The following is a 51,165-nucleotide window of genomic DNA, read 5'->3' as shown; positions in this document are numbered from 1 at the left end:
TATTTTTGGCTTTCTTTTCATTCTGTTTGATGTAGTTCTGCAGCATTGCGATCACCGCTCTGCGTTCCTTCTTGTTGAGTAGGTTCCAGTGGCTTTTGGAATAGTGTTGGATGGTAAATGCCCGTAGCTGGGACTCGGTCCATCCCGCAGTCTTCATGAGATAGAACATATACTTGCCCTGACGGTCGAAAGTAAAGATCTGGGGTCTGCCATGCTTACGGTACTTGAGCAGAAGTGCTTTTAATTCAGTTAAGCGATCCTCCGGCAAAGCCCTAAGTGATTCGCCATAGCCCAAGCCCTTGATGATGAACTTGAAGTCATTTAGGGTCCAGTGAAACTTCTTGACCCGCAGGCCATGTATCTCTTGGCGTAGTTTTCGTTCTCGTTGTTCCTGAGTCATAGAATGCCCTCGCTCTTTACTTGTGGTTAGTAGTTTTAGTAGTTTTCTTACGGCGTCTCTGAGGCTGGATGCCGCACTCGGCCCGCTTCTCGCTAATGATGCCTTTCTTGATCACCGAGCCAACTTTGAAGATCATGCTTATGTCCTTGGTATAATAACCTGACTTACATATACCCACCGCATCGACTGAGATCAGTGCCTCCAGGTACTTAAAGGCCCACTGACGGCTGCGCTGCATCTTGGAGGCCAATTGTCGGATGCTCTTTATTTGGCTCTTTTCAAGCAGGAAGCAGATATCCTGGCAGGCTTTAAGGTCGAATGCCCAGTTGCCGCAGTAAATGGTTGCTACATTGATATTATAGCGGCCCCGGTTAGTTACATAGATATCCTCGTATTTTGATACCTTGCGGATCACATTGCCTGTAATGAGTTGGTTAAGGCGCTCCTGAACCACATCCCGGTCTACTCCGGTGCACTCACAGATCAGATCTAAGTTGAAGTAGCTGACGAAGCGGTCTACGAAGCGGTCGATTATAATGCTTTGCTCGTTCATAATGCCCCTAAATATGGTTCATGGCTGGGATAGGATTGATTTTACTTCTGACTTCAAGCATGTGCATGATCTTGATGGCTTTCCTCAGATTCCCGGCTGCGTTGAAGTGGATGTAATTGACCATGGACTCCGGGCAGGGAATATTCATCAGTTCGGTGCCCAACATTCTAATATCATCCTTGCTTACCGCTTCGAACTCGTAGAAGTAGTTACAGCGGTCAAAGTAGTAAGCATTGATCTGGTTAAGCCTATCCATGGCGTTCTGCATGCCCACCAGGATCACCACTGCGAATGTCTCATCCACCAGATCTCTAACCGATCCGAGTAACTGGGGATAGCGGAAGGCGTAGTCGATCTCATCGATAATGATGACGGTATCCTCATTATCGAGGAGCAGTTGGATACATTGCTTGTAGATGTTGTTGGTAGTACCCACGGGGAGATAATCACCCATACCCAGGCTTCTGTATAGATTCTGGAGCAGTTCCTTGGCGAAGGTTTTGGGAGTGGTCGTGGCTTCCAGTCTGATATACACGTAGCCACGAGCATAGGCAGCACGGCTGGCATAGGTGGTCTTGCCGAGGCCGGGTCTGCCGTACAGCATGCCCAGTCCCACCATCTCCAGGCGAGGTCGTTTGAGCAGGAAGTCGATGCACTCATCGGCTTTCCGGACATTGTGGATCGGGACAAGTTTACCTTGCTTCATCTATTCCTCCTTATTTGATTCCGATCGTCTTGAGCATTTTCTTGAACTCCTCATTGTCGAAGGGATCGAACTCGCTTGATCCTTCGGCAACAGCTTGATTTTGATCGTTGTGGGTCTGTTCAGGTTGGCTGGAGGCTATTGCTTTCTCCTGTTCGATTACTATCTGTTCCAGCCTGGCAATCTCCTCTTCCGGACCCGGGGCGGGAGCTTCGATCATAGGTGCTTGCAGAAAGATAGGATTGTTCTCAGCGGGGATCTCGTTCATATAGCTCTTGAGCAACTTATCCACCGATTCCTGATTGCTGCGCACGAAGCTCTGGGTTCGCTGTTCAGTCAGCCGCTGCAGCTTCTTGATCTGGGTATATTCCTGGCGGTACTCCTTATGCGACTTGCTATTCTGCAGATCGGCCTGGATGAACGGATGCTGGGTCTGGCGCAGGGAAGCCTGGCAGATAAAGACATCCGCCTCGTCATAGACCAGCACCCATCTCGCATCCGCCAGATCGTATCTGATTATTACCGGTTTACCCATGTGAAAGACCAGGGCGGGATGCCAGTACTTCAACTTGTTCAGCACGATGCCCTCGTTGCGGATGGCTTTACGTTCTACGCTCAGCATCATGAAGTTGAGCTGAGAGGGATTGACCAGCCTGTCCTGAGGTTTGGGAGCCGAGTTGAACACCTCCCAGGGTTTGCGGTTATCCAATCCCCGGTGAGGGGTGATGCCATATACGTATCTGATATAGTAGCCGATCATCTGCATCGCTTCTTCAGTGGTGGGCGGCTCGCAGGTATAGAGCTTCTTGATCCACTTCTCGTTACGCATCAGAGTGGCAGGTTTATCGGCTATATTGGCTCCCCGGAAGCTGCTGATGAAGCGTTCAAACTGCTCCTGGAAGGTCCGGAAGAACCGCTCGATGATCTTAGCCTTGGCATTGTAGCTTTCGGCGAACTGAGCTCTGATTCCTAACTTGGGGAAGATGCCGCCTAATTCCTTAGCCAGGTCATGCCCTTCCCACTGCTCGTGGAACAGCTTGCTCTTGAAGGCTTTGCCATTATCGAGATAGACATACTGAGGCAGAGCTCCCCAGTTGAGGAAGCCATTGCGGAAGGCAGCCTGGATGTGCTGGCTGTCCTCGGTAAAGGCGAGAGTGGCACCCACCGGGTATCGGGATGCCCAGTCGAAGACCATGATCATAGTCATGCGTTGTGCTTTCCCGGTCTTGGGATTGAGGATATCGAAGGCCAGAGTGTGGCCATCGGCTACCCAGACTTCACCTACGCTCAATAGTCTGCTATCCCGGTGGATGGTCTTGATGATGTGCTCAGCTACGAACTTGCTGCCCTGCCTTGCCTGCTCCCACATTGCCAGGTTGTCATCCCGCCACTCTTCGACCCAGCGTCTAAGCGTTGGTACTGAACTGGGTGAGTCGATCAGTCCGGACTCGGCTTTGGCTTTCAGGAACTTGAGAGCGCTGCCGATGCTGATCCGGTTGGGATGCAGCAGGATTGCCAGCAGCACCTTGCCTTCCAGTTCGGTGATCTTGCGTTGCCGTTTCTGATAGCGGTTGCCATGCAGGAGAGCATACATGTCCTGCTTGCTCTGTTCATAGCGTTCCAGCCAGAGGCGTAAGGCCCGTTCGGTGCGTTTTCCTTTCAAAGCATAGAGTTCCGGAGCCAGGCTACCGTTATTGTATTCCTTAGTGAGCAGTTTCCACTCCCGGCCTTTGGACTCGCTATGCTGGAGCCGTTCCAGCACCGTGGTGCAGAAGTAGCCCAGCAGCTTGGCTTCGTGATCGTATTTGACTGGCACCCGCTCTTGAGGAGTAAAGTCGATGTACTCCTCCTCAGGATCGCTGGGAGCGCTTGGCTCATCTTCCAGAACGATACTGTCGTCAAGTATGTTGCTATCAGCCTCTGTGACAGTCGGAACTGGCACTGGTTCAGGTTTCGGTTTAATCTCCTGGTCTTTCCCAATCTGGTTAAGCAAATCCTGCTTACCCTTCCAATCAGGATAGATGCTCTGATAGAGCTCCGCGTAGGTCAGGGGATCAATCTCATCATAGATGCTCATGCTTGTCCTCCTCGCTGTATTTGTAGATCAAAGCGCTGTGCAGGTCTTTGCCATCTACCTTGAGAGTGATCTCAATAAAGCCGGCAGGCACCAGGTTTCTGGCTTGGCAGTCTGCCATCTCCTTGATATATAAGGAAGGCTCGGTCAGCAGGAAGGTCTTCCTAACCTTGTAGCCATCCTGCTCGACCAGATGCTTGTGCACTTCGATTCGGTTGCGCTTGATATAGCGCCATACGGTGCGGGTGGAGCAGCTCATCAACTCCGCCGCCCGCTCCACGGTCAGCCAGACTGACCTGATCTTGTTCTTGCTCATGTTCAGCCTCTGCCAATAATTCTCTGGTACCGGTAAGACCACTGTGACACTTCCACTCCGGTGGCGTGTCACAGAGGTCGGATAATCTGTCACAGTGGTAGCCTTTTTCTGTCCTGGCGATCTGTCACAGCGTTCAACATATCTACTGATCAGCATCGGCGGCTTTTTTCTCCGATTGGAGGGGTGTGTGACACCTGTCACAGAGGTCGGTGTGTCACAGAGGTCGTCCTTGACCCTACTTTCTCCTGGCTCGTAACTGGTCGCTTTCATAAGCGCCTCCCTAATATTATTGTTGGGCGCTACATAACTGCATCGCAATAACTTGGGAAGTCCTTTCTGCTCTTTCCGGCAGCTAATGAAATCTATTGGATACGAGCGGAAGAATCCGCCGCCGAATCACAACTATATAAATAAGCATTGACAAAAAAGATAGACAATTTATCTTGTCTACGGATGCATAATCTTACCCATACGGCAAAAGGTCAAGCAGAAAATGACCTTTTAGGAGGAATAATGGACCCTAACGATATCGGCAGCAGGCTGGGAATGCTGATTAAAGCAATGAAATTGAAGCAGTACCAGTTTACCGAAAAGTTTGGCATCTCTGCCAATTCTCTGGACCGTTACAAGAACAATGAGCGGTTTCCCGACCCTCAATTCTTGGCCAGATTGATCGATTCCGGAGTGAATGTGAACTGGCTGTTAAGAGGCGAAGGCAGTATGTTCATCCTGGCTCCCTGGGAGCTTGGAGATGACGTCAGGACTACCAAGAAAGTCCAGATTGTGGATGGTAAACCGGTCTTAGTGAATGATTTTGATACCACTTACGTGCGTACCTCAATCTTCCCGATCGTAGCGGAAATATCCGCTGGATCACCCATGGAAGTTCCCGAGGATATGGAGCCGGCGGAATCAGTCGAAGTCCCCACTCGCTACATTCCCTTCGGCACGGATAACTACGTGGCCTTCCGAATCAATGGACAAAGCATGGAGCCGCAGATCCTGCACGGGGATATTGTCCTCATCAAAAAGCAGATCACCTGGGATGGTTTGGACGGGAAAATCTGTGCCGTCAGATACGAGACAGGCATTACTCTGAAAAGGATACAGTATGATGAGGCCCGCAGGGGAGTTGCCCTCCAACCTCTCAATAAAGACTACCGGATCGAGTTTATAGACGCTGATCAGAGTCAGTGGTTAACGATGATCGGCCCCCTGGCACTTCAGTTACGGCTCTATTAAATTTGTAAACTATTTCAAAAAATTTGATGTTCTGAAAATACCTTAAATTGAGGGCAAAATTGAAGGAATCGTGATATCGAAACGTCCAAAAACGTCCAAAGACCACTGTGACACAGTCTAAAGCCAGTCCTATCTATCTCTCCACCCTATAAACAGTTAAGACCTCTGTGACAAGTGATATCGATTTGAAAATTTGGGTGAGAATTTATAATAGTAATCTTAGGCAATGGTGCGAGAGCGAAATAGCGAAATAATGAGGTAGAGATGAAAAAAAAGTAACAGGAAAATAAATTCCATTGACGAAATGAGAGAAATCAGAATTTGGGATATAAATAGAAAGTAATTATGATAAAGTGAGGAATCAAATGGCTTACGGAAAAATTAAATCCGATTTGCAAGAACTCTTTACAGAGCTCAAAGAACAAGGACTTTACAAAGATGAACGCATTTTAACAACTCCCCAAGGTGCTAAAATTGGTGTTCAAGGTGGAAAAGAAGCCCTAAATTTCTGTGCCAATAACTATCTTGGTTTAGGTAATAATTCCGAAGTAATTAAAGCCGCTCAGGATATTATGAACAATTGGGGTTATGGATGTAATTCTGTGCGTTTTATATGTGGAACTCAGGCAATTCATAAAAAGCTGGAAGATGCAATGTCCAAGTTTTTGGGAATGGAAGATACTATCCTTTATGCTGCCTGTTTTGATGCCAATGGCGGTTTGTTTGAGCCCCTTTTAGGTGAAGATAGTGCTGTTATTTCTGACGAATTGAATCATGCTTCTATTATTGATGGCGTTCGTATGTGTAAAGCGAAACGCTTTCGTTATAAACACAGCAATATGGAAGAATTGGAAATTGCCTTGAAGGAAAGTAAAGATTGCACTTATCGTCTAATCTGTACTGATGGTGTTTTCAGTATGGATGGCGATATGGCAAAACTGGATGAAATTTGCAATCTTGCCGATAAATATGATGCTTTGGTGATGGTAGATGATTCCCATGCCACAGGTTATATTGGCAAAACGGGAAGAGGCACTCCCGAATATTTTGGGGTTACAGATAGAATTGATGTTATAACCACAACTTTTGGCAAAGCATTGGGTGGAGCAAACGGTGGTTGCACTTCCGGGCGTAAAGAAATCATTGAATTGTTGCGTCAGAGAAGCCGACCATATTTGTTTTCCAATACTTTAGCTCCATCTATTGTAGGAGCTACTTTAAAAGTGATAGAGATGTTATCTCGTTCCAATGAGTTAAGAGATAAGGTTTGGGATAATGCTACTTATTTTCGCCAGGAGATGGTTGCCGCTGGATTTGATATAGTTCCAGGAAACACTGCCATCGTTCCTATTATGCTTTATGAGGCACCTTTGGCTATAAAGATGGCAGATATGCTTCTGGAAGAAGGAGTTTATGTAATTGGCTTTGTTTATCCTGTTGTCCCTAAAGGCAAAGCACGTATTCGGGTTCAACTTTCTGCTGCGCATAGTAAAGAAGATTTGGATTTCACAATTGCTGCCTTTAAAAAGATAGGCAAAGAACTCGGTTTAATTTAACCATTTATTGATAGTGCCGGTATGTTGTTTACCGGCACTTACTTTTTTTATTATTATGACTTATGGTGATATTTACCTGATACCTGTGCCGATAGGAAATTTGGGCGATATTACTTTGCGGGCATTGGAACTGCTAAAAAAAGCGGAACTTATTGCCTGTGAAGATACCAGAGTTACAGCTTTCCTTTTGCAACGCTACGAAATTCCTACACCCAAATTGATGAGCTTTCATAAATTCAATGAAAAGCAGCGAGAAGGATTTCTATTTAAGCATTTGGAAAGCGGTAAGGACTTAATGATTGTTTCCGATGCTGGAAGTCCAGCTATTAGTGACCCTGCAGAACATATTGTGAAAGAAGCAATTGCCAAAGGTATAAAGGTCTTTGCTTTGCCGGGAGCAAGTGCTGTTTTACCTGCTTTAAGTGTTTCCGGTTTTACTACCAGGCAGTTTCAATTTGTAGGTTTTTTACCGCAGCAGCCCAAAAACAGAAGAGAAAATTTGCAACAAATATCTGAATATCCCTATACAACTGTAATTTATGAAGCACCCCATCGGATTTTGAAATTACTTAGTGAATTGTATTCTGCCTGCGGAAACAGAAAAATATGTATCTGCCGAGAATTAAGTAAGCTCCACGAGGAGCATATTTATACTACTTTGGAGGAATTTAACAATAATCCGTCGCTGGTAATTAAAGGTGAATTCTGCCTGGTTTTGGATGGACAGACAATTCAAGGTGAAGGTGAAACAGAAAGCGATGATTTATCGGAAAACGAACTGATTGATTATATTACCAGTGCTTTGGGTTTTGGCATAAAAACCAGAGAGATAAGCAGAATGGTATGTCTGATGTCTTCACTTTCGGCAAGAGATGCTTACCAACTGGTGATAAGAACTAAGAAAGAGTTGAAGGAATGAAACCCTTTCTGCTCTTTGATTTTGACGGCACTATAGCGGATTCAATTCAACTGGGATTAAAAATCGCCAATAAACTTGCTCCTCAGTTTGGTTTCCCAACTTTTACCGAAAACGATATTCAGCACTTTCGCTCTTTAACCTGGCATAAAATAGCCGCTGAAACAAAAATACCTTTTTACAAAATTCCCAAAATAGTTACGCTGGCAATTAAAGAATACAAACGCCTTATTGCTGAACTTGAACCCTGTGCTGGAATTGTAGAAATGCTTAATGAATTTACCTCTAAAGCAATACCAATGGCTCTTCTCAGCTCTAATACTAAAGAAAATGTGGATATATTTCTAAAGAGCTACAAATTGAATTCTTTTCTGTGGATTGAAGGGACTTCCGGCATCCTCAATAAAGCCAAAGATATAAAAAAACGCCTGAAAAAACACCAACTTACTTCTGATGCTGTAATCTATATAGGAGATGAAGTTAGAGATATAGAAGCAGCCCATAAATGCGGACTAAAAAGTATTGCTGTTACCTGGGGGTTTCATACCGCTGATTTTCTGGAAAGTTATCATCCGGACTACATTGTAAATAAACCGAAAGAAATAGTAGAGATTGTTAGTCGGTTAACAGATGAACAGGAGAAGTGAAAAGGGTATATTTTAGCCACCGAACACACCGAAAATTTCTTAACCACTGAGGACACTGAGGACACTGAAAATTTTTTAGCCACCGAACACACCGAAAACACCGAATATATTTTAGCCACCGAAGCCACCGAACACACCGAATATATTTTAACCACTGAGGACACTGAGGACACTGAGGACACTGAGGGCATGAAGATATAGAAATTATATTCTAATCCTCTTTCTCTCTTTTCCTCTTTGTGAAAAGAAATTTTCCTTTCGGTGAATTCGGTGCGTTCGGTGGCTAAATAAACCTCTTTGTGAAAAGAAATTTTCCTTTCGGTGAATTCGGTGTGTTCGGTGGCTAAATAAACCTCTTTGTGAAAAAGAAATTTTCCTTTCGGTGTGTTCGGTGTGTTCGGTAGCTAAATAACCTCTTTGTGAAAAGAAATTACTTTTCAGTGTCCTCAGTGTCCTCAGTGGTTAAGAAATATTCGGTGGCTAAATAAACCTCTTTTTCTCTTGGTAATATATCTATTTAAACGCTTCCTGGTTAGTAAACTGTCTATATGTATCAAAGCTTTCTAATATCTTTCTGTCTTTATCCGTAATATTTTCCAAACAAATTCTGGTAACCAGTTCTCCCATTCCGGGACCAAGCATAAATCCCTGGCCACACATTCCAACTGCGTTAACCAAATTCTCTGCCTGTTCCATAATTCCCACTACAGGAAATCCATCTGGAGTCATAGGATACTGTCCTCTCCAGGTTCTACGAACTTTTAAATTGCGCAGGCGAGGATAAATTGTCAGCATTCTTTTACTGCACATTGGTAAAAACACAGAAGTGGAACGCATATTAATACCGGCAACAGGGGGGTCGGGAGTTATACAGAAAACAATTTGACCTTCACTATTCTGGTAGAAATAGAAATTGGCACTACCAGGTGCTAAACGCATATCTATAACCATTGGCCCAAAAAACCTTTCTACCGGTTCAGTAATACCTGCTTCGTGATTTTCCGGAAAAACAGGTAAATCAATATTAGCCAGTTGTCCAATATCCCGAGCATATCCTCCTGCTGCGTTAACAACTTTAGCGGAGGAATAAATACCTTTATCGGTTATAACTTGATTGATGTTATAGTTTTTAATATCAAATCCGGTAACTCGTTCCTGGAAATGGAAGTCCACCCCGGCTTTCTGGCAATGCTCAAAATAGGAAGCAGAAACGAGTAAAGGTGAACAGGAACCATCTTCCGGAGAAAATGTAGAACCCTGTAAACCCTCTTTCAGAATACCGGGAACTATTTCGCTATATTCATCCGGGCTTAGCCATTGAATATTAAGCCCGAAACTAAGTTGAATCTGCATCAGGTCTTGCAGCGCTAAAGCATCTTTTTCGTTATAAGCAGGATAGCTATAGCCATTGGAAAGCCAGCCAATATCATCGCCCGTTTCTTCCTGCCAGTTTTTTAGTATTTCAATGGAACGCAGGCAGACATTTATTTTACCTAAATCAGAATGAGTAGCTCGCACGCCTCCAATAGCTTTTTTATTGTTTCCTTGTCCGGGGCTATGTTCTGGCTCAATTACTAAAACCTTCCTTCCTGCCTTTGCTAAATTATAAGCAGTTGGCAAACCGATGGAACCGGCTCCAATTACGATTACATCATAAATCTTATTCATTTTGCACTCCCGTCGGGAAATTTTTCTAAGGGGATTTCCAAAAACAGAGGCCTTTTTGTATTAGGAACAACTTCCTTTTCGGGGATGCCTTCTTCGCGTAGTAATCTCTTAATTAAGACCTCGCAGGTTTTAGAACCGCAAGGCCCCATTCCTGCTCTGGTAATAGCTTTTATCAGATTCAAATCGGTGATACCTTTTTTAATTAACGCTCGCACTTGTTTTACGCTTACTCTTTCGCACAAACAAATCATTGCTTCATCAGAGGTCTTTTCCAAAATAACCGGTTTTTCCAAAGGTATAGACACCTTCTTATCCTGAATTCTGAAACCAGCTACTTTCTTGGCTATTGCCTTAGGAACTTGAAACTTTACAATCTGAGTATGCAATTGGGGAAAATCCTGCACAGCGGTTATAGCATATTCACCTAATTCATTGGCATCTATATCGTTCAGGATTTTTTTATCGCCTATCTTCACAGGATAGTTAGCCACTTCATAAACAATGCTTACAGTAGGGTTTTCTTTGTCTTTTCGGTAGTCCACTAAGGTTATGGCTAATCCAGGACATATCAACAGGCATTTGCCACAACCAATGCAGGCACCGTTGTAAACAGGAACAGCCATCAGTGAACCATCTTCAGTTTTAATACTATTCGTAGGACAAACGGTAGTGCAAGGATTACAGGGGATTTCCTGTAAACAATGGAGAATAGGGAAGACCCCTTCTTCTTTTTCCGGGGTCTGATAATTCTTTATTTTTCCAGGGGGAGATTTCAGTTCCTCGGCTTTGGCATACCACTCTGCGGGAATAGGATTTTCTTTAGTTCCTTGCAGTTCTGCTACGATTTTTACCCCGGCTATTTTACCGTTAAACATTGCCGAACTTGCTTCTGCAATTTCTAAGGCATCACCTGCTGCTTCTACAGGAATTCCTGCTTCTTGTGCTTCCCAGGTAAATTCATTTACGGGATTTAAGCCCACAGCTATTAAAATAGTATCACAGGCAAAGGTCTTTTCCGTGCCCGGCAGGGGCTGAAAATTCTTATCTATTTGCGCTATAGTAATGCTTTCTACTGTTTCTTTGCCGTTAGCGCAAAGAATAGAATGAGAAGTATATATAGGAATGCCAAATCTTCTGAGTTTATCGGAATGAACTTTATAACCCCCGCAAACAGGCATCGCTTCAGCTAAACCGACAACTTCAATTCCTGCCTGCAAAGAATGGTAACCGGCAATTAAACCAACATTGCCTCCTCCGATTATAAAAAGACGCTTTGTAGGACGCACCAGGTCTCTATTTACCAATGTCTGAAAAGCTCCCGCTCCATATATTCGGGCTAAATTGTTCCCGGGAAACCTTAAGAATTTTTCTCTTGCTCCCGCGGTGTTTAAAATGCGCTGGGGCTCAACAATTTTATAGACACCGTCTTTTAAAATGCCAACTTTTTTATCGCTGAAAACGAAGACGGCTGTGCTATTTAACCAGACCTCAATACTGTTGTATTTTGCCACCTCTGCAGCAAGGTTTCTGCCAATATCATTCCCCCTTGTTCCGGCACTGCTATCTTCCTGCGAACCAAAGAACTTATGTGTTTGCAGAACCAGCTTTCCTCCCAAGGCATTTTTGTCATCAATCAGCAATGTCGGGATGTTTTGTTTGCCCAGTTCAATAGCAGCAGAAAGCCCTGCAGGACCTCCCCCAATAATAAGAACATCGGTCTTAACATACTCAAGGGGCTCAAAATTTATAGGTTCATCTTCTGCAGGGAGAATAGGTAGCCCTTCCAGCGACTGCACAATCATATTTTCACTAACTGCAGTCATACAGGATTTTACGGCTACCCCATTAGCAATTACACTGCATTGAGAACACTGTCCATTAGCACAAAAAATACCTTGTGCACTTCCATCTTTGTGATGGTGGCCAAAAATGGATATACCATTGGCAATAAGAGCTGAGGCAATCATTTCCCCTCTCTTTGCCTTTAGTTTTTGTCCATTCCAGTAAAAAGAAACCTCGTCTCTTTCAGGAATCGGCAATATAGGATGAATGGCAATACGATTGTTATCTGCCAACAAAGTAAAACTCCTTTCCTTAGGAAGATAGGTACTTCTATTTATACCTTAAGCATCTTCCCTTTCCTTGATTAATATTATTTATCTTCCCTCAAATTTTTTATTCGTCTATTTGTCAAGCAGGAATTGTGAATAGATAACTATTACTTTTAACGATATATTGCCTCAGAATCCACCGAGTTGTGTACCGGCGGGGATGTACCGGCGGACGCCGTTCCGCCGTTTTTAGTACCGGTGGGTATGTACCGGCGGACGCTGTTCCGCCGATTCGGCGCTACAGCGAGCGCCGGTACAAAGAGCGCCGGTACAACAAAAGCTCCTCGGAAAAACCAAAAAAGAGATTGACAGGTTTTGAACAAAATATATAAAAGAAAAAAGTAAGAAAGGAGTTGAAACGAAAATGCATATCATAACAAACCCAGCTATATTGAACTATATTTACCGTGCAAAAATGGACATTATTTATTCCTTTGTTTTTCTAAAACCAAATAGAAATATAAAAATATACGGGAGGATACCGTGAAAAAGACATTTTTACTTTTAATCTTAGTTCTCTGTTCTTTAGCACTCTTTGCCCAAAACGAGGATTGGCACTGGGCAATACAAGCCGGGGGAACAGATGATGATTATAGTTATGGCATTGCTATTGATTCCAACCGAAACAGCTATGTTACTGGTTATTTTAAAAGTAGTAGCATTACCTTTGGTACTACTACTTTAACTAACAGTGGATATGAAGACATTTTTGTTGCCAAGATGGATAGTAACGGTAACTGGCTCTGGGCTAAGCAAGCCGGGGGAACAGATTATGATGAGGGAATGAGTATTGCTGTTGATGCTAACGGAAACAGCTATGTTACAGGATATTTTTTTAGTAATGCTAATTTTGGAGATACTAACTTAATTAGTAGTGGATATTCCGACATCTATATTGCCAAGCTGGATAGTAACGGTAATTGGCTCTGGGTAAAGCAAGCAGGGGGAACCAGTGAAGAATGGGGCATTGGCGTTGCTGTTGATTCCAACGGGAACAGCTATGTAACAGGTTTTTATCAAGAAAGTGCTACTTTCGGAACTATTACTTTAACCAGCAGTGGGGGGAATGATATCTTTGTTGCCAAGCTGGATAGCAATGGTAACTGGCTTTGGGCAAAACAAGCTGGTGGAACAAGTTATGATGAAGGTGTTAGCATTGCTGTTGATACCAACGGAAACAGCTATGTTACCGGTGATTTTTCTGCTAGTGCTACTTTCGGAACTACAACATTGACCAGCAGTGGCGAAGGAGACATCTTTGTTGCCAAGATGGACATTAGCGGTAACTGGCTCTGGGCTCAACAAGCCGGGGGAACAGATTATGATAGTGGCTTTAGCGTTGCTGTTGATGCCAACGGAAACATATATGTTACCGGTAGTTTTAAAGAAAGTGCCACTTTAGGTACTACAACATTGACCAGTAGTGGTTCAGAAGATATCTTTATTGCTAAGCTGGATAGCAACGGTAACTGGCTCTGGGCAAAGCAAGCTGGGGGAACATATTATGATTTTGGCAATAGCATTGCTGTTGATGCAAATGGAAATAGCTATGTTACCGGTTATTTTGAATATAGTGCTACCTTCGGAGCTACAACATTGACCAGTAGTGGTGAAAGCGATATCTTTGTTGCCAAGCTGAACAGCAACGGTAACTGGCTCTGGGCAAAGCAAACCGGGGGAACAAGTTTTGATTTTGGCTATGGCATTGCTGTTGATGCTAACGGAAGCAGCTATGTTACAGGTTTTTTTATGGAAAGTGCTACTTTTGGCACTACACCATTGACGAGCAGTGGTGGTTATGACATATTTGTAGCTAAATTAGGAGAAGTAAATAGTATAAATTTACCTGATATTATACCCTTTAACGGCATTTGTTCTATCTATCCTAATCCGTTTAATCCCCTTACAACTATTGACTATGAAATAAGTATGCCCGCAGATGTGAAAATTGAAGTTTACAATAATCGGGGGCAATTAGTGCGTAGTTTTGCATTGGGGTATAAAAAGCAGGGTAGTTATAAACTAACTTGGGAAGGAGAGGATAATAATGGCTGCCTCTGCAGTTCCGGTATTTATTACATCAAAATGCGGGCAGGAAAGGAGATTTACACCAAGAAAGCAGTGCTATTAAAATAAAGATAGGTAGCCGGAGGTAGCCGTTTTTAGTACCGGCGGACGCCGTTCCGCCGTTTTTGGTACCGGCGGACGCTGTTCCGCCGTTTTTTATTCGGCGCTACAGCGAGCGCCGGTACAAAGAGCGCCGGTACAATAAGACCTGAGTTTCTTTTTCTTGTTACTTTCCCGATTTCCAATAGCCATCCGCTCTTCGCTCTCTGCCCAAAAGTAACCATATTTAGATTGACAAAAAAATTATCTTCACTTTACAGGATAATTATATACGAATTATTGAGTTATCGGTAAAGAAAAGAGGAAAAAAATGGATGAAAAGACCAAAGCACTCTGCGACGAATTGTTGCTTATTATTATGATAATATATAAGGAACAAGAGAAAGGAATTAAATTTCATTCCTTATATCCTGTTTTTAATTATGGTTTCGGAACGATATCCGATTTATTAAAGATTTTAGTAAAGGACGGATATATAAATGTGATTTTCAATCTGGATGAACAACCCGAGGATTATCCTGATGAATTTTTACCGGAGGAAGAACAGATAAAGAAACTCCATCTCTGTAACCACGATACTACTTATATTTTTCCCACCTCAAAAGGATTGGAATTAGTAAAAGAAAATCTGAGACAAGCAGTGGCAGAAAATAGGGAAATTAAGTTTACCGGTCTATTGCGTCCCATTAAATAAATGCACAAAGCGGGTTAATATAGCATTCACCTACCGGTAGCATAATATATATCTTATTGGCTAATATTTGCGATGTAACTCTTTCTCAGAATACCAAATAATTGATTTTGCCATTCCATATTATTTGGAAGTAAAAAAAGAATATGATTACTTTCATATACATCTTTTTTTATGGGATTTACCAAACCTTGAATTAATGTATTATAAGGAGTAATAGAAAGAATAAAGGACTCCAGAATTATGTCTTTATTTCCGATATTTTTTTCTATTTCTTTAATATTTTTGTGCAATTGCACTTTTTCCGAGTCCAAGCTTTTTTGATGTTCCAAGCCCTTAGGGTCAAGAAAGGCAATTATCTGTTTATTTTGATATTTTACCCACATAATAAAATCGGGATAGAAACTGCTAAGATTGAAGAAACCGACACCTGACTTGGGATAATTTCGCAGCAGGTATATTTCCTTATCGTTAAATTCAGTTTTCTTTGATGACAAGTAAACATTCAACCCGTTTAGGAAGTTTTTTTCGCTTTCTACCAGACCTTCCGGATGCATTTTGTTAATATTCTTATTGTTAAGCAGGATTGGCAAATAGAGGTGTCTATCAAAGTAAACTCTGGGAAGTTCATCTTTTACATCCTTTTCAAGGAATAACCTATCCAAATCTTGTGCCAATGCCTTAATTTTACTTATCAGTTCCTGATTATCTTTACTATTGCTTATTTGAATAGTATAGTTATATCCGTCGTTAGGTTTGGCAAAAATGCTTAAAGCTGATTCCTCTGTGAGCGGTGCATAGCATAAATGATTCTTTTCGTAACTCTTTAAGTGAAAGGTATAGTATTGGTCAATGTATCTTTTCAGCAATTGGAGAGCTATATTTTCCAATCTTTTTACATCTTTAATCGTGTTAACTTCCAAAGTTTCCGGAGTTATTAATATTTCATATCTATCGGAATAAAACAGAAAGTGTTGAATAATCTCTCTGTCCAAAATCAAATTCCAGTATCCTCGTTCCAGCTTAAATTCGTATAAGTCCAGTAAGATGTTATCCCAATCAAACAAGAGATTTAGCTTTTTCCTTTTTTCTTCATTATTTGCCAGCGTAAGACCGGTTGTATTAAGAGGGATGTTGGAAGTAACTATACCTTGTGTATTGCGTTCTTCGCTTTGGTGAGCTGATAATGTGGGCATCTTGTTTAGGGTAACGGAAAATTTCTCTGCTTCTTCCATAAATAAAACCACATCATTGTTAAAATCCACATTCTCCTTTGCCAGAGTATAAAGGGTTTCCCATTTTTCTTCATAGCGGGGTTGCACAGGTATTTCTATGGTTTCCAAGTCCACTTCTTCTTTACTAAGTGCCTCTAAAAAAGAGCTCAGATAATCAGCTCTAATGCCGTATATATTTAACCTTTCCAGCTGAGACAAATCCTTATCCATACTGCGTTTCAGGGACATATTTTCACCTTTCAAACGCACTCCTCTGCCAAAGAGCTGAATAATTTGTGGTCCTTGACCTGTTCCTATATTCAGCAATCCCATTGATGATACTCTCCAGGTATCCCAGCCCTCAATAAATTTCTTGGAGCCAATAAGAATATTAACGGAAGAATCAAACTCCTTAATATGGTCAAACAGTGATTCCGAAATAGCGTCTGTTTCCACCGCAAGCCCTATTTTCTCCAGTTGCTTCTTAAAACTGGAAGTATCGCCAATATTGATAACTCCAAAGTATTTATTTTCTCCCGTCTTTAAACCAAATTCACCTTTAGCGCTTTTCAATTCGTATATACCAAAACCGCCTTTTCCGCCAAAAAGCTTAGCAAACAAGTCATCTATAATTACCCCCTTCTTTCTTATATAGGAAAACTTCTTAGCAAAGATGTCTTCTCCGCTTTCATTTTTAAATTCCGCTTTTCCCGTTAAAATAGCTGTCAGCTTGCTATTTACCCAATCCGGTTCTTTTATAACTTTATTCAAAAAGCTGACAATTTGGACTACATCGGATTCTTCTGCGCTACCGGAAACCGTTGTTCCTACAAAAATCCACAAGGGTTTTTCCAGATTTTTTCGCTTGGCACTCTCTTTTTTCTCTTCAAAAATAAGCAGTTGTTCATAGAAATCAAGTAAATTGGCTAAAAACATCGTTTCCTGAAATCGGTTTTCATCTATTTTAATATTTTTAGCGTTTAGCACGGAAAAGTCCTTGCCATAGCCATCCTGATAGAAGTATTTGTAAGAATAATCAAAAATAATTGCTTTGGCATATTCCTTTAAGGTAGCTTTATTTTTCTCACCTAGTATTTGTCCGAAGGTGGCACTATATTCAAAAACCATTCCCTTTTCAGCCAGTTGTTTTCTTAAAGTTGCCCATTTTTGTTCTTCTGCCTTTTGCCCTTTATGTCCTTCATCTACAAATATTAAGTTCTGACCCTCAAAAGCATTAATGGAAATAGTTACTCCCCCTCCCTTTTTTGTTTCCACCAATTTGGTCATTTCAATTACCAGAACTTCATCCCTGGTTTTGAAGCTATTTGAAGAATAGAAATTTTCGGAATAGAGACGACAGGGAATCCCGCTTTTTTCCAGTTCTTCATAGTGCTGTTTGGAAAGTCCTTCATTGGGAGTAATCAGCAGAATGCTATCAGGAGAAAAAAGCTTATAATGCAAAAACTGATAATAGTTTATGTGCATAATCAAGGTCTTTCCTGAGCCGGTTGCCATCCAGTAAGCTATCTTTTTCAGGTCATCCTCTATAAAATCGTCTAATAATTCTACTCTATTTTCTGCTTTATAGTGGTGTAAAAATTCATTTAAGTAATAGATAAAGTTTAACTGATTGTTTTTCAGATTATCTAAAACGATTTCTGTAAAGAGCACTGCCAAATATTGAAAATACTTTAATCTAATCGGTTCCCGATGACTATTTATCTGCCGCAAATAATCCGTTATATTCTCAGCATACAGCTCCAACTTATCTTTAGTTATAATATTCTGATTTGCCTCATCTATCTTGTTGCCGAAATAAGAAAGAAGTATATTTAAATAGCTGTCTATCTCTTTATTACTTGTATCAGAAATGTCTTTGAGCTTATCCTGTAATTCCTGAAATTCGCTTACTCCCCAAAGCGAGAGCAGATATTTATTCAAGACCAGATACTTTTCTATTTTCATTTTCTTTTATCCCATCAACCGCTTAAATTCAACATCCGTAGAGCGAATTGAGATACTTAAATCTTTATAGACAGGTATTAAATTACTTTGTCCATTAATATACACAATATCCGGTTGCCAATCTTGCAATTGCTCCATAATGAAATCCCTGTCCGCATTATAGTCCTTTTCTGTCCAATTGTCACTATAATCCCTCCAGACCACCGCTATGTTCTTGCTTTCCTTTTCTCCTGCTATAAATAAATATTTTCTGCCTTGATGACGCACCTTCGTTTTCTTAACCTTCAAACCCAAAAGATAATTGAAGGTCTCAGGTAAATCTACTATCACTTCCTGCGGTTCACCTACTTCTTCCAAATTCACTTTCAGCTTATAGGAAAAAGGCGTCTTCAATGCTTCAATATTCAATAAACTGTTATTTTCCCGGGTTTCCAAATCTATAAAGTATTTAACTAAATATTCATCACTATTATACCAATCAAATTGCTCACTCTCTTCTTCCCTAATCTCCAAATTATCCAGCGTATCCTCATATTGTTCTAATACCTGATATTGAAAGAACCCTCCGGCTTGCTTCTCGTTATATTTATCTTGAACATCTTTTTCTTTGGAAATACCCGATTTATCATAAAACAAAACCTTCTTCATTCTGGGCAAAATTATGCTTCCAAAATGCTCTCCCATTTCTATACCTATCCATTTTCTTCCTAATTTTTGTGCTACAGCTGTCGTGGTTCCTGAACCGAGAAAGAAATCCATCACTATGTTTCTTTCATCTGAAGTGGACTCTATAACTCGCTTTAATAGTATCTCTGAATTCTCTGTGGGGAAATCCCAATTAAATGAATATCCATAAAAACCTGTCCAGTCATCTGTAAGATATATAATGTCAGGTTTTAACATCTGAGGATTTCCTCGGGAACTATATCTTAGTAATCCATCATTTTCCATTTTGTTAATTATTACCTGGTTAGGAAATCTCCTGCCTTGTCTAGGTATAATTTCTTTTCCTAAAATTATTTTTGCCCTAGACAATACATTTCCTTTTTCATCATACTTTAAATTATTGGGGGAGAACATATTAATCATATCATTAGGTACTATATCCCATTTTTCGCCTTCCATGTCCAATGCTCTCCATTCTTGTTTTTCCCTATTTTCCGTTATATGACAAAAAAATACATTATTAGAATTTTTACAATAACATAATATAACATCATGCCAAGAGAGTAGTACTTTACCTTCTGTTTTCATCCTTACTGATTTATTTACAATAATCTCATTCCTAAAGTTATCTTCATAAAATATGTAATTCATAACCGGTCTTAATACCCAATTACCATTATAGTCACAACGCACAAAGATACTTGCGCTGTCTTTCATAATATTTTTTGCTAAGGACAATCTATTTTCTAATAAACTTGCCCAGGTAGAGTCCTTATATTTAACATTGTAAAGGTAATCGGCGTCTTGTTCTTTATTAAAGGGAGGGTCTATATAGATGGTTTGAATTTGTTCTTTAAATTTGGGTAAGATAGTATTCAGAGCTTGCCAGTTCTCGCTTTTGATAAGTAAGCCATCCAATAGTTCATTCAGGTCTATATGTTCGGTCAATTTTTCCAGAAGTGTGTCTTGGAAAGTAGGGCTGAAGTATTTTGTATCCAGAGGTAATTTTTTATATTCGGTATCAATTAAGTCCTTTCTAAAGTAGAGGTCTGCTTCTTTTTCTATTTTGCCGAAGCCGAGTTCTTCCCATTCTTGCAGTTGTTTTTGGTTTTTCAGGATTTCCTTTATAGTAGAGGTGAGGAATTCCTTATCCGTGTATTGGCAGATTCTATCCAAAGAGATAACATAATTGGTGCTTAAAACGAATTTTTTCTTTTCCCACAGGCGTTTTTGGAAGTTCTCTATTTGAGCCAGGAAGTCAATTATATCTGTTCCTATATCTCTAACCACTTTGGCTCGGGTGATATGTTTATCCAGAAATTTTGCCTGCTCCATGGTATCTATATTCAGAACTTCGTCCTTAATGAAGTATTCCAGTTGGGAGGAGAGAAAGTCCTCAAGGTCTTTGTGAATGAAATAATCCTTAGTGTTTTTGGATGTAAATCTATTTAGCTGAGTGATTAGTATTTCTACAATTTTATTGTATTCGTCTTGTAAATGGTTAGTTAGGTAAATATCTTTTATGCCTTCTATAATAGTATTATTGTTCTGGTTATTGATATTTACCTGTTTGGAAGAATTGCTGCCTCCTTCAACTTGGTAATGCTTAACTTCCTCATCCGATAATTCTCTATATTGAAAGTGGATAAGCAGATTATTATACTGTAACTGCCAGGGATTTTCCTCATCCAAAACAAAGAATCTTTCTTTAGTTGCTTTTTTGGAGCCCAATTCTTCTTTAGCGGCTACTATGCGAAAAATAACTCTATAATTTAATGCCTTAAAAGTGTAATCCCGAAAGAGCACACCGGTTTTGGTGTAATACTGGTCATAATTTGCCCAGTATAGTTTTACTTCTTCCCCGTCATAAGGAATGGCATATTTGTGTTTTTTATTGGAATAGCGGTATTGAGGGACAAAATCACCTTCTTCATAATAGCGTGAAAAGAAATTAAACAGGTCATTAAACGCTTGATTTTGGATGTCCTCAATTTGTTCTATCTCCTTTTTGCGCTCAAGTAAATCTGTGTATTCTATTGCTAAAGGTGCATTTTTATAATTTTCTATTATTTCGCCTGCCGGTGTAAAGGAATTTTGCCCCAAATTTTTAATTATCTCTGCCTTTCTCTTTCCAATTTGTTCATCCAGATTGCTATCTATATCGTTTTTGTATTTGGCAAAGGAATCTTCCACTCGCTTAACGAGGTCTTCTTCAATAAACTTTTTAATTCTGTCTCTTTTGTAATTCAAAATACGGTAAATACCAAAATCCAAATCCGATGTTTCAAATTGAAAAAGCCCTTTTAGTAATCCTTGAAATTTTTCTACACTGTCCATATTAACCTCTCTTTTGGTTATGCAATAATATCCACTGCTTTTTAATAAAATAATACCTGCTTCTGTCTTAATCAATTACTTTGTTTTTGTTTGCGGCATAGACATTTTTCTTTCCTATTTTACAGCTCTATTTTGTCAAGTTCTTTTCTTCGTTTTGTCTCTCACAGATTACACGGATAACACAGATATTATTTTAGTAACAAGGATTTCAGGATTTCAGGATTTAGAGGATTTAGAAGATTTAGAAAATTTAGAAAATTTAGAAAATTTAGAAAATTTAGAAAATTTAGAAAATTTAATAGGTATGGAATAGCTTGTGTAGTCGGAGGATGCTGTTCTTGGTACCGGCGGACACCGTTCCGCCGTTTTTATTCGGCGCTACAGCGAGCGCCGGTACACTGCTTCCCAGCTGGAGGGTTGTCTGTATATGAACAGTGTATTGAAGAGTTCTCAAACTTAGTTTTAGTGTGTATAAACAGACATATTAGCGGCATTTGAGTGTGCAGTAGGGAAGTAAAAGAGTGCATTATTTAAATACTAAATATGATAAATCCTACACAAAGGCAACCGCAGGCAGAGAGGGTTTGTGAATAAATTCGGAAACAGGAATGAAATAGTCCTGCACAAAGGCGACCGCAGGCAGAGAGGGTTTGGGAATAAATTCACAAACATCAGTGAATTTATAACCTACATAATAGCAATGAATTATGCTAATTACTGAGATAAATTCACAAACAGCAGTTAATTTATAAAACACACAGTAACAATAGTTTGCATATATAAAATCAGATAGATTCACAATATGAGGATATATAGATAGATATAGTATAATATACATATATACCTAAAAGTGTGAATTTATCCTTAATCACTTTATAAGTTATTAAATAACAATAAAATACACAATATTTACAAATGTGAACTATGCTGTGAATTTATGTAATAGTAATCCCACTAAATGCAAAAAAAAAGCCAAATTTAACTATCCGAACAAACGCATAGGCAAATTTATTTTAGGCAAAACCCCGAAGGTATCTAAATAAGTTTTTTTTACAGCTGAAATTGATTTCAATAAATTAGACGATATATCAGTATATTATATATTACTATGACTAAAACTGAGAGAAAAAAAATGCCCTTCTCAAAAAAGGAAGGGCTATTTTTATCTTAGTATATTATCAGTAAGATTTATTATAAAGGTCATAATAATCCAATGCACAGGGGTTCAGATGATATATTTTTTTCGATTTTCCCCCTTTAAGTTTTACTTCTTTTATTGTAATATTTTTTTGCTGATTTAATGTGCTAATTGCTTTGGAGAAAACATTGCCTTTAAGATGTGTCCTTCTCAACAACTCAGAGTGCGATGCTGTGTAATCTTTGAACAGTAATAGTTTTTCCACAGTTTTTAATTCGTTTTCAAGGTTTCCAGATTCAATGATATTGATGAATTTTATTGTATTGTTCACGAAGTAATCACATAATGCTAATGCTTTGCATACCATATCCTGGCTAATTTGTAAAGAAAAGAAAAATTCTTTACATTCGTTTTTCTCAATGGCATTTGCTAATTTATCTATGTTTTCCATCATAATATAGATTATACATAATTTCAATAAAATCTGAGCATATATTCTTATTACAAAAGACCAAGCATCAGTTCCATATTCATTTGTAATCTCTTGTTGTTTGCTTTTTACATAATCATTAATAAATTCCCGTGCTTCATCACTGAATTTTATTTCAAATGACCCTGGTATTTTTCTAAATAATTCAAAGATTTTATTATAATCATAAGGTTCATCTTTATCAGAAGAAATATTATTATTCGTTATAATATCGCTTTCATCGGAAGGTGGAATAACAACATAAATGAACCTTTGTAAAAAACCTGATTTCTGGTCGAAAGCTGTTTTAAAGCTTTTTTGTATATATCCTGGAGTTGAACAGCCCGATAATGACAAAGTACAATTTTTAGCATCAATGCTATGTTTCATAGAATAATATGAGTATTTATTACTATCATAAACATCAGTCAGGGTTTGTATCATTCCTTTATTGTTTTTAGAATTAGCGGTTTCTATAAATTCCCCAAATTCATTAAATACTAATAGTCGGGCAGGATTTTCTTTTAACATAGAACCAAGTTTAACAGGTGTAACTTTACCTATAGTAGGACATAACCTCTCATAATCTGTTTCGCTTAATTTACTAATATATGGTTCAAGATAAGATAAAGCCATATTCATAGCAGTACTCTTCATTGATTGTCCTGAAGGTCCTATTAAAAGAACCCATAAATTAGGATAGATTTTATTATTATTATTAGTAATATACACCTTATTGCCAAGAGATACAGAGATAACAGGTAAAAAAGAAGCTAACAAAGCCAGAGGATAAGCATTGCATCTTTTTGTAGCATTATCTAAGTATTGTTTCAAAAAATCAGGCAGCATTTCTACATTTAGATTGTCTATCTGTTCTATTTTGCCTGTATCAGGTGGGGTGGTTAGGGTTGGGACATTGATTGGTTCTTGGATTTCAGTTTGAGTTGATAACATTTTTTACTCCTGTAATTATTTTGTTATTTTTTATGTATTTAGTTGATAGATAAATAAAGGTTCCGAATTCGACTGAATTATATGCGGGAAAAGTATTCCATTTTTGGGTAAGTTCAGGAATAGTATCCTGATAGGCATAATTATCAGCAAATAACAGCCAAAGGGTTAAGCCACTGTTTCCAAATTTATTTTTCAGGGCAAAACCCATTCTAATCCAATCTTTATAATCAATATTAGTGCCGTATAGTTGTCTGATTAAACATTCGGCTCTTTCGTAATCATCTTGTTGATTAAGATGATAATCATTTTCAGCAATAGGATAAGTTATTTCTTTCATAGCGGGTGCCAAAGGGGATGGATTAGAATTATATCCAAATATAGCATCCATAAGCGGAATAAGCTTATTTATGTCATAATCCAAATCTCTTCTGTTAACAGGTATATTTATCCATTGATAATTTCCACCTCCTTCTACAATGGAAGGCGGGGCAAAAATGAGTCCTCCTTCAGCTCGGATATCAATACCTATTTTCCTGTTTGTAGTGGTGAGGGTTTTACGCTGATAACGCTTTTTCCAGAATTCATCATTTGACCAATTGAGATAGATATGCAAACCTCCCGAAGGAGTAAGAGCATAGCAATAATTGGCTATCTCCAGCCCATATTCAGTCAGCGCAGCGGAAAGGGAAGTCCCGGTTATATCAATGTCAATGACCATCAGTTGCGACTCTTCACCGGTGATGATGGCAAGCGCGTTATGGCGTGGTTTAATTGATGCGGAAGCTAACGCTTGTTTCTTCCAACGCGGCATATTCATAACTACTTTTTTGCCGTTTACCAATTTCAAAGTAAGCGGAACCATTTTAAATCCCAACTTATCATAATAGAGCCAAGCATTAGGTAAATTCACGGAAACAACTGCCTGGCTGTGTTCCGAATTGTTTACACCTATTGGCTTATCGCCGGTGTGCGAATGAGCTGTTGCTTTTACTTTGTTCATATAATTTTCCATCCTTAAATATCTCCTGGTCACTAAAATTTGCCATATTGTCCATTTCCATTCTAAACTCCTTTTGAGAAAAACAGGGTTTTCTCTTGTTAGCGATAACTTTTTAATTTTGTTACCTCCTATACTAATATTACCTGGAATATATATATTCATTTATATTCCAATCTCTGGCTCTTTGAATTCACTCTATTCATATATTCTCAACCTTAAAAATAGTTGCCATAGTTATGTCAAGTATTATTTTCATTTTTTTTAATTTTTTATTTGATTTATACTTAGAATTTAATATCACTCTTACTCATACCCATAATATCTATTCTATCTTATTAAACTTAAAGGAGTTATGAATTATGACTGCTTTAAGCTTCAACAGGTTTATTATTCCAACACATTGTTAAACCCCGGCGTAAACAGCGTTTTACAATTGCCACTGCTTCGCTGTAGCCATCTTTTTCGGCTTGTTTCAGCAGGGTGTCTATATCTTTACGCAAACGGTCGTAGGCACGAGAATCTTCATCGTTAAAGCACTTTATTTTACCTGTAGGGAGAGTGGTTTCCTTACGGTAACGGATAAGGGCTTGAATTTCTTCGTCATATTCGTTCGTGGCATTAAATGCCTTCAGTTCTAAAAGATGGTTCAGACGCTTATCTATGGTTCTTAAGGTCTTAGTATCGGTCATCTGAATAGGAGCAAAGTGATAGCGATTATGGAATATAAACTCGGGAGGGATTTGCAGATTAACTGCTAATTCCATATCGGAAGCCGGAAGCGGAGTATCGGGATAGGCATACAGCAGGTCTATCACCTTGCTACCCTTATAGTTAGGGTAGTTGTTCAGGAGTGTTTTAACGGGTTCGTTACTGTTCATCGTAGTTTACCTCTTCTAAGTAATTAATATAATGATATACATATATGATAGCAGATGTTTTGTCAAGTATAATCTTATATATTAATGCATAATTTCAAAATAAATAGTAGGGTTGTAACATAAGGTAATAAGAGATTGGTTTTACTTAACAAAAAAAAGTGGATGCTTTAATGAGGAAGGAATCTGCGAAATCTGGGAAATCAGGGAGAAAAAAAATTTAGAGAAAGGTGGCTAAATTTCCGGCGTATATATATGAGGACATAATTATGATTGTAGAATCCAAATTTGAATTACTCTTCTGCGGTAGCTCTGAGGGAATGGTTTATTATTACAACAAACGCTTAGGCAAGATGATAGCTCGGAAATGGGTGAAACCTAAAACAACGGCAGCGAACCGGCGTTTAGGAACAATTTCCCGTAATTTGAAGAAGTTGAATCCATCGGATGGATTTATCAAAGACCTGCGAGTTTATATCGCACTATATGACTATTCCCCTGGCGAAAAGCATTATATGAGCTGGCAAAATGTTTATCTAACTCTGATGTATAAATTGGCAAAGCACAATCCGGCAGTTGATTTATTAACCCTTAGCAGAGAACAAATTACTTCCGACAACCTACCCTGCAAATGCGTTAAAGACGCTATTGAAGCAGGATTATTGCGCGAGGTTGACGGATACGAAAAGTTGACGCAGGAAATTTAAACCCCAATAAATATAAGGAGGGCTTTCTATTATGAAAGTCAAATTCAAGTACGGCATTGGAACCTATAGTGGAACTCTGGATGAGTTAACCTTTGGTTCATACTTCAAAAACCGCGTGTGTATTGCACGCAAGTATGTAGTTCCTCGGCTTACCGACCAAAACAGTTTAACTGGCAGTAAGATGAAGAATCTGGCTGTTATTTACGGAAATGTTTCGGCAAATTACAAAATTGAACTGAAACAATATGCATCTTTGCATTCCGTCTTAACACCCAAAGGTAAACTTCCAGCTACAAGCTATGCGCTGTGGGTAAAAATGATGTTCCAGTTCGCTAAAGCAGACCCGGAACACATTGACCTTACAAGCTTAACCTACACCGATTTGCAAACCGTTGGCGATGACATTATATCCATCGCTGCCGCTGTAACTAACGGATTTATGGAAAATGTGCCTGGTGTAGAAACGCTAACAGCGAATATGTAAAACAAGAGCGGGAATTCGTTCCCGCTTTTTTTTACTTGCAAAATTGAGAAGAGGAAACCAAGCAAGAGGTTTTTTAGTTACGAATTAAAGTAACGATATTCACAAGGGAATTTCCCCGGCAATCAAATTTCAGCTTTGTAAAGGAAGCCCAAACCAAGGATAGTAAAGAAAAGATTGGGAAACCAGGCAGCCCAGAAAGGATTGATTATGCTGTTGTAACCTAAGCTTTGGCAAACCCTTACCACAATTAAATAGGTAAAACAGACAACCAAACCGAGCATTATTATCCAGCCACGTCCTTTAGAGCGAATATTGGATGTAGCAATGGGAATGAAGAAAAAGATAACTATCAGATTGGTAAGCGGAAAGGATATTTTCATATTTAAATCCACGATTTCGCGGGCAGGATTATCTCCCAGTTTTTTCATTCTACCGATATATTCCCGTAGTTGCCAGAAATTGAGAGAAAGGGTTTTTTGGGAAATTCGGATAAAATCCTGGGGTTGAACATCCAGAATAACTAAATCGGTTTGAGGATAATGAACCATAAATACCTGTTTACCATTAGCAAATCGTCTAATATCACAATCTCTCAAAATCCAGCGGGAGCCATTCCAATCCGCTGAGGCAGCAGTTATATGTTCAGTTATTTGTTTAGTTTTAAAATCAATACGAGTGAGGTCAATAATTTTCAGGTTGTTTTTATAGCCGTCAAAGAAACCGAAATAGTAAAAATCGTTAGCTTTACCCTGATAATGGATTCTGGCTTTCAGCATTTGGTCATCTGCCTGCTGCCCTTTAATTTGGACATTATAAACATAATTTTTAGTGGTTTCAGCCCAGGGAACTACATATTCTCCAAATAAAGCTATGCCGATGCTGATTATCAGACCAATTCCAAAAAGGGGAAGCATAGCTCTTTTGATGCTAATTCCAGCTGCGCGGATAGCTATACTTTCGTTATGTTTGGATAGAGCGCCCATCATAAAAAATCCGGTTAAAAGAACCGTAACCGGAGAAGTTAAGACAAGCAAATAAGGTAACCTCATCAAATAGTATATAGTTGCCTGTTGAGCAGTAGCCCCGTTACGAATTAACCGAGGCAAATTGTCAATTACATCAATCACGATAAAAATTGCCACAAAAGACAAGAAGATTATCAGATAAGTGCGCAGAAATTCACGAGTGATGTATTTATCCAGGATTTTCATCTTAGTGCACAATCTCATCGGGAACAGGAGCTTTTCTATTCCGGTAATGTTTAATTTTCCAAAGCAGAGTAGGCATATCCCAAAGTCGTTTTTCTTTAATAGAGCCGATAATAAGCAAAATAGCCAAAATTAAAAATATGATATTGGCTAACCACATAGACAGAAAGGGAGGCATAAGTCCCTTATCGGCAAATTGTTCACCGGCATTTAAGGCAATATAATACACCAGAAAAATTACCGAGGAAACCGAAAAAGACATCCCTATTCCACTTGTTCTTGTCATCAAACCCAAAGGAATTCCAATCAGGATAAAGATTATGATGGCAAAGGAGAGCGAGAACTTTTTATGGTATTCCACTAAGAGAGAATTTATCAGTTCTTTCAGTTCCGCAGTTCGGTCACTTGCCATTTTTTGCATTGCCTGTAAACGACGCAATTCCATATTTCGGATAAAACCTGGAGAGCTTTTTTGCATCAAATCAATGCGCTTATCCAGTTCTTCAATTTCCTTATATTTGGCTGCCAGTTCTTTTTTATTATCAGCTAAAGCAGTTATCAGCTGTTTATAAGTCATTTCCCGGTCACTTCTATAACCGGTTTCAAACATTTCTACATTGCTACCCAAGTTGCGGACATTAATTATATACCGACTGAAGGTAGTTTTCTGATATTTACCAACTTCTTTTTCGTTGCGTTCATGCATTTCTCCTTCATTCAAAATTATTTGCAGAGAATTGCCATTATCTTTTTGAACCACATTTCCACTTTTAGCAAATATAGTTCGCGGGAAATGTGACTGGCTGCGATCATAGATTAATACATCTGTTAACAAACTATCAGTTGTTTCTCTGGCGTAGATTGTATAATCCATAAAGTTAGTAAATTCCTTTTCTTTGATAATTGTCATCGGTTTATAGTAAGCAATTTTCAGCATCAGGTTTTTTAATTTATGATTGGTATCAGGCAAGAACCAATGGTTGAAATACACCATCAATCCGGTTAACAGCACAGCAGCGATTACCAAAGGTCCGATTAAAGAATAAACATTTATCCCGCTGGATTTAATAGCTACAATTTCTCTATCCACGCTCATTCTGCCAAAAGCAAGAATTGTAGCTACCAGCACAGCCATTGGAATGGAAAGCGCCAACATATAGGGCAGGGAAAGACCAAAGACCTCTAAAACCGTTTGCCAGGGCAGCTTCTTTTCAATTATCAGATTCAGTAAATCTATAATTCTATCGCTCAGCAGGACAAAGGTAACTACCATCAGAGCAATTAAAAAAGGTGCTATATGCTCTTTCAGGAGGTAGCGTTTTAAGATTTTCATTGCAGCATTTCCAAAAGTTCCGCTTCACTGATGATTTTAACTATGCCCAGTTGGCGTGCTTTATCCAGTTTGGAGCCGGGGTTTTCACCTACTATCAGGTAATTCAGCTGTTTGCTAACTCCACTGAGGATTTTTCCCCCATGTTCCATAATCAAGGTCTCCATATCTTTTCTTCCGTAGGAAGGTAAAGTTCCCGTTATTAAAAAGGTCTTTCCGCTTAAATTATCAGAACTTTGTGTGCTGGAATAGGCAAATTGCAAGCCAACTTCTTTCAAAGCATCAATCAATTGCAAATTGCTTTTTTGGGAAAAGAAACCGATAATAGACAGGGCAATTATGGAACCAATATCAGGAACGCTTAAGAGTTCTTCTTCATTTGCAGCAATAAGAGCATCAATATTTTTAAAGTGTTGAGCCAGAGTGCGAGCTGTAATTAAACCAATATGTCTGATGCCAAGAGCAAAAAGGACTCTGTCAAAGTTCCTGGTTTTAGATGCCTCAATCGCTTTTTGCAGGTTTTCAGCAGATTTTTTCCCCATTCTTTCCATCGCAGCAATTTTATGATAATCAAGATGATAAATATCAGGTATCCATTGAATTTGACCGGTTTCTATCAAACGCGCTATTAAAGAACTGCCCAATCCATAAATATCCATTGCTTCACGCGCGGCAAAATGTTCCAGTTTGCGTTGTATCTGAGCCGGGCAATTAGCATTGGGACAGTAGTTTATACTGCCATCTTCATCGCGTTGTAAAAGTGAATTACAAACAGGACAGGTAGCAGGAAATTCAACCGGTTTGGAATTTACGGGACGCTTACTGACATTAACGGCAAGGATTTTAGGAATAATTTCTCCGCTTTTAACCACTAAAACCGTATCGCCATAATGTAAATCCAGCCGTTTTATTTCATCCGCATTATGTAAAGTAGCATGAGATACAGTGCTGCCGGAAATTAAAACCGGTTTCAGATTTGCCACAGGAGTAACTGCACCGGTTCTGCCAACCTGAAAACTAACCGATTCCAAAACGGTTTCTTTTTCTTCCGGTTTAAATTTATAAGCGATTGCCCATTTGGGACTTTTAGCTGTCCAACCCAGTTTTTTCTGGTCTTCCAAATTATTTACCTTAATTACAATGCCATCAATATCATAAGGAATAGTATAGCGTTCCTGTTCTGTCTGCAGACAAAAATCCTCTACTTCTTTATAATTCTTGCATAAAGTTCTTTTACCGGTAGGAAAACCAAGCTCATCCAAAAAGTCCAATAACCGGGTCTGTTTATCAATAACTTCGTTTTTATACAGCAAGGGAGATTCGTAATAGCCCAAAGCGTAAAACAATGCCTTCAAATGACGGGATTTCACTTCTTCTATGTTTTTCAGCTTAATGGAACCGGCAGCAGCATTACGCGGATTGGCAAAGGTCTTCAGTTCATTTTCCCGGCGGAATTCATTCAGGGCTAAGAAAGCCAGCACCGGCATATATATTTCCCCTCTAATTTCAATAGCTCCCTGATAATCAATGGTAAAAGGAATATCGGGAAGCAAACGAAAATTTTCCGTTACATCTTCACCTTCCAAGCCATCGCCCCGGGTTGTGGCATAAACAAAATTTCCGTTTTCGTAATATAGATTGATGCTGAATCCATCAATTTTCAATTCTGCACAGTATTCGCTGGCATAACCCAAATCGTTATTTGTCCGATTGATAAAAGCCAAAACCTCTTCCAGAGAATAAGCATTTTCCAAACTTGCCATACGGACTTTATGAGGAATGGTTTTAGCGCCGGGAGTTAAATCGCTGCCAACTTTCTGAGTAGGGGATTCTTCCGTTTCAGTTTCCGCAAATTGTGCTTCCAATGCCTGTAATTCCTTCACCAGCATATCATATTCAAAATCACTGATTTCAGGTTTGGCAAGAGCATAATAGAGCTGATTATGATGTTCAATTTCAGCTCTTAAGCGGTCAATTTTGGCTTTTAATTCACTGTTATTCATAAGTTATATAACTCCGGTCTTCTATCTTTAAAGGCATCATTGCGTTCAGTTACGGTTTTGTTGTTTGCTTCTTCAGAATTTATTTCCGCGGTTATGGTTCCTTCTTGGCTAACTGATAGAGAGGAAAGAACTTCACCCTTAGTATTTAATATTTGGCTTTGTCCTGTGAAGCTAACTTTTTCTCCCGCATTTAATTCCGTGCCTATACGATTGGCAGTAACAGCAAATACCCGATTTTCCAAACAGCGGATTTTCATTGCCTGTTGACACCAGGGCAGAACTAAATTAGCCGGATGGCAAATTATTTGAGCTCCTGCAAGAGCAAGAGTTCTGGCTGCCTCAGGAAACTGCCAGTCAAAGCAAATCATCATTCCGATTTTTATGTTATCTAAAATACTAAAGACCTGGAAACCCGTATCTCCAGGACTGAAAAAGAGCTTTTCCCGGTTAAAAAGATGGGTTTTACGATAGTTATAAAATCTGCCGTCAGGCATAATTAACATACAGGAATTAAATAGCTTATTGCCATCAAGTTCAGGATATCCATAAACTATATTACAGTTATTACGATTGGCTATTTCACTTAGGGTAAAATATGTCTCCCCTTTTCCTGCCTCTTCAGCAACGGAGAAGGCCTCTTCTGGAGTAGCAAAAACATAGCCGCTATTACATAATTCGGGTAACACAATCAGGTCGGTTTTCAGTTTATCAAGCAACTGCTTTATTTTTCGTAGATTATAGTCCTTATCCAGAAAACGGGGGGCAAATTGCAAAGCCGAGATTTTCATTGCGTCTGTTTCTCCTTAGCTTTTAGCAGGGGCTTAATTGTTCGGTCTAAAACACCTTTCAGTAAGGAAATTGTCATTCCATAATTAGTTACGGGAACACCGCGTCTATAGCATTCCATAATTTTTCTGTTCATTTCCATCGGAGTAATCATACATCCGCCACAATGGATACAAACAGCGTATTCTTCCAGATTTTCAGGAAAATCGTGTCCCGCATAGACCTCAAAAGACAGGTTTTTTTCACTGAATTTTTGCATCCAGTTCGGTATTTTAACTCTGCCGATATCGTCTTTTTGAATATGATGTGAGCAGGCCTCAGCAATCAAAATTTTATCACCATCCTGAAGTGTTTTAAGGCGGTTTATGCCTTCCAGCAGGATATCCAATTCTCCTTTATAGCGGGCAAAAAGGATGGAAAAAGTGGTTAAGGGAATTTCTTCAGGCACAATTTTTGCCACCGTTTCTATTACCTGGGAATCGGTTATTACCAGAGAAGGGGGTTCTTTTACCTTATCCAATGCAGATTTCAGCTCTGTTTCCTGCACAACTGTAACGAGACAATTCCGGTCAAGCAAATCACGCAAGGTTTGAACCTGAGGTAATATCAGCCGTCCTTTAGGAGCAGAAGAATCAATTGGGGTTACCAAAATTACGCTATCTCCGGGTTTTACCAGGTCTCCGGCAATAATTCTGTTTTCTTTTAAATACTTGGGAGAGAGCTGAATAAGCTTTTCCTTACCTTCATTTATGCCCTCTTTGGTTACTGAAGAAACGCTAAGATATGGCAGGGAATTATTTTGGCAGAAGGCAATGTTTTCCGGATTTGCCGTTATTATATCTTTTTTGTTAAATACAACAAGGAGTGGCAGTTCCATTTCCCTAATCTTTGTAATCATTTTCAGTTCAGCGTTATTGAATGCATTGCCGTCCGAAACAAAAATAGCAATATCAGCACGATAGAGTATTTTTTCGGTTGCCTGAATCCTTTTTTTGCCCAATTCACCGCTATCATCCACACCGGCAGTGTCAAAAAAAGTTACAGGACCCAATGGTAAAAGCTCATAACGCTTATCAACAGGGTCTGTAGTTGTGCCTGGAACATCGGAAACAATAGCAATTTCCTGACCCACCAGGGCATTTATCAAACTGCTTTTACCGGCATTGCGTTTGCCGATTATGGCAATATTCAAGCGTTCACCGCGCGGGGTGCTACTCATTTATAACTCCGTTAAATAATCTTTCAAATCCTTAAATCAATAAATATAGTATTAGTCAAGTGCTTTCTTTGTTAGCCATAATCCATCGGAATTTCAGGAGACCTTGCCTGCTTGAATATTTAGTAACGGAGTAATGTTTCTTTAACGCTTCTTTAACGGCGCTAAGGAATCGTTAAAGAATCGTTAAAGGGTCGTTTAAGCTGTAACTAAGTGATAAGCAATTAGGAATTCTAAGGAGAAAGGAAAATCGCAATGTAACTTAGCAGTTATTAGTTATCAGGATGGGGTTTCTGTCTTTCCGGGGCAACCTGATTTTTTTTGTTAGCGTGAACTATATTGTAACGAAAGAAAGGGTGAGAAGTTGGGGAAGAGGATATTAGCTTTCTAATACTTATGCTTTTTCTTGGGCTTTTCTTTAGCTTGGCAGGATACGGAAAACACAGCAGGAGTGAACAATAAAAAAAGGCATTGACGCAAATCCTCTATATAAAAAAGATGACTCTCTGTAATAGAAAAATAGAAAAAAACATATAAAACGAACTGAGGAAGAAATGAAAGAATACGAAATGAAAAACATCCGCAATCTCTTGTTCATTGGTGCCAGTGGTTCAGGAAAAACAACTCTGGCAGAACAAATATTTTATTTAACGAAAGCATCAAATCGCTTAGGCAGAATTGAAGAGGGCAATACTACAATGGATTTTGACCCGGAGGAAATTGCCAAAGGGATGTCTTTGGGCTTATCTATTGGTTACACAAATTATTTAGAGCACAAGATAAATATTCTGGATGCCCCCGGGAGTCCTGATTTTATTGGCGATGCAATTGTAGCTTTACCAGCGGTTGAAAATGCAGTAGTTGTAGCCAATGCCGCAGGTGGTTATGAAGTAGGTTTGGAGCTTGCTTTAGAACAAATTGAAGACCGGAAAACGGGTATCGTTATAGTTGTAAACAGAATGGATAATGAACATTCCGATTACGATAAAACCCTGGAAGTAATTGCAGAAAATACCGATGTGAAACCGGTGAAGATTCATATTCCAATTGGTAAAGAAGGCGCTTTTGAAGGCGTTGTAGATGTAATTAAACGCAAAGCTATCAAAGCCGGTATGGAAACTGAAGTTCCTGCTTCTATGCTGGATAAAATGGAAGAAGCAAGAATGCAATTAATGGAAGCTGTTGCCGAAACCGATGAAGACCTGCTGAATGAATATCTGGAAAATATGGAATTGCCGGAAGAAAAACTTATAACCGGACTTAAGAAAGGAATCTTAAGGGGTGAGTTATCTCCTGCTTTTGTTTGTTCTGCTGGAACCGGAGAAGGTGTCTTAGCTTTATTAAAGGGCATTATAAACTATCTTCCTTCCCCTGCTGAAGCCAATACAATTGAGGTCTTAAGCAATAATGAAAAAACAAATTTTGTCTGCAACCCGGAAGGGGATCTTTTGGGCTATATTTTTAAGCTTTATGCAGACCCTGGAATGGGCGATTTTGCTTATGTAAGAATGTTTTCCGGGGCTTTGAAATCGGGTATGGAATTTTATATTCCCGAAAAAGACGCTAAAGATAAAGCCGGAACAATGTATTATATGCTGGGAAAAAATAGAAATGACTGCACGGAAATAGCTGCAGGCGATATCGGAGCGCTTTTGAAACTGAAAAATGCCAAGGTAATGAACAGTATAACTTCAACCAGTTCCAAACTATCTGTTGTTCCAATTGAATTGCCCACTCCCACTACCTGGCAAACATTAAAAGCAGTTAATCAATCCGACGAAGATAAAATAGGCACTGTTTTGCAAAGAGTGATTGCTGAAGACCCTACCATTCGTTATGAATTAAATGTTGAAACCCACGAAAATGTTCTATCAGGAATGGGAGAACAACAGTTGCAGCTGGTCTTGAAAAAACTGAAAAACCGTTATAAAGTGGATGCTCTCCTGAAAGAACCCCGGATTCCTTATAAAGAAACAATTACCGCTAATGCGGAATCTAACTATAAGCATAAAAAGCAATCCGGTGGTCGCGGTCAATATGCTGATGTATATTTTCGGATTAAACCTACTGAAAGAGGGGAAGGGTTTAAATTCATCAATTCCATCGTCGGAGGAGTGATACCTTCCAATTATGTTCCCGCCATTGAGAAAGGGCTTTGGGAAACGATGGAAAAAGGCATTATTGCCGGTTACCCTGTAGTTGATATTTCTGTGGAAGTTTACTATGGCAGCTATCACGAAGTGGATAGTTCCGAAATTGCCTTTAAAATTGCATCCTCAATGGCTTTGAAAGAAGGTTTCAAAAAAGCCAAGCCCATTCTGCTGGAACCCATTCATGAACTGATTATCATTGTTCCAAGTGAATATATGGGCGATGTTATGGGCGATATTTCTACTCGCAGAGGAAAAATTATGGGTATGGAACAGCGCGGGAAAAAACAATATTTAACAGCGCAAATGCCCTTAGCGGAAATGTATGCCTATTATCCTGCCTTGAAATCATTCACTCAGGGACGGGGTCGCTTTATCCAGAAATTCTCTCATTACGAAAAAGTGCCTGAGGATATTACTCAGAAAGTTATTGCTGCCTGGCAAGACCAGACCAACGAATAAATTTAAGCGGAAGGATGGTGTTCCCGCTATCCAAAGAAAACGCTGCTTTTCGTTATCGCTAAATATGCAGTAACGGGAAAAAGCGTAAGAAGTGGTAAACGAGAACATCAGTCCTCCGGTTTTTCCTTTTTTTCTTGACAGTATGGGACTGTTAAACATAAGGTTATTTAAAGTGTGATAAATGAAAAATAGAGGTTTATATGTCAGGACATAATAAATGGAGTTCCATAAAGCACAAAAAAGGTGCTGCCGACGCTAAAAGAGGGCAAATCTTCACGCGGCTGGTGAAAGAAATTATTTTAGCAGCCAAAGCCGGAGGCGGAGACCCGGATATGAATCCCCGGTTACGAACCGCAATTAACACAGCCAAAGAAAACAATATGCCCAAAGATAATATTGAACGTGCCATAAAAAGAGGTACCGGAGAAATTGAAGGTGCTGCTTATGAAGAAGTAATTTATGAGGGCTATGGGCATAACGGTGTGGGAATAGTTGTGGAAGTGATGTCCGATAATAAAAAACGAATTGTTTCTGAATTGCGGCATACTTTTACTAAATATGGGGGAAACCTTGCAGAATCGGGTGCGGTTGCCTGGAATTTTGAACAAAAAGGTTTTATGACTGTTCCCGCTGCAGGTTTGGAAGAAGATGAATTTATGATGGTAGCATTGGAAGCTGGAGCTGAAGATGTTGAGTTAGTTGATGACAATTTTGAGATATACACCTCTCCATCCGATTTTCACACGGTTATCGGCAATTTGGAAAAAGAGGGCTATCCCGTCCATAATGCCGAGCTTACCAGAATTCCCAAAAATACTGTCTCTGTGGATGATGATACTGCAGAAAAACTTATGCGTCTAATTGATTCCTTGGAAGACCTTGACGATGTGCAAAAGGTCTATGCCAATTTTGAGGTCTCAGACGAAGTGATGGAGAAACTTTCCCAAGCATAGATAAATAAGTGATTATTATTGGTTTTGATCCTGGTAGCCGCTATTGCGGATATGGTCTTCTTGAAATTGATGGTAGAAAAGTACTTGCTGCCGGTTGTGATGTCCTGGATGTTACCCGGGGAAAAACATTGGCAACGCGGCTAAAATCGCTTTATGAAAATATTATTGCCATCCTGAATGAGTATCAACCCGAAATAGCTGCCGTAGAAAGCATTTTCTTTCATCGGCAGGTGAGAAGTGTTTTTACTCTTGGTCACGCGCGGGGCGTAATATTGCTTGCTTTGGCAATGAAAGATATTCCAATTGTAGAATACAGTCCCCGGGAAATAAAAAAATCCGTTTGTGGAAACGGTAATGCCAATAAACAACAAGTGCGCTATATGATAAATCAGCTTTACCCTTTGAAAGAAAGTCCGAAAAGGGATGATGCTTTTGATGCTTTAGCAGTGGCAACCTGTCATTATAACAGAATGAAGTGGTTGAAATGATTCAATATCTATCCGGAACCCTTATCCATAAAACGCCTGTGATGGCAATTATAGAAACAATGGGCATTGGCTGGGAATTGAGAATTCCGATTAGTACTTATGAAGTATTACCCGTTGTGGGCAAACCTTGTAAATTGCTTACTTATTTACATATCAGTCAGGAGGATATACGCATTTTCGGTTTCGCCACGGAAGCGGAAAGAGAGCTTTTTTTAATGCTGAATAAGGTTAGCGGAATAGGTCCTAAAATTGCACTTTCCATTCTTTCCACGCTGAGCATTCACACCTTTATTAAAGCGGTCAATTCTGGCGAAGAAGCTTTACTGACAAGGGTTCCCGGCATCGGAAAAAAATCCGCACAGAGGTTGATTGTAGAGCTGAAAGATGATGTTCATACTTTACTTAGCCATTTAGACCAGAAAGATTTGCCTTTAGGAGATGTGAATAGTGAAGTGGAATCAGCGCTTCTTTCTCTTGGGTTTAATCATCAACAAATTCGCAAAGAATTGTCTTTATTGGATGAATCTATGCGTGGCTTGAATACTGAAGAGCTAATTAAAGAAATTATTAAACGCCTCTATCAGAAAAACAAATGAACTTTCGCTCCGAAGCTTATTCCACCATTCTAAAAGTGCTGAAAGATAAAGAATATTCAGATTCTTTACTGCATCAACGAGCCAGGAAACTTAAAAACGCGGGAGAAGACCCAGCCCTCTTTTACAACCTGGTGAAAGGGGTTATCAAATTATATCTGAAACTGGATTACATCCTGCAGCAATATGTAGATAAGAAGAAATTTGAAAGCACGGACATCAAAATTAAAACCTTGCTCTATATAGGACTGTATCAACTTATGTATCTAAATTCCATTCCGGAACATGCTGCAGTTAATGAAACGGTGGAACTGGCAAAAAATCTATTTAATGAGCAAGTGGCTGATTTTGTTAATGCCGTGCTGAGAAGTTATTTACGCAATCCGGAAGTGAATTATCCGCAAGACCCTGTTTTGCGTATTGCCTATGAGCATTCCTTTGCTCCTGAACTTATTCAGCAGTGGTTGAATTTATGGGGTGAGGAAAATACCGAATACCTGGCTATGTTTTTTAATGAGAATCCGGAACTGCATATCAGGGTAAATAACACGGCTACTACACCTGAGAAGCTGAAAGCATATTTTGCCAAACGAAATATTGTAATTACTCCTTCACCGGCAAGTCCTGTGATGTTTCATACTCCTCAAGCAGCTGAAGTTTTGGCTGATGTAGCTTTCTCCGAAGGTTATTTTTCGGTGCAGGATACTTCTGCGGCGCTGGTTGTAGAATTACTTGATCCCCAAAAAGAGGAAAGTATTTTAGATCTCTTTGCTGCTCCGGGAGGTAAATGCAGTTACATTGCCGAAAAATTGAATAATACCGGCGAAGTTATTGCCGTAGATAAAATTCCCAGTAAGATGAAACTGCTGAAACAGGCAACAGACCGTTTACAGCTTACTAATGTAAAAATGGTGATCACGGATGCCTTTAAATACGGTCCCGTGGCTCCTGCCTTTCAACGAGTTTTAGTTGATGCTCCCTGTTCCGGTTGGGGTGTTTTTGGTAGAAAATCAGACCTCCGCTGGCAGGCACATCAAAATATTCCCGAGCTGATAAAATTACAGGAAAAGGCGTTGGATTATGCAGCCAATTTTGTCGCTCCCTCCGGTTTTTTGGTTTATTCAACCTGCACGATGAACCCTAAAGAAAACGAAGAGCAGATTGCTGCTTTCTTAAAGAAGAATAAAAATTTCACGCTAATTCCGGCAGCGGATTTTATTCCTGAAAGATATACCAGCGACGGATTTCTAAAAACAATTCCCTTCAAGCATAATATGGATGGTGCCTTTGCAGCCAAATTACAACGCAGGAAATAAGAAAAATCGCGTTTTAGCCAAACAGCAAACCGGAACTAAAAGGATCGGTTATATAATTGGTATCGGAATTGGAACAATAATTGTAACAGCATTTATATTCAGCCAAGTGCTCTTTCCGCTTTTTTTAGGTCGCACTCCTAAAGTGGAAGTTCCTTCGGTAACGGGAATGCCTCTTATGCAAGCAAAAAAGATATTGCAGGAAGAGAAATTGCATGTAATAGTTCAAGATTCTCTGTTCAGCGATGTGGCAGCTGCAGAAGTTGTTTTGGAACAAAGTCCCTTGGCAGGTGAGAAATTGAGACAGGATGGAACTGTTTATCTTGTTATCAGTAAGGGCTCATCTACAGTAACCCTGCCTTCGCTGATTGGCAAGCCCTTTCAAGAAGCGTTTATTGTTTTAAGGAATTTGGATTTGCACTGTAGTGTGGTGGATTCCACCTATTCGGATATCTATCCGGTGAATACTGTTATTCGCAGTATTCCTTCTGCCGGAGAGAAAACCTTGAAGAAATCTACAGTTAAATTAATCTTAAGTAAAGGATCGGAACCTGTTCCAGATACTCTAAATTATAATTTACCAATATATTATTAAAGACATAGGATAGGAAAGCACAATGAATGAAACACTTAAAGAAGTAAAAATTCGCTCGCGAATGATGCCCGGAGCCCTTACCATAACGGGCTTTTTGGGTAATGATGAACGTCCTCTTGCGGAAATTATTGCTACCGATGAACAGGAATTAAAACGCCTGCATCGCAGTGTAAAAGAAATTACCGACAGGATGAAATACTTTTCCAACGCATCTTTTGATGCCTATAACAATACGGTTGTTATAGATGATACTTACGAAGTTCATACCGATACCAGCAAAGGGACTTTAACCTGCCCTTATGGACATGGCGGACTTTATCGCAAATATGTGACGACTTTAACTAACAGGAAAAATAACTTAACAGTGAGATGGAGCGCTATGGATATTCATCTGATTGAAGCGCACCATTTCTTTGAAGGAAAGGGTTCTCCTTATCGCTTGGAGCCGGAAATTCTGGTTAAAGCAATCTTCTAAAATAAGTAAAACGATACCCTCCGGCTACCCAAATCCGGAAGAACGACATCTTGTCGTTCATAAGAAACAAGTTAACGAGTTAGCAGGTTAAAGGTTAACAAGTGATGAAACCCCGAGCTGAATTAGTTCGGGGCTTTCTAAATCCGGAAGAACGACATCTTGTCGTTCATAAGAAACAAGTTAACGAGTTAGCTGGTTAAAGGTTAACAAGTGATGAAAACCCCCGCCGAATTAGTTCGGGGCTTTCTTAATCCGGAGGAACGACATCTTGTCGTTCACAAGAAACAGGTTAACGAGTTAGCAGGTTAAAGGTTAACAAGTGATGAAAACCCCCGCCGAATTAGTTCGGGGGCTTTCTTAATCCGGAAGAACGACATCTTGTCGTTCATAAGAAACAGGTTAACGAGTTAGCAGGTTAAAGGTTAACAAGTGATGAAAACCCCGGGCTGAATTAGTTTAGGGCTTTCTAAATCCGGAGGAATGACATCTTATCGTTCACAATAGTTACACTGTTACCCAAGCCGGGTGGTAATTTTTATCTTATTGGAGAAAGCAAAGTTTGCACCTGATTGTTAACCTCTAAAAAAGAGATATCCCCCTTGGTGCGTAAATTTTCTCCCTTCAGAAACCTGTTATATAAGCTGCTAATGTAATCTGCTATTGCTTCCGGGTTATTACTTACAAATCCGCTTTCTGTTTGGCAAATTAGTTTATATGCCTCTCCCTTGGGCTCTGAAATACATAGAATAGGTGTGCGCGCACCAATATATTCAAAGAGTTTGGTAGTTAGCATACCTTCGTTGCCTTCGTAATTATTGATAAACAACACTAAAAGCTCAGCGTTCACCAATTCTCGGAGTGCTTCTTTATGTGGTAAAAAAGGTATTTTCTGAACGGGGAAAGCAGTTGCAGGAAAATCTCTGGTACCGATAAGAATGAATTTTAGCAAGGGTAATTGCAACCGGGAAAGTGCTATCAGCAAAGGACTGGCATCTTGTCCGGCGGTAAGTTGACCTACATATTTAACCCGAAATATGTCTTTCCTTTGATAGCTTATATCTGCAAAGTCCTCAGGGTCAAAGCCATTATAGAGAACTTCTTGTTTTCCTGCCGGTAGGGCAGAGGCAATGCCTTCACTTACAATATAATTCAGGTCTGCACTCTGGATAATCTTCTTTTCCAGATACCGATGCAAAGCCATAGTGAAACGGCAGGGCGGATTTAGTTTCAGATAATATATTTCTGCCATCGGGTCACGAAAATCCGTTCTCCACTGAATGCCATAGCGTTTTTTTAGTTTCCACCCCACAAGATGCGTGGAATGGGGAGGACCGGTGGTAATTATATAATCAAATTTATCCTGGCGTAACACCCTAAGGGCACTTATATAAGCTGCGGGATTCCAACCAATACGCATATCGGGAACAATGAAGTTCAAACGCAGCCAATACAGAATTTTCTTTAGTATGCTATCGTTTTCTTTATTTTGAAGAGAGCCGTAAGGTAATTCCTTTTGTCCCAGAAAACTCCACAATTTACTAAAGCTAAAGGGCTTACTGCGGTAAACCTGAACGGAAGGAGGTATTTCAGACAGCAAGCTCTCATCCCGATAAGGATAATCTCCATCCAGAGTAGTTATTACCTTTAATTGCACCCCTTTTTTGGTAAGAATACGAATAAAACGCAGCCATCTTTGAACAGCTGCCCCTCCGCAAGGAGGAAAGTAATAGGTAATAAGTAAAATTTTCATTTCATCAGCAATTCCGCCAAACCCTTCCAGGAATAACATTTTGTGTATTCATCAATTGCCTGGTTCATATCCGGCTTATTTTGTAAGTGATTAATTATTGCCTCAGCCAGAGCGGAAGGATTATCAGGAGGAACAAGATAACCGGTTTTACCTTCAATAACATACTCTCCCAAGCCACCTACATTACTTGCTAAAACAGGAACTCCAAAACTATAGGAAGTAGCTATCACTCCGCTTTGAGAAGCACTTTTATAAGGTAAAACACACAAACAGGAGCTATTATAAAAATGCGAAATCTCAGGGTCGCTGATATAATGGAAATGGCAATCCACATTATTCTCAAGTCCCAATTTTTGAATCAGTTCAGTATAGATAGAGCTTTTACCATACACCTCGCCAGCTATAATTAATTTAACATCGGGAAAAGAATTTATCACTTCCGGCAATGCCTGCAGCAAAACATCCAGACCTTTATAGGGTTTTATCAAACCGAAAAAAAGTAGGGTATTTTCTTTCCGGGAATTGGTGGAAAAGTCATTATACATATCGTAGCAGGGATGATAACCCAACACCCCTTTTTTAGAGATATAAAGCGGTAATTTATGATGCAATTCATCAAGGGTAGCTTTACTTAGGGTAACTATTTTAGTTGCGGGCTTAAAAACATATTGCAGGAATTGTTTTTCGCCGAACCAACTTTCGTGGGAGGTAATATTATGTGCCAGAATTATTATTTTTGTATTTGACAGATGTCTTAAAATATATCCGTATGCCGGAGCAAAATAAGGTAAAAACCACGAAACGATGATTATTTCCGGCATGTATAGCTTTATTTGGTGGACGGTTTCTTTCCAGGTCTTGGGCAGCCAGGGAACCAGGGTTCGGTGATTGACAAATTCATTTGGGGAAAGTGCCTTGTCATACTGTCCTTTGCCCGGAAAAAGCAACTGCGGATATTGCTGTTTAAAATTAAAGAACTCTACTGTATGCCCCAAATCCTTATAAGCTCTGGCAAGCGAGATGGCAAAAAGGGAAATTCCCCCTCTGAAGGGTGGAGCGGGACCCAACATAGCAATTTTCATAGTAAACTCTGTTTAAAAAAGCGCTTCACTATATCGCAATCCTGATATTTTCCAAAAAGAGCCATCAATTTCAGTCGGGCTTTAACACCTTTCATATCTCCTGCAAGAATGCAACCAATTGATTCCAGATGCTTTCCTCCACCTTCATAACCGTATTCAGGCAAAACTCTTCCGGTATAGGTTCTGGAAGTTATTACCACCAATACATTCTTAGCGATTGCTGCTTCAAGATCAGGAATAATTGTATTCGGTAAATTGCCGCGTCCGAATGCTTCAATAACAATTGCTTTCACTCCTTTTTCCAGGCAACAGCGAATAAATTTACCATCCATTCCGGCTACGGCTTTAATCAATTCTACTCTGGTATCCAATTGTTCCGTCCAAACATTTTCCCGATATAGCGAAACCCGATGATAAATAATGGTATCGGGGTCAACATAACCGATAGGACCATATCCGGGAGAAACAAAGGCATCAAGTTTGCCGGTATCGGCTTTTACCACATCGCGAGCTGTGTGAATCTCATCATTCATCACAACCAGAACGCCTTTATCCATAGATTCCGGATGACTGGCAACGCGAACGCTGCCAATTATATTCCGTGGACCGTCCAAACCGATTTCGTTGCCGGAACGCATTGCCGCAGTAAAAATAACGGGTTTGCGGGTAGTTAAAACCAAATCACATAAGAAAGCGGATTCTTCCAAAGTGTCCGTTCCGTGAGTGACAACAACGCCATCATAATCAATTATTTTCAGGTCTATCAATTCAGCCAGTTCAAACATCATTTCAGGTGTCATATAGGGACTGGGGATATTTAAATAGTCCATCACTTCTACATTGGCAACACTATCAAGCTGAGGAAACTGCCTCAGGAAATTACCAAATTCGGGGCTGGGAATAACTCCGGCAGGGTCAGTTGCCTTCATTGAAATTGTGCCGCCGGTAAGAATAATAAGGATGTTTTTACTCATAATTTCTCTTTTTCCATTTAGTTACGATAGGGAATAGGATCGCTTATTCCTGCCTGTTGAAATGCCTTTTTACGCAAGAGACAGCTTTCGCAAACACCGCAGGCAATATCATTATCAGTATAGCAGCTCCAGGATAGATGAAAAGGAGCTTTCAGTTCAGTTCCCAACTGCACAATTTCTGCCTTGCTATGATGCAAAACGGGGGTTATTATAGCTATCGGAATTTCGCCTTTTGTTCCGGTAGCAATCACTTTCGCAAATGCCTTAAAAAAAACCTCCCGGCAATCAGGATAACCGGAACTATCTTCTTCCACTGCTCCAATATATATCTTTGTAGCATTTATCACTTCTGCCCAGGCAACTGCAGCACTAAGAAAAATAGCATTACGAAAAGGAACATAGGTGCAGGGAATCTTGTTAGCTGCAATTTCACCGGTAGGAACAGACAGATTGCCATTAGTTAAAGCAGAGCCGCCAATTTCCTTTAACCAGGGATAGTTAATTGTTTTAGCTTGCACAGGTTGATAGTAATCTACCAGCTTTGAAAAACAAGATAGTTCCTTCTTTTCGGTTAGCTGACCGTAATTAAAATGCAGAAAATAGACATTATCACCTTCGGCAACTGCATAAGCAGCTGTAACCAAAGAATCCATTCCTCCGCTTAATAAGACAATTGACCGAGCCATAAATAATATCCTGTTTATGAAATTTATACTATTCTATAGTAAATGCGCTTTGTGTCAAGTGCAGATTTAGATAGCTCACCCATTTACCACAGTTTTGTATAGATAAATTAGAATTCCGGTCAGAGGGTTTAACCCTGATTAATCCGGGTTATGCTTATAGCAGAGAAAAACCTGATTGAATAATTGCCTTCAGTTCTGTGATACTATCGGTATGATTGATTTTATTGCGCAATTCTGAACTTCCTAAAATTCCTTTGGTGTAAAAACAAAGCCGGGAACGCAATTCGCGCACAACAACCTTTTCCGGTTTATAGAGCAAAGCTTTATCTATGTGGTTAAAAATGGTTTTGACGATTTCTTGTCGGGTAACGGGATGATAGGTTCCTTTAGAAATCAGTTCTCGGCATTGAGCAAAAAGCCAGGGCTTTCCTAAGGCAGCTCTACCAATCATTATTCCGTTGCATTTTGTTTCAGTTAGCATTTGTAAAGCATCTTCCGGGGACTTGATATCGCCATTTCCGATTACTGGAATTTGCACCTTTTGTTTCAGGATTGCAATTTGTTCCCAATTACTTGAACCAGAATACATTTGATGCGCTGTTCGGGGATGCAGGCAAAGAAAATCAGCTCCGCTATCTTGCAGCAGCAAACCAAAATCCAGGTAGTTCTGATTTTGAAAATCCCATCCGCTACGGAATTTAACGCTAAGAGGGATAATACCTTGCAGCGCGATTTTTGTTTCCATAACAATTTGTGATGCCAGAGCAGGGGTTTGCATCAAAGCAGAACCTGCTCCTTTACGAACAACTTTTTTTACAGGGCAGCCCATATTGATATCAATGAAATCCGGCTTATAAGGTATTAATGCAGCAGCGGCTTTTGCCATAACTAAAGGTTTACTGCCAAAGATTTGAATGCCAAAAGGGTGTTCGGTTTCTTCAAAATCAACATATTGCAAAGTTTTGGCGGAATCCCTTATCAAACCATCAGCGCTGACCATTTCGCTACATAAAACTTCTGCTCCCCAGTTTTTACATATTTGGCGGAAGGCAGAATCGGTGTAACCAGCCAGAGGAGCTAAAAAAAGAAGGGGTTGGGTAAATAGGTTAAGGGTCATTTATTGGCGTATTTAGCTTTAATGGATTCAATATTAACCTCATCAATATATTTCTTATCCATATAGCGTTCAGCATATTCTTTATAAAGTCCGCTATCCATAAAGAAATCAACCAGATTTTTATCCAGATGACCGTCTTTAACCATAAAGCCCATAATAGTTAAGGATTCGCTTAAGGTTTTAGCCGGTTTATAGGGTCTGTCAGTAGCGGTTAATGCCTCAAAAATATCTGCTACAGCCAAAATGCGTGATTGTAACGGTAAATTTTCCGCTTTGTAACCATTGGGATAGCCCTTTCCATTAAGGGCTTCATGATGGGTAGAAGCATAGAAAGCTACATTTTCATACTTTTTGGGGAACGAAAGTTTGGAAAGCATTTCCCAGGTGATAGCAACATGGTCTTGCATAATTTTCATTTCTTCAGTGGTTAAAGTTCCTCTGCCTGGAATCATCATATTTTTCTTTTCATTTTCGGTAAATACGAAGTAATGATTTCCTTCGTATTCAAAGTTAATGTTACTGATTTTTTCTACCCGTATCAGGTCTGCCTGGTCCACAAATTCTTTTCCTTCGTTCAGTTTAACCAGGAAATTGATAATATCAGCGAAATAGTTCTTAAAATCTGCAGGTTCCATTTCACTGTCTATATTATTGTGCACAAATGCAGCAAAGTTATATTCGGTTAATTGGGTTTGCAGGTATTTAAGCAATAATTCCATTTTTTCCAAACGCAATTTTATCAGTTCAATGCGGTCGCAAATTGTTTCCAGTTTTGTGCTTTTATCCATAATTGCTTCAGGGGTAACAATTTTACCTACATCGTGCATCCAACCAGCCATAGAAATCTCTTTCAGTTCGTTTTCACTGAATTTGCGTCCCTGAAAATAATTGTCCCCGGCTTCATTGATTTTATTAGCCAGCATTTCAGTTAGCAAAGCTACCCGGGTAATATGATTGGAAGAATATTTGGATTTTCTTTCAATAGCACCGGCAATAGAACGAATAAATTGATTCAATAGTTCTTCCAAGCTTTCAATCAGTTTCTTATTGGATAGGGCGATTGCTGCTTGAGAAGCAAGGGAAGAAAGCATTGCCTTATGCTCATCGGTAAAAGAAATAATGTTTCCTTCCGTATCCATAGCATTGATAAATTGAATCACGCCTAAAACAGTATCTTCATGGTTTTTTAAAGGTATAGTCAGCATAGATTTGCAGCGGTAGTTATTTTCTTTATCGGTTTTAATAGTGCCGCTAACATCATAACCTTCAGCTTCATAAACATCGTCAAAATATAAACCCTGTTTGTGATGATAGACATTAGTAACAATTTTGTTATCTACCGGTTTGTGTTCTTCATCGTAAAGGTCAATACTTTTCCAGTTTACGGGTCCCCGAGTTCCTCCCTTGCGCAAGTTTAAAGTTGCATTATAAACAATTTCAAAATGAAGCTGGGTTGCATCCTGATTAACCATATAAATAGTAGCAGCATCTGCTCGGGTAAAGGAAATTCCCTCTTCCAGAATCATATCAAAGATTTTATCCAGGTCTGTCTCTGAAGAAAGGGATTCGCCTATACGGGTTAAGCGTTGAATATGCAATAATTGTTCTTCCGCCAGGTTTGTGATACTTTCTACCACATTATTGAGCATTTTGTTGATTTGATAATTGGAGCTGAAAATGTAATTCATTGTGCTTACTCCTAAATTCGTTTAAATAACATATATTGGGGTTCAAAACCTTGTCGCCTTTGTTCGGATTCATACCAAGTGGTAATATGTTCCCTAAAGGGAGATTGATTAAGTAATAGATTTTCAAAAACAGAAATAAAACTGGGATGAGCCAAAAATTCTTCCACGATCCAAGTGGCATAATCACTATTATCGGTAGTAATTTGTATCTGTGCCATGGGCTTTAAGATGATTGCCAGAGAGCTTAAAAAATCCTGTTGAATAAGGCGGCGACGGTGATGTTTTCTTTTGGGCCAGGGATCGGGATATTGAATAAAAATACCTGAAACTGATTCTGCAGGAAAGAGCTGAGAAATTGAGGAATCTACATAATAACGCAAGAGACGGACATTGGAATTTTGCTCCGGGTTCAATTTTTTCAAAGTATTGTTAATTCTTTTATCTGCGGATTCCAAACCGATAAAATTATATTCCGGATGTAAGATAGAATAGCGGGAAATAAATTCGCCTTTACCACATCCAATTTCCAAATAGAGAGGATTGGACTTAGGAAACAGGTTATGAGGATTTAAGCATTGATATTTGCCCTGATCATTAACCTGCAGCGAAAGGACAAAGAAATCTCTGTCAGAAATCATCGTTTTCTTCTACATTGTCCTTTTTTGCTATAGCCATATCTTTAATATCCTTGCGCGTTATAATTAATATAGCCAGAGAAATGCCCACTCCGATGAAAATAAATAATACTAAAGCATTAAGGAATAAATCCCTAAAAGTATTTTCGGCATTGGGCTGCTTGATTAATGCCATCAATAGTTTTAAATAGATAGCAAAAACAAAAGCTGAAGTAAAAGAAAAGATTAAAGTGCGCAATCGGATTAGGGTTTTGGCTAAATAGGTATAGCGTAAAATAAGCCACAACAAAAAACCGCAAGCCAAATTGAGCAAAAAAAGCAAGACCAAGCTGAGCTCCGTTTTAAAGCGCAGTAACATTAAAAGACCGTATAAAAGGGGGATAAAGATTTGTAAACCTAATAAGATGTTCTTAGAGAAACAATAGTAGGCAATAGCTAAAATTCCAATAAAGAAGCTGAGAGCTAAATTTATCTCTGCCTGACTAATGTCTGTTATTCCTTTATTATTAGTGTATGCCATATAACTTCCCGAATATAGCAAACCCCCTAAAACTGCTGCTATTATCGGAAATAACAACAGTAAAAAATACCTTGGTAATATTTTCGTGCGTGCCATTCAAAAACCTTCGTTTTTATTCTCTGAACAGTATTTAGAACCGGTCAGAAACAAATTTTTATTGACTTCCAACCCCTAAATACAAATTTAACACACTTGCTTAGAATGTCAATAGAATATTTGAAAATGGAGACCAAAAATGCTAAACATAATGAAAAACCTGAAAGAAAAACTCTCTAAAGCCAATAGCAGTTTTATCGGGAAAATATCGGAGACAGTTAAAAAACGCAAAGTAATTGATGACGAAATGTTTAATGAAATAGAAGAAATTTTGCTTCGCTGCGATACCGGAATTGAAATGACGGATATCATTCTTACGCGCTTTAAAGAACAATTGAAAAAGGATAAAGTTAACGACCCGGAAATTGCACAAATATACTTAACCGATGTAATGAGAGATATTTTACTCGCCGAGAATGAGGACGCTCCCGATTTCTTTACTGTTCCTGATATTAAACCTTATATCATTGTTTTTGCAGGGGTGAATGGAACAGGAAAAACCACAACCATCGGGAAAGTTGCATATAAATTTTCGAAAATGGGGAAAAAGGTCTTAATTGTGGCTGGAGATACTTTTCGGGCTGCCGCTATTGAACAAATAGCTATTTGGGCTGATCGCGCCGGAGTTTCCATCGTTCGTTCTCAACCGGATAGCGATCCGGCAGCGATTATTTATGATGGAGTAAATTCAGCTCTGGCTCGTGGTTATGACATTGTTTTAATTGATACAGCAGGCAGGCAGCATACTAAAGAGAACTTGATGAAAGAACTTAGTAAAATTGATAGAACTATCAAGAAACTTGTTTCCGATGCACCTCACGAAACGATTTTAGTAGTGGATGCCACAACAGGACAAAATGCCGTTTCCCAGGCAAATAATTTTGACAAAGCAATAAAATTAACCGGAATTGCTCTTACCAAATATGATGGAACTTCCAAAGGGGGAATTATCTTTAATCTGAAACATAACTTGAAATTACCGGTCAAACTTTTAGGCGTGGGTGAAGGCATAGAGGATTTGATGCCTTTTAAAGCAGTGCCTTTTGTGAAAGCGTTTTTTGAAGAATAGTTTTTTTAAGCACGGAAGAGAACTCTATCAATTTATATCATATCTTGAAGGCAAAGACCATTTTTTATGCTTTGCCAGCGGGGTTAAAAATCCAATGCAGATAAAAAACAAGTGCAGCTATAAACTGACACCCAAAGCTGCAAGAAGTGACACAAGGGGAAAGTGGGGATAAGGCTTTGATTGGTGGCGAGATACGATGGACTGGCTTTGGAAATGTCCAAGCGCCTATTTGGACGTTTTTGGACTGTTTGCTGACACTATTACTGCAAATTAGCGAGGCGTTTGGACAGGCTTTGGAAAGAGCAGTTGGGAAAATGGAACTTTGAAATTAGAAAAAGCGCAATTGGAGTGCGATTGTGCCGATCAGGAAAGCTCCGTAATTCCAATCTGAGTCTAAAACAAGAACCGGGTAGTCTATATTAAATGGTTGGAGGATAATCTGTTGCCTGTGGTGGTCGATCTGCACCTTCTTGATGGTGAGACCATCGTCAGTCCTTACAACTGCAATTTTGCCATCGGCATTTTCCCAGCTTAGATCGCTCTTGATGACCACGATGTCCTGATGCTGGATCACAGGCTCCATGCTCTGTCCATTTACTTGAAAGACAGTATATTGCTTGGGGTTGCCGGGCAGGAATGAGACTGGCAACTGAATCTGACCCATCTGACTCCACTCGTCCTTGATCTCCATGGGAGGTCCGGCAGCTATCTCACCCACTATGGGAAAGGTGATAGATCTAGCTGGATCGAAGTCCTGATCGGTTATTGGATGCAGGATTGGAGATACTATTGAAGGGGTTGAGTTATCTGTATTGGTTTGCATAATGGGCGTCTGATTGGACTGGATGAGCTCTTGAAACTCGTCTTTGGCATACATGGAGCCGTTTCCCGTAAAGAGCCAGTGGAGGTTGATCTGATCTTTGGAGAGGGATTCCAAGAACTCTGGATCAGGGTATCTCTCGTTCAGTTTGTAGCGAGAAAGCGAGGCACGGGAGATGCCATACTTATTGGCAAACTGGTAATCCTTGAGTCGCATTGCCTTAATTACCAAGCTAAGGCGTTGTCCGATAGTCGGTTTATTCATCATGGTCTCCATACAGTAACTTTGGCATTGACTATATCCGCATGGCTGCAAGATTAGTTCCAGATGCCATTCTGCTGCA

44 protein-coding genes are annotated in these 51,165 nt (G+C 39.5%); 17 read left to right on the top strand and 27 right to left on the bottom strand.

The window, feature by feature from the left end; genetic code table 11:
• From PLE33_04645 to PLE33_04625, 5 genes are all read right to left on the bottom strand, one after another.
• A partial coding sequence (locus PLE33_04645; protein HPS60531.1) for a hypothetical protein occupies positions 1–400 on the bottom strand: 400 nt, incomplete at its 3' end.
• Between the two features lie 16 nt (positions 401–416).
• Positions 417–953 (bottom strand): hypothetical protein, encoded by a 537-nt coding sequence (locus PLE33_04640; GenBank protein ID HPS60530.1) that lies wholly within the window; start codon positions 951–953, stop codon positions 417–419.
• 7 nt (positions 954–960) lie between these two features.
• Positions 961–1,659, bottom strand: coding sequence for an ATP-binding protein (locus PLE33_04635; GenBank protein ID HPS60529.1), 699 nt, complete (start codon positions 1,657–1,659; stop codon positions 961–963).
• Between the two features lie 10 nt (positions 1,660–1,669).
• On the bottom strand, positions 1,670–3,733 hold the full coding sequence (locus PLE33_04630; GenBank protein HPS60528.1) for a transposase family protein: 2,064 nt from the start codon (positions 3,731–3,733) through the stop codon (positions 1,670–1,672).
• Positions 3,720–4,046: a hypothetical protein gene (locus tag PLE33_04625; GenBank protein HPS60527.1), complete on the bottom strand. Its 327-nt coding sequence runs from the start codon at positions 4,044–4,046 to the stop codon at positions 3,720–3,722. The genes PLE33_04630 and PLE33_04625 overlap by 14 nt, the downstream gene beginning before the upstream one ends.
• Positions 4,047–4,559: 513 nt before the next feature.
• Here PLE33_04625 and PLE33_04620 point away from each other — a divergent pair.
• The 4 genes from PLE33_04620 to PLE33_04605 all read left to right on the top strand — a co-directional run bounded on the left by PLE33_04620 (position 4,560) and on the right by PLE33_04605 (position 8,407).
• Positions 4,560–5,288, top strand: a complete 729-nt coding sequence (locus tag PLE33_04620; protein ID HPS60526.1) for an XRE family transcriptional regulator — start codon at positions 4,560–4,562, stop codon at positions 5,286–5,288.
• A gap of 365 nt (positions 5,289–5,653) precedes the next feature.
• Positions 5,654–6,844: a glycine C-acetyltransferase gene (gene kbl / locus PLE33_04615; protein HPS60525.1), complete on the top strand. Its 1,191-nt coding sequence runs from the start codon at positions 5,654–5,656 to the stop codon at positions 6,842–6,844.
• Between the two features lie 13 nt (positions 6,845–6,857).
• Positions 6,858–7,763, top strand: a complete 906-nt coding sequence (gene rsmI, locus PLE33_04610; protein HPS60524.1) for a 16S rRNA (cytidine(1402)-2'-O)-methyltransferase — start codon at positions 6,858–6,860, stop codon at positions 7,761–7,763.
• Positions 7,760–8,407: an HAD-IA family hydrolase gene (locus PLE33_04605; GenBank protein HPS60523.1), complete on the top strand. Its 648-nt coding sequence runs from the start codon at positions 7,760–7,762 to the stop codon at positions 8,405–8,407. The genes rsmI and PLE33_04605 overlap by 4 nt, the downstream gene beginning before the upstream one ends.
• Before the next feature lie 513 nt (positions 8,408–8,920).
• On the opposite strand, the gene PLE33_04600 is transcribed toward PLE33_04605, so the two are convergent.
• Positions 8,921–10,075 (bottom strand): FAD-dependent oxidoreductase, encoded by a 1,155-nt coding sequence (locus tag PLE33_04600; GenBank protein HPS60522.1) that lies wholly within the window; start codon positions 10,073–10,075, stop codon positions 8,921–8,923.
• Positions 10,072–12,150 (bottom strand): FAD-dependent oxidoreductase, encoded by a 2,079-nt coding sequence (locus PLE33_04595; GenBank protein HPS60521.1) that lies wholly within the window; start codon positions 12,148–12,150, stop codon positions 10,072–10,074. The genes PLE33_04600 and PLE33_04595 overlap by 4 nt, the downstream gene beginning before the upstream one ends.
• 519 nt (positions 12,151–12,669) lie before the next feature.
• Here PLE33_04595 and PLE33_04590 point away from each other — a divergent pair.
• Positions 12,670–14,322 (top strand): SBBP repeat-containing protein, encoded by a 1,653-nt coding sequence (locus tag PLE33_04590; protein ID HPS60520.1) that lies wholly within the window; start codon positions 12,670–12,672, stop codon positions 14,320–14,322.
• A 301-nt stretch (positions 14,323–14,623) separates the two neighbouring features.
• Positions 14,624–15,007: a hypothetical protein gene (locus PLE33_04585; GenBank protein ID HPS60519.1), complete on the top strand. Its 384-nt coding sequence runs from the start codon at positions 14,624–14,626 to the stop codon at positions 15,005–15,007.
• Positions 15,008–15,060: 53 nt separating this feature from the next.
• Here the strand turns inward: PLE33_04585 and PLE33_04580 are convergent, their stop codons facing one another.
• Together PLE33_04580 and PLE33_04575 are read right to left on the bottom strand one after the other, a co-directional pair.
• Entirely contained in the window at positions 15,061–18,183 is a 3,123-nt protein-coding gene (locus PLE33_04580) for a DEAD/DEAH box helicase family protein (GenBank protein HPS60518.1), read from the bottom strand.
• A gap of 6 nt (positions 18,184–18,189) precedes the next feature.
• Positions 18,190–21,261, bottom strand: coding sequence for a site-specific DNA-methyltransferase (locus tag PLE33_04575; protein ID HPS60517.1), 3,072 nt, complete (start codon positions 21,259–21,261; stop codon positions 18,190–18,192).
• A 79-nt stretch (positions 21,262–21,340) separates the two neighbouring features.
• On the opposite strand from PLE33_04575, the gene PLE33_04570 reads away from it, so the two are divergent.
• Complete coding sequence (locus tag PLE33_04570) at positions 21,341–21,499, top strand: hypothetical protein (GenBank protein ID HPS60516.1); 159 nt, start codon at positions 21,341–21,343, stop codon at positions 21,497–21,499.
• 240 nt (positions 21,500–21,739) lie between these two features.
• Here the strand turns inward: PLE33_04570 and PLE33_04565 are convergent, their stop codons facing one another.
• From PLE33_04565 to PLE33_04550, 4 genes are all read right to left on the bottom strand, one after another.
• A complete protein-coding gene (locus PLE33_04565; protein HPS60515.1) occupies positions 21,740–22,024 on the bottom strand; it encodes a hypothetical protein in 285 nt (94 codons plus the stop codon).
• A gap of 340 nt (positions 22,025–22,364) precedes the next feature.
• Positions 22,365–23,747: a DUF3987 domain-containing protein gene (locus PLE33_04560; GenBank protein HPS60514.1), complete on the bottom strand. Its 1,383-nt coding sequence runs from the start codon at positions 23,745–23,747 to the stop codon at positions 22,365–22,367.
• A complete protein-coding gene (locus PLE33_04555; GenBank protein ID HPS60513.1) occupies positions 23,728–24,747 on the bottom strand; it encodes a bifunctional DNA primase/polymerase in 1,020 nt (339 codons plus the stop codon). The genes PLE33_04560 and PLE33_04555 overlap by 20 nt, the downstream gene beginning before the upstream one ends.
• Before the next feature lie 368 nt (positions 24,748–25,115).
• Positions 25,116–25,625 carry a hypothetical protein gene (locus PLE33_04550; protein HPS60512.1) on the bottom strand — a complete coding sequence of 170 codons (510 nt, stop codon included), beginning with the start codon at positions 25,623–25,625 and terminating at the stop codon, positions 25,116–25,118.
• 266 nt (positions 25,626–25,891) lie between these two features.
• Between PLE33_04550 and PLE33_04545 the strand changes: the two genes are divergently transcribed.
• Both PLE33_04545 and PLE33_04540 read left to right on the top strand, forming a co-directional pair.
• Entirely contained in the window at positions 25,892–26,329 is a 438-nt protein-coding gene (locus tag PLE33_04545) for a hypothetical protein (protein HPS60511.1), read from the top strand.
• Between the two features lie 31 nt (positions 26,330–26,360).
• Positions 26,361–26,813: a hypothetical protein gene (locus tag PLE33_04540; protein ID HPS60510.1), complete on the top strand. Its 453-nt coding sequence runs from the start codon at positions 26,361–26,363 to the stop codon at positions 26,811–26,813.
• Between the two features lie 122 nt (positions 26,814–26,935).
• Here PLE33_04540 and PLE33_04535 read toward each other — a convergent pair whose 3' ends face one another.
• The 5 genes from PLE33_04535 to hydF are packed head-to-tail and all read right to left on the bottom strand — an operon-like array spanning position 26,936 to position 33,359.
• On the bottom strand, positions 26,936–28,024 hold the full coding sequence (locus PLE33_04535) for an LptF/LptG family permease (protein ID HPS60509.1): 1,089 nt from the start codon (positions 28,022–28,024) through the stop codon (positions 26,936–26,938).
• 1 nt (position 28,025) lies between these two features.
• Positions 28,026–29,354, bottom strand: coding sequence for an LptF/LptG family permease (locus PLE33_04530; GenBank protein HPS60508.1), 1,329 nt, complete (start codon positions 29,352–29,354; stop codon positions 28,026–28,028).
• A complete protein-coding gene (ligA, locus tag PLE33_04525) occupies positions 29,351–31,354 on the bottom strand; it encodes an NAD-dependent DNA ligase LigA (GenBank protein ID HPS60507.1) in 2,004 nt (667 codons plus the stop codon). The genes PLE33_04530 and ligA overlap by 4 nt, the downstream gene beginning before the upstream one ends.
• Positions 31,351–32,142, bottom strand: a complete 792-nt coding sequence (locus PLE33_04520) for a nitrilase-related carbon-nitrogen hydrolase (GenBank protein HPS60506.1) — start codon at positions 32,140–32,142, stop codon at positions 31,351–31,353. The genes ligA and PLE33_04520 overlap by 4 nt, the downstream gene beginning before the upstream one ends.
• Positions 32,139–33,359, bottom strand: coding sequence for a [FeFe] hydrogenase H-cluster maturation GTPase HydF (gene hydF / locus PLE33_04515; protein ID HPS60505.1), 1,221 nt, complete (start codon positions 33,357–33,359; stop codon positions 32,139–32,141). Before hydF ends, PLE33_04520 begins: the two co-directional genes overlap by 4 nt.
• 551 nt (positions 33,360–33,910) lie before the next feature.
• Between hydF and fusA the strand changes: the two genes are divergently transcribed.
• The 7 genes from fusA to PLE33_04480 all read left to right on the top strand — a co-directional run bounded on the left by fusA (position 33,911) and on the right by PLE33_04480 (position 40,385).
• Entirely contained in the window at positions 33,911–35,968 is a 2,058-nt protein-coding gene (gene fusA, locus PLE33_04510) for an elongation factor G (GenBank protein HPS60504.1), read from the top strand.
• 200 nt (positions 35,969–36,168) lie between these two features.
• Positions 36,169–36,921 carry a YebC/PmpR family DNA-binding transcriptional regulator gene (locus PLE33_04505; GenBank protein ID HPS60503.1) on the top strand — a complete coding sequence of 251 codons (753 nt, stop codon included), beginning with the start codon at positions 36,169–36,171 and terminating at the stop codon, positions 36,919–36,921.
• 8 nt (positions 36,922–36,929) lie between these two features.
• Complete coding sequence (gene ruvC, locus PLE33_04500; GenBank protein ID HPS60502.1) at positions 36,930–37,409, top strand: crossover junction endodeoxyribonuclease RuvC; 480 nt, start codon at positions 36,930–36,932, stop codon at positions 37,407–37,409.
• Positions 37,406–38,005: a Holliday junction branch migration protein RuvA gene (gene ruvA / locus PLE33_04495; protein HPS60501.1), complete on the top strand. Its 600-nt coding sequence runs from the start codon at positions 37,406–37,408 to the stop codon at positions 38,003–38,005. Before ruvC ends, ruvA begins: the two co-directional genes overlap by 4 nt.
• Complete coding sequence (gene rsmB, locus PLE33_04490) at positions 38,002–39,318, top strand: 16S rRNA (cytosine(967)-C(5))-methyltransferase RsmB (GenBank protein ID HPS60500.1); 1,317 nt, start codon at positions 38,002–38,004, stop codon at positions 39,316–39,318. Before ruvA ends, rsmB begins: the two co-directional genes overlap by 4 nt.
• Complete coding sequence (locus PLE33_04485) at positions 39,281–39,910, top strand: PASTA domain-containing protein (GenBank protein HPS60499.1); 630 nt, start codon at positions 39,281–39,283, stop codon at positions 39,908–39,910. The genes rsmB and PLE33_04485 overlap by 38 nt, the downstream gene beginning before the upstream one ends.
• Positions 39,911–39,932: 22 nt before the next feature.
• The gene (locus tag PLE33_04480) at positions 39,933–40,385 is read left to right on the top strand and encodes a hypothetical protein (protein ID HPS60498.1); all 453 of its coding nucleotides are present in this window, start codon (positions 39,933–39,935) and stop codon (positions 40,383–40,385) included.
• Positions 40,386–40,920: 535 nt separating this feature from the next.
• Here the strand turns inward: PLE33_04480 and PLE33_04475 are convergent.
• From PLE33_04475 to PLE33_04440, 8 genes are all read right to left on the bottom strand, one after another.
• A complete protein-coding gene (locus PLE33_04475) occupies positions 40,921–42,174 on the bottom strand; it encodes a glycosyl transferase (protein HPS60497.1) in 1,254 nt (417 codons plus the stop codon).
• Positions 42,132–43,217, bottom strand: coding sequence for a glycosyltransferase family 4 protein (locus tag PLE33_04470; GenBank protein ID HPS60496.1), 1,086 nt, complete (start codon positions 43,215–43,217; stop codon positions 42,132–42,134). Before PLE33_04470 ends, PLE33_04475 begins: the two co-directional genes overlap by 43 nt.
• A complete protein-coding gene (locus PLE33_04465) occupies positions 43,214–44,191 on the bottom strand; it encodes an asparaginase (protein HPS60495.1) in 978 nt (325 codons plus the stop codon). Before PLE33_04465 ends, PLE33_04470 begins: the two co-directional genes overlap by 4 nt.
• 17 nt (positions 44,192–44,208) lie before the next feature.
• Positions 44,209–44,877, bottom strand: a complete 669-nt coding sequence (gene queC, locus PLE33_04460) for a 7-cyano-7-deazaguanine synthase QueC (GenBank protein HPS60494.1) — start codon at positions 44,875–44,877, stop codon at positions 44,209–44,211.
• Between the two features lie 154 nt (positions 44,878–45,031).
• Positions 45,032–45,994 (bottom strand): tRNA dihydrouridine synthase DusB, encoded by a 963-nt coding sequence (dusB, locus tag PLE33_04455; protein ID HPS60493.1) that lies wholly within the window; start codon positions 45,992–45,994, stop codon positions 45,032–45,034.
• The gene (locus PLE33_04450; GenBank protein ID HPS60492.1) at positions 45,991–47,682 is read right to left on the bottom strand and encodes an HD domain-containing phosphohydrolase; all 1,692 of its coding nucleotides are present in this window, start codon (positions 47,680–47,682) and stop codon (positions 45,991–45,993) included. The genes dusB and PLE33_04450 overlap by 4 nt, the downstream gene beginning before the upstream one ends.
• 11 nt (positions 47,683–47,693) lie before the next feature.
• Positions 47,694–48,320 carry a tRNA (guanosine(46)-N7)-methyltransferase TrmB gene (gene trmB / locus PLE33_04445; protein HPS60491.1) on the bottom strand — a complete coding sequence of 209 codons (627 nt, stop codon included), beginning with the start codon at positions 48,318–48,320 and terminating at the stop codon, positions 47,694–47,696.
• Positions 48,310–48,933: a hypothetical protein gene (locus PLE33_04440; GenBank protein HPS60490.1), complete on the bottom strand. Its 624-nt coding sequence runs from the start codon at positions 48,931–48,933 to the stop codon at positions 48,310–48,312. Before PLE33_04440 ends, trmB begins: the two co-directional genes overlap by 11 nt.
• A gap of 139 nt (positions 48,934–49,072) precedes the next feature.
• Here PLE33_04440 and ftsY point away from each other — a divergent pair, with 139 nt between their 5' ends.
• Positions 49,073–50,002: a signal recognition particle-docking protein FtsY gene (gene ftsY, locus PLE33_04435; GenBank protein ID HPS60489.1), complete on the top strand. Its 930-nt coding sequence runs from the start codon at positions 49,073–49,075 to the stop codon at positions 50,000–50,002.
• A 328-nt stretch (positions 50,003–50,330) separates the two neighbouring features.
• Here ftsY and PLE33_04430 read toward each other — a convergent pair.
• Positions 50,331–51,165: S24 family peptidase (locus PLE33_04430; GenBank protein ID HPS60488.1), on the bottom strand; the 835-nt coding region annotated here is incomplete at its 5' end.

The sequence above is a fragment of the Candidatus Cloacimonas sp. genome (assembly GCA_035403355.1).
Lineage (GTDB): Bacteria > Cloacimonadota > Cloacimonadia > Cloacimonadales > Cloacimonadaceae > Cloacimonas.
The sequence above is the reverse complement of the archived record's forward strand: the minus strand, read 5'-3'. Positions and strand labels throughout refer to the sequence as shown.

What these genes read in the sequence shown, in the direction of transcription:
- PLE33_04640 (HPS60530.1), bottom strand. Translation starts at nt 953, where the DNA reads ATGAACGAGCAAAGCATTATAATCGACCGCTTCGTAGACCGCTTCGTC.
- PLE33_04635 (HPS60529.1), bottom strand. Translation starts at nt 1,659, where the DNA reads ATGAAGCAAGGTAAACTTGTCCCGATCCACAATGTCCGGAAAGCCGAT.
- PLE33_04630 (HPS60528.1), bottom strand. Translation starts at nt 3,733, where the DNA reads ATGAGCATCTATGATGAGATTGATCCCCTGACCTACGCGGAGCTCTAT.
- PLE33_04625 (HPS60527.1), bottom strand. Translation starts at nt 4,046, where the DNA reads ATGAGCAAGAACAAGATCAGGTCAGTCTGGCTGACCGTGGAGCGGGCG.
- PLE33_04620 (HPS60526.1), top strand. Translation starts at nt 4,560, where the DNA reads ATGGACCCTAACGATATCGGCAGCAGGCTGGGAATGCTGATTAAAGCA.
- kbl (HPS60525.1), top strand. Translation starts at nt 5,654, where the DNA reads ATGGCTTACGGAAAAATTAAATCCGATTTGCAAGAACTCTTTACAGAG.
- PLE33_04605 (HPS60523.1), top strand. Translation starts at nt 7,760, where the DNA reads ATGAAACCCTTTCTGCTCTTTGATTTTGACGGCACTATAGCGGATTCA.
- PLE33_04600 (HPS60522.1), bottom strand. Translation starts at nt 10,075, where the DNA reads ATGAATAAGATTTATGATGTAATCGTAATTGGAGCCGGTTCCATCGGT.
- PLE33_04585 (HPS60519.1), top strand. Translation starts at nt 14,624, where the DNA reads ATGGATGAAAAGACCAAAGCACTCTGCGACGAATTGTTGCTTATTATT.
- PLE33_04580 (HPS60518.1), bottom strand. Translation starts at nt 18,183, where the DNA reads ATGAAAATAGAAAAGTATCTGGTCTTGAATAAATATCTGCTCTCGCTT.
- PLE33_04565 (HPS60515.1), bottom strand. Translation starts at nt 22,024, where the DNA reads ATGTATATTATACTATATCTATCTATATATCCTCATATTGTGAATCTA.
- PLE33_04560 (HPS60514.1), bottom strand. Translation starts at nt 23,747, where the DNA reads ATGTTATCAACTCAAACTGAAATCCAAGAACCAATCAATGTCCCAACC.
- PLE33_04555 (HPS60513.1), bottom strand. Translation starts at nt 24,747, where the DNA reads ATGAACAAAGTAAAAGCAACAGCTCATTCGCACACCGGCGATAAGCCA.
- PLE33_04550 (HPS60512.1), bottom strand. Translation starts at nt 25,625, where the DNA reads ATGAACAGTAACGAACCCGTTAAAACACTCCTGAACAACTACCCTAAC.
- PLE33_04545 (HPS60511.1), top strand. Translation starts at nt 25,892, where the DNA reads ATGATTGTAGAATCCAAATTTGAATTACTCTTCTGCGGTAGCTCTGAG.
- PLE33_04540 (HPS60510.1), top strand. Translation starts at nt 26,361, where the DNA reads ATGAAAGTCAAATTCAAGTACGGCATTGGAACCTATAGTGGAACTCTG.
- PLE33_04535 (HPS60509.1), bottom strand. Translation starts at nt 28,024, where the DNA reads ATGAAAATCCTGGATAAATACATCACTCGTGAATTTCTGCGCACTTAT.
- PLE33_04530 (HPS60508.1), bottom strand. Translation starts at nt 29,354, where the DNA reads ATGAAAATCTTAAAACGCTACCTCCTGAAAGAGCATATAGCACCTTTT.
- ligA (HPS60507.1), bottom strand. Translation starts at nt 31,354, where the DNA reads ATGAATAACAGTGAATTAAAAGCCAAAATTGACCGCTTAAGAGCTGAA.
- PLE33_04520 (HPS60506.1), bottom strand. Translation starts at nt 32,142, where the DNA reads ATGAAAATCTCGGCTTTGCAATTTGCCCCCCGTTTTCTGGATAAGGAC.
- hydF (HPS60505.1), bottom strand. Translation starts at nt 33,359, where the DNA reads ATGAGTAGCACCCCGCGCGGTGAACGCTTGAATATTGCCATAATCGGC.
- fusA (HPS60504.1), top strand. Translation starts at nt 33,911, where the DNA reads ATGAAAGAATACGAAATGAAAAACATCCGCAATCTCTTGTTCATTGGT.
- PLE33_04505 (HPS60503.1), top strand. Translation starts at nt 36,169, where the DNA reads ATGTCAGGACATAATAAATGGAGTTCCATAAAGCACAAAAAAGGTGCT.
- ruvA (HPS60501.1), top strand. Translation starts at nt 37,406, where the DNA reads ATGATTCAATATCTATCCGGAACCCTTATCCATAAAACGCCTGTGATG.
- rsmB (HPS60500.1), top strand. Translation starts at nt 38,002, where the DNA reads ATGAACTTTCGCTCCGAAGCTTATTCCACCATTCTAAAAGTGCTGAAA.
- PLE33_04485 (HPS60499.1), top strand. Translation starts at nt 39,281, where the DNA reads ATGGTGCCTTTGCAGCCAAATTACAACGCAGGAAATAAGAAAAATCGC.
- PLE33_04480 (HPS60498.1), top strand. Translation starts at nt 39,933, where the DNA reads ATGAATGAAACACTTAAAGAAGTAAAAATTCGCTCGCGAATGATGCCC.
- PLE33_04475 (HPS60497.1), bottom strand. Translation starts at nt 42,174, where the DNA reads ATGTTATTCCTGGAAGGGTTTGGCGGAATTGCTGATGAAATGAAAATT.
- PLE33_04470 (HPS60496.1), bottom strand. Translation starts at nt 43,217, where the DNA reads ATGAAAATTGCTATGTTGGGTCCCGCTCCACCCTTCAGAGGGGGAATT.
- PLE33_04465 (HPS60495.1), bottom strand. Translation starts at nt 44,191, where the DNA reads ATGAGTAAAAACATCCTTATTATTCTTACCGGCGGCACAATTTCAATG.
- queC (HPS60494.1), bottom strand. Translation starts at nt 44,877, where the DNA reads ATGGCTCGGTCAATTGTCTTATTAAGCGGAGGAATGGATTCTTTGGTT.
- dusB (HPS60493.1), bottom strand. Translation starts at nt 45,994, where the DNA reads ATGACCCTTAACCTATTTACCCAACCCCTTCTTTTTTTAGCTCCTCTG.
- PLE33_04450 (HPS60492.1), bottom strand. Translation starts at nt 47,682, where the DNA reads ATGAATTACATTTTCAGCTCCAATTATCAAATCAACAAAATGCTCAAT.
- trmB (HPS60491.1), bottom strand. Translation starts at nt 48,320, where the DNA reads ATGATTTCTGACAGAGATTTCTTTGTCCTTTCGCTGCAGGTTAATGAT.
- PLE33_04440 (HPS60490.1), bottom strand. Translation starts at nt 48,933, where the DNA reads ATGGCACGCACGAAAATATTACCAAGGTATTTTTTACTGTTGTTATTT.
- ftsY (HPS60489.1), top strand. Translation starts at nt 49,073, where the DNA reads ATGCTAAACATAATGAAAAACCTGAAAGAAAAACTCTCTAAAGCCAAT.